The organism is Rhodococcus sp. SORGH_AS_0301 (assembly GCF_030818285.1).
Classification (GTDB): domain Bacteria; phylum Actinomycetota; class Actinomycetes; order Mycobacteriales; family Mycobacteriaceae; genus Rhodococcoides.
Genome location: NZ_JAUTAC010000002.1, coordinates 1887528 through 1945198, shown reverse-complemented (window position 1 = coordinate 1945198; position 57671 = coordinate 1887528). Strand labels below are relative to the sequence as shown.

The following is a 57671-nucleotide window of genomic DNA, read 5'->3' as shown; positions in this document are numbered from 1 at the left end:
CCCTCCTGACCGATCTCGACCGGCTCGCCGATCTGGCGGACGAGACGCACTCGATGCGGTGGGTGGGGAGCTCCGGCGCCCGTCCCGGTGCATCCTTCGTCGGTCGGAACCGCAACGGTCTGCATCGATGGTCGACCACGTGCACCGTGACCGCCGCCGACCCCGGAGCAACCTTCGCCTTCGACGTGCACTACGGCCCGTTCTCGCTGCCGATCGCGCACTGGCGCTACGACATCGACGGCGCCGGCGGCGAGACCACGGTGACCGAGCGGATGTGGGACCGGCGGCCGCGGTGGTTCGTCGGCGTCGGCGGCCTCGCGACGGGTGTCCGCGACCGCGCCACCGTCAACGGCGATCACATCGCGGCGACACTCGAACGGCTCCGGCAGACCGTCGACGGTCCCCGGGATTCGTAGGGTGCGAGTGCGGGCACACTGGACGCCATGACTGGACACGCGACGATCGGCATCTGGACCGGAACGCTCGACGGGGTCTCCGCCTCCGCGGTTCCCGACGTGGTGGGGGAGGTGGAGTCGCAGGGCTGGCACTCGCTGTGGTTCGGCGAGGCCTACGGCCGCGAGGCGCTCACCGCCGCGCAGATGTACCTCGGCGCCTCGTCGTCGCTGATCGTCGGCACCGGCATCGCGAGTATCTACGCCCGAGACGCGGTGGCCACCGCATCGGCGGCCCGTACCCTGCACGCCGTTTCGGGTGGTCGGTTCGTGCTGGGACTCGGCGTGTCGCACGCTCCGCTGGTCGAACGCATGCGCGGTCACAATTACGGCAAGCCAGTCGCGGCGATGCGGGAGTATCTCGACGCACTCGACAACGCACCCGCGGCAGTGGCAGGGGAGGAGCAGCACCCGCCACGACTGCTGGCGGCGCTGGGTCCGAAGATGCTCGAGCTGTCCCGCGATCGCACCGCGGGGGCGCATCCCTACCTCGTCACACCGGAACACACGGCGATGGCCCGCGAGATCCTCGATGCCGGGGACGGCGAGAAGCGCCCGGAACTGGTCGTCGAGCAGGCGGCGGTGGTGGACCCGGTCGCCGACACCGACGCGGAGGTGTGGGCCGAACGCGCGCACGCGCATCTGAACATCTATACCGGGCTGCCGAACTACCGGAACAATTGGGAGCGTCTGGGTTTCGGGCAGGACGACTTCGTCCGCGGCGGCAGCGCGAAGCTCGCCGAGGCGATGGTGACGCGGGGACTGGACGCGACCGTGGCACGAGTGCGCGAGCACATCGAGGCAGGGGCGACCAGCGTCCTCGTCCAGGTCCTCGGATCCGCGATGAACGTTCCGCCGGTGGACGACTGGCGTCGACTCGGTGAGGCCCTCGAGCTCTCCCGTTGAGCTGAGGGTAGCCTTACCGCAAGCCTGCTCCACCAGTCGTCCCCGAAAGGTTCTTCATGCGCGTCTCCGTCGGTGTGTCCGTCGCGGCCACCGTTCTTCTGCTCGGAACGGCGGCGTGCAGCTCGTCGGACACGGACTCGGCGCCGGCCGCGGACGCGTCGGGAGCCTTCCCGGCCGAGGTCACCGACAAGTTCGGGACCGTGACGGTCGAGGGTGCGCCGGAGCGTCTGGTGACCGCCGGGTACAACGACCAGGACTTCGCGCTCGCTCTCGGTGTCACACCCGTGGCCACCCGCGGATTCACGGGGTACGACTACACCACCCGACCGTGGGCCCAGCAGCAACTGAACGGTGCCACGATTCCCGAGGTGGGAAGCGACACACTCGATCTCGAAGGTGTCGCGGCCGCGGAGCCCGACCTCATCATGGCGACGTACGCCTATCTGGAGGAGCCCGAGTACCAGCAGCTCGGACAGATCGCCACGACGGTCGGCGACATCCCCGGCTCGGACGGGTCGGAGACCCCGTCGTGGCGAGACCAGTTGGCCGCGTACGGAACCGCCCTGGGCAAGACGGCCGAGGCAGAGACCGTGCGTGACGAGGTCGACGCGACGTTCGTAGACGCCACGACCGAGAACCCGTCCTTCGCCGGCCGCACGGCTGCGGTCGCGCTCTATCTCGACGGCACCTTCTACATCCTCGACAGCGGTGACCCGCGGAACAGGTTCTTCACCGACCTCGGCTTCGCGACGCCCGAGACCACCGGGACGGTGAGCCCGGAGCGCTACGACCTGCTCGATCAGCAGACTCTCGTGCTGCTGGGCGTCACTCCCGAGGACGTCGCCGGTGATCCGCTGCTGCAGAGCCTGAACGTGGTGAAGGAGGATCGCACCGTCTACGTCGGCGAATTCGGGACCACCGTGCCGGCCGCTCTCGGTTTCGCCAGCCCCCTCAGCCTTCCGTACGCGGTGGACGCGCTCGTCCCGGTGCTCGCACAGGCCTCGGACGACGATCCGGCCACCCGCGTCGGCACCGTCGAGGGCTGATCGGTCCTGCTCACGGGTCGGAAGGTTAGTGTGACCCGACGACAGGGGTAACCGTGGGCATGAGCATCGAGCAGTACGACAGGGACGGGGGCGGCCCGCCCGAGACCGAGCACTGGTCCGAGGGCCCGGTCACCACCCCGGAGCGAGACCCGTTCTACGCCGCGCCCGACGGTTTCGAGAGTGCCGCGTGCGGCGACGTCCTGCGCACCAGACCCGTGCGCATCGGTGTGTTCGGTAGGGTGCGGCAGCGCGTGCAGGCCTGGCAGCTGCTGTATCGCACCGAGGATCTCGAGCGCGTGCCACGCGTGAGTGTCACCACGGTCTTGCTGCCCGCCGGAGCCGTCCCCGACGCGACGCGACCACTCCTGTCGTATCAGTGCGCCATCGACGCCGTGTCCGGTCGATCGTTCCCGTCGTACGCGCTCCGGCTCGGGTCACGTGCGCGCGGCACGGTGCCGCAGTACGAGTTCCTGCTCGTCCTGCACGCCCTGCGTCTGGGTTGGGCAGTCTCGATCCCGGATCACGAAGGCGCCGAGGGGCATTGGGGTGCGCCGCTCGAGCCCGGGTACTGCACTCTCGACGCCGTCCGGGCCGCGCTCTCGTTCGACGAGCTCGGTCTCGACACGACCACACCGGTCGGACTGTGGGGATACTCGGGTGGCGGGCTCGCGTCGTCCTGGGCGGCGGAGGCCGCGGGGGAGTACGCACCCGAGATCGATGTCGTCGGAGCCGTTCTCGGGTCGCCGGTGGGTGATCCGGCGTCGGCGTTCTTCCGGCTGAACGCCACCCGCTACGCCGCGCTGCCGACTCTCGTCATCGAGGGTCTGCGGCGTACCTACCCGGCCCTGGACGACGTCATGCAGGAGTTCGTCACCGAGGAGGGTCTCGAGCTGCTGGCGTCGACGAACAAGATGACCACGATGCAGGCCATCATCGCGCTCCGCGGGTTCGACCTCGACGCCTACTCGACCATTCCCATCGCCGACGTCATGGCTCGTCCGGAGATGGTGACGATCTTCGAGGAGATCCAGCCGGGCCGGTCGGCGCCCGGATTCCCGCTGCTCGTCCTGCAGGCGACGCACGATCAGATCATCGCCGTGGACGACGTCGACGGGCAGGTGACGCGCTATCGAGACGCGGGTGCCGAGGTCGAGTACGTCCGCGATCGCACGAGCGAGCACATCACGCTGCTGCCGCTGTCGGTCCCGCTGACGCTGCGATGGCTCGACGACCGGTTCGCCGGGCGCCGACCGGGACTCGCGGCCACCAGGACCGTCTTCTCGGTGGCGGCGTCGTGGCGCAGCGCCGCGGGTTATCTGGCCATGGCAGGCTCGGCGGCGAGAGCGCTGACCGGGCTCCCCATCTCCGTCCGCCGCACCCGACGCTGAGACGACACCACCCCCGCACCGAGGACTCGGTGCGGGGGTGGTGTGGTGTTCAGGAGCGAGATCAGGCCAGTTCGAAGCGATCCAGCATCATGACCTTGTCCCACGCGGCGACGAAGTCCTGGACGAACTTGTCCTTCGCGTCGTCGCAGGCGTACACCTCGGCGATGGCACGGAGTTCGGAGTTCGAGCCGAACACCAGGTCGTTACGGGTGCCGGTCCACTTCGTCGCACCGGTGGCAGCATCCTTGGCCTCGTAGATGCCGTCCTCGGACGTGGGAACCCACTCGGTGCCCATGTCGAGGAGGTTCACGAAGAAGTCGTTGGACAGTGTGCCGACCTTGTCGGTCAGAACGCCGTGCGACGAGTTCTGGTAGTTGGCGCCGAGAACACGCAGACCACCGACGAGGACGGTCAGCTCAGGTGCGCTGAGTGACAACAGGTTCGCCCGGTCGACGAGGGAGTACTCCGCCGGCAGCTTCTGGCCCTTGCCGAGGAAGTTACGGAAGCCGTCGGCCTTCAGCTCGAGGTCCGAGAACGAATCGACGTCCGTCTGCTCCTGCGTGGTGTCCATGCGGCCCGGGGTGAACGGAACGCTGACGCCCGATGCCTTCTCGAGTGCCGCGACGCCGCCGAGGACGACGAGGTCGGCGAACGACACCGTTCCGGAGAACGACTCCTGGATGCCCTCGAGCACGCGGATGACCTGTGCCAACTCGTCAGGCTCGTTGACCTCCCAGCCCGCCTGCGGCTGCAGGCGCAGGCGACCGCCGTTGGCGCCGCCGCGCTTGTCGCTGACGCGGAAGGACGACGCTGCGGCCCACGCGGTCGAGATGAGCTGCTCGGTGCTCAGTCCGGAATCGAGGATGGTGGACTTGAGCTCGGCGATCTGTGCATCGTCGATCAGTTCGTGGTCGACGGCCGGGATCGGGTCCTGCCACAGCAGGGTCTCCGACGGCACCTCGGGTCCGAGGTACCGGCTGACCGGTCCCATGTCGCGGTGGGTCAGCTTGAACCACGCCTTCTGGAACTCTTCTGCGAGCTCCTCGGGGTGGTCGAGCCAGCGACGGGTGATCTGCTCGTAGATCGGGTCGACGCGCATCGCGATGTCCGAGGTCAGCATCGACGGGTGGCGACGCTTGGTCGGGTCCGCGGGATCCGGAACCAGGTCCGCGCCCTCACCGTTCTTCGGACGCCACTGATGTGCGCCGCCGGGGCTCTTGTAGAGCTCCCACTCGAAGCCGTAGAGCGTCTCGAGGAAGGTGTTGTCCCACTGCGTCGGGGTCGGGGTCCAGATGACCTCGAGGCCACTCGTGATCGCGTCCGCGCCGACACCACTCTGGAAGCTGTTCTTCCAGCCGAGACCCATCTGCTCGATCGGGGCGCCCTCGGGCTCGGCTCCGATGTGCGCATCGGGGTCGGCCGCACCGTGGGTCTTGCCGAAGGTGTGTCCGCCGACGGCCAGTGCTGCGGTCTCGACGTCGTTCATGGCCATGCGACCGAAGGTCTCGCGGATGTCCAGTGCGGACTGCACGGGATCCGGGTTGCCGTTCGGGCCTTCGGGATTGACGTAGATCAGGCCCATCTGCACGGCGGCCAGCGGGTTCTCGAGGCTCGTGCGATCACCGTCGTAGCGCTCGTCGCCCAGCCAGGTCTGCTCGGGGCCCCAGTAGACGTCCTCGTCCGGCTCCCAGGCGTCGACGCGACCGCCGGCGTAGCCGTAGGTGGGCAGTCCCATGGACTCGATGGCGACGTTGCCGGTCAGGACGATGAGGTCGGCCCAGGAGAGCTTGCGGCCGTACTTCTGCTTCACGGGCCAGATCAGGCGACGGGCCTTGTCCAGGCTCGCGTTGTCCGGCCAGCTGTTCAACGGTGCGAAGCGCTGCATGCCGGCTCCGGCTCCGCCGCGTCCGTCCTGCTTGCGGTACGTGCCGGCTGCGTGCCACGCCATACGGATGAAGAAGGGGCCGTAGTGGCCGAAGTCCGCGGGCCACCACGGCTGCGAGTTCGTCATGACCGCTTCGATGTCGCGCTTGACCTCGGCGAGATCGAGCGAGTTGAACTCGGCCGCGTAGTCGTAGTCGGCGCCCATCGGATCGCCGACGGCGGGGTTCTTCTTCAGGATCTTGAGGTTCAGTGCCTTGGGCCACCACTCGTGGTTGGTGCCACCCTCGACCGGCATCGGCATCTTGTCGTGCATGACAGGGCAGCCGCCGGACGCGTCCTGCGGCTGGTCCTGGTTCATCTCTTTTTCGCGTGTTGTGTGGTCCTCGGACACGAGTTTCCCTCCAAGAGAAGATGAATGAACTGATTTCGCGGCGCCTTCGCGCCTCGAGATCAGGGGCTGACGCTGGTGGAGCAGTTCTCGCACAGGCCCCAGTAGATGACCTCTGCCTCGTCGACGACGAAACCATGGGCCTCCGACGGAGTGAGGCACGGAGCCTCGCCGACGGCGCATTCCACGTCGGCGATGGTGCCGCACGCGCGGCACACGACATGGTGGTGATTGTCGCCGATTCTGCTCTCGTACCGCGAGACCGAGCCGGACGGCTGGATGCGCCGTACCAGTCCCGCGGTGGTGAGAGCGTGGAGCACGTCGTACACGGCCTGGCGGGAGACGTCGGGCAGGGTGGCCCGAACGGCTCCGTAGACGGTGTCGGTGTCGGCGTGCGGATGTTCGTGCACCGCGTCGAGCACCGCCAGACGGGGGCGGGTGACTCGGAGCGCGGCACCACGCAGCATCTCCGGGTAGTTCGACGATGGGCTCACGTCGAACAGTATGCACGACTTTTCTGGAATGAGTCAGGAAACGGGGCGCGAACACGGGTCGAACGGCGTGTCGTCCGGCCCCCGCGGGGGCATGATGCGAGGCGACATCCATCGCTCGCAAGGGGTACGAAGATGACCGCGTTCCAGACCGTCGCCAACGCCGCGAACCAGGTCGTTCGACCGCTGATGCGACTGCCTGTGCTGTCCGCCGTACTCGGGCGTGGCCTGGCCACCATCACCTACACCGGCCGACGGTCCGGCCGGACCATCTCGCTGCCCGTCTCCTACCGGCGATCGGGCGACAGGGTCACCGTGATGGTCGCGGCACCGAGCCAGAAAGCCTGGTGGCGCAACTTCCATCCCGATCCCGCCCCGGTGACCGTCGACATCGCGGGGGACCAGCATCGGGGGAGCGCACAGGCGGTGGTCTCCGACAAGGGGGGCGTGCGTGTCGTGATCACCCTCGACAGCTGATCAACGGAGTACGACGAGCTGCTGGGTCGCGCGGGTCATCGCCACGTAGCGATCGACGGCGCTGTCCGCACTCGACCGGTCGACGAGATCGAACCCGAGGCCCTTCGCCGATCGTGCGCTCGACGATCGGATCCTCGCGGTGTCCGGTAGAGACGGCATCCCGATGACGCAGGCCACACCCTCACTCGTCGCGGCCCGCTCGTCCAGCACCGCCGCCAGGTCGTCGACGTCGGCGTGCCGGACGCCCACGCCGGTGGTGCGCACCGAGCGTGGCACGAGCGCGGCGCGCGCGCATCGCCGTCGCCCGTGGATCGCCGAGGCGGCGACGAGCGACATCGAGGACCGGGAGATCTGCTGTGGTCCAGGGGGACCCGACGTTCCTGCGGACCGCCGCCCTGTCATCGTCGTCGAGCCAGGGTGCGCAGTGGCGTAGGTACGCCGGCACAGTCCAGAGGTCGGCGACGAGATCGGGAGCATCGATCACCGGCCACGACGACTCCACTCGGTCGCAGAGCTCGTCGATTTCACGCAGCGACGACGCCAGCTCTCCGGCCGACACGTTCGCGACGAGGCGGTCGACGAGGATCTCGCCCAGAACCGCCCAGATCTCCTCTCGCGCATCGTTGTGCGGAGTCTCCGCCTGCGGTGCCGCAGTGCCGCGTCGATTCTGGCGAGGTTCCCCTCATCGCCGATCGTCGCGTGCCTCGGCCAACCGCCTGATCGCGGACGGCCCCACTCCGTGTAGCGCGGACAAAGTCGCGAGGTTCGCCGGGAGGTCGTGCACCGTGCGATACCCCGCGTCGATCAACGCACCGGTCGCCGGGCGGCCGATGCGGACACCGTCGAACAGCGGTCCGCGGTCGACCGGCACGTCCCTCGTCATGCTGCTCAGCTGACGCCGAGAACCTTGATCGCGAAGATCAGAGAATCGCCCTGCTGGATGCCCGCGCGCGGCTGACCGTTGGGGTAACCGTCCGCGGAGGTCACCGCGACGCCGATCGTCGATCCCACGGTCTGGCCGGCGATGGCCTTCTGGAAACCGGCCACGACACCGTCGAGGGGGAATTCGACCGGGGCGCCGCGCTCGTAGCTGCTGTCGAAGGTGGATCCGTCGCGTCCGTTGACGCCCATGTAGCAGACGGAGACGGTGGCGTCCGCCGCGACGACGGGGCCGTCGCCGGCCTGCAATGTCTGCACCTGCGTCTCCGCGACGCTGAAGGGTGCCTCGACGGTGACCAGGGGAGCGGCATCGTCGGTGGACCCGGTCACCGCGATGCTGCCCGTGTCACCGTCGAGGTCCCACTCGGCCGCGGCACCGGACTCGGGCGCCGCGGTGGGGCACGACTCGGCAGCTGCGGTCGACGACGACCCCGCGGACGAGGATGCGGCGCTGGAGGAGGTGGCGGCAGACGGCGTGTCGTTGTCGGAGCTGCATCCGGACAGCACCAGGACGAGCGACGCGGACGAGGCCAGCAGGACACCGAGGGTACGAGAGGAGTTCACGCCCGACACGCTACAGCCGCCCGACTACTCGACCAGCCGGGCGAGTGCTGCGGTGACCGAGCCCCACCCTTCCGCGAACCCGAGGCTCGCGTGACGATCGCGTGTCGTCGGATCTCCGTGACGGACGACGGCCCGGTAAGCAGTGCCGCGCGGGTGGTCGGTCAGCGTGATCTCCGCTGACATCGCGACCGGCTGCGGCGACGCGGGGCGCCACCCGCTGTCGAGAGTGTTGGTGAACACCAGCCGGGTGTCGGGCTCGACTACGAGGAACACGGCGTCGGTGTGGGGCACGAATGTCGTTCCGTCGTCGCTCATTTCGGTGACGAACGCCCCGCCCGGTCGCACCTCCAGGTGGTCCACCCGAGTGACGGTGGGTGCCGGTGTCCACCACTGTGACAGCAACGACGAGTTCGTCCATGCCTCCCAGATGCGGTGACGAGGAGCCGCGATGACGCGATCGAGTACGAGGTCGAGGGCAGGATCGATCGGGAGCGCGGTCATGAGTCTTCTTCCGTCGGAGTCGGGGAGGTGACGAGTTGTTCGAGCCGATTCGTGCGGCTCTCCCAGAGGTGTCGTTGATCGTCGAGCCAGTCCTGGACGAGGTCGAGTCGTTCCCTGTGCAGAGTGCACGTCCGGACGCGTCCTACTTTGGCCGTGCGAATGAGCCCGCTCGACTCGAGACTGCGGACGTGTTTGAGGAAGGTGGGAAGCGCGATCGGGAACGGCGCCGCCAGTTCACCGACGCTTGCCGGACCGGCACCGAGACGCCGGACGACTGCTCGCCGCGTCGGATCTCCGAGGGCGGCGAGCACGGCGTCGAGTTCTGCCATATGGTTAGCCATAAGGGAAAGTATTACAGGCGATCCAGGGTGTGGCGCAACCGATGACTTTCGGGGTGCGCGTCGGTCGGAGTGTTCGTGGGCCGACCAGCGCCCACCGGGAACGAAGGAGTGCACATGCGCACGTTGATCGTCACCGCGTTCGTCTCGCTCGACGGCGTGATGGAGGCGCCTGGTGGAGAGGCCGGATACCGCAACGCGGGCTGGACCTTCACGGACGTCGAGTTCGACGAGGCCGCGTACGAGATCAAGGGGCGGGAGCAGGGGGAGGCCGCCGCACTGCTGCTCGGTCGCCGATCCTACGAGGCGTTCGCGCCCGTGTGGCCGACGATGGAGGACTTCGCCGGATACAACGCCATGCCGCGGTACGTGGTCTCGACGACGCTCGACGATGATGATTCGCGTTGGCCTGCAACGGTTCTTCGATCACTCGACGACGTCGCCGCGCTGAAGGAGACCGAGGGCGGACCGATCCTCGTGCACGGGAGCGCGACGCTGGGACGTGCGTTGGCCGACGCCGGGCTGGTCGACAGATACCACCTGCTGGTGTTCCCGTTGCTGCTCGGCGCCGGACTGCGCCTGTTCAGCGACACGGACAAGGACACCACGGTGCTGACGCTCGTCGAGCACGAGGTCTACGGCAACGGTGTCCAGAAGCAGGTGTTCGATGTGCGCCGTTGACGGGGAAACGTCATGCGCACACTGAGATTCGCGATGAACACGAGTGTGGACGGTTACGTCGCGGCGCCCGATGGCGACCTCGGCTGGAGCGTGCCGAGCGACGAGGCGTTCCAGTGGTGGTCCGACCGCGTCGACTCGACGGGCCTCACGCTCTACGGGCGGAGGCTGTGGGAGGCGATGAACGCGCACTGGCCGACGGCCGATCGGCAGCCAGGGGTGACGCCCGCACACGTCGCGTACGCCCGTCGGTGGCGCGACATGCCCAAGGTGGTGTTCTCGTCCACCCTGGACGCGGTGGAGGGCAACGCGCGGCTCGTCACAGGTGACGCCGTGGCGGAGATCGTCCGGCTGAAGGCCGGCGACGGTGGGCCGATGGACATCGGCGGCGCCACACTGGCCGCGGCTGCGATGCGGGCCGGGCTGATCGACGAGTACGTGATCATGACGCACCCCGTTCTGGTGGGCGCCGGTACGCCGTTCTTCACGGCGCTCGACGAGTGGGCGGGTCTGGAGTTGGTGGAGACGCGGACGTTCTCGGGTGGACTGCACCTGGCGAGGTACCTGGCGCGGTAGGGGGCGGGAGATTCACGATAGTTGACATAATGTAGATTATCGGCACAATTCGGTTTCACCTGGAACCCTGCCTGAGCGTCGCACGTCCACCGACGTACCGTCGGTCGACGAAGTCCTTCAGGTACCGCACAGGTCGTGAGCACGGAAGGCGAAGATCGTGACTGTGGAACGACGCGTACTGATCACCGGGGCCAGCATCGCCGGCCCGACCCTCGCGTACTGGCTCGCGAGGTCGGGTCGTGCCGTGACGGTCGTCGAGCGCGCTCCGTCGCCTCGGCTCGGCGGGCAGAACATCGACATTCGTGGTCCCGGCCGCGAGGTCGTACGCCGCATGGGTCTGGAGGACGCTCTCTTCGCCGCGACAACGACGGAACAGGGCACCCGGTTCGTCGATCGACGGGGCGCGACGATCGCGGCGTTCCCGGCCGGTACGGCGGACAGCGGAGGCACGACGGCCGAGCTGGAGATCCTCCGCGGCGAACTCGCGCGCATCCTCGTCGACGCGTCGGGACCGGACGTCGAGTACCGCTACGGCGACCGGGTCGTGGGCTGCGATCAGGACGCCCACGGTGTCGACGTGACGTTCGAGCACGGCGCTCCCGAGCGCTACGACCTCGTGGTGTTCGCCGACGGAGTGCGGTCCGGGAGCCGGGAGATCGTCTTTCCCGGCGAGGCCGTCACGCGAGATCTCGGGCTGTTCACCGCCTACGGGGTGCTCCCCCGCACCTCGGACGACGATGCATGGTGGCGCTGGTACAACGCGACCGGCGGACGTGTGGCCGGCTTGCGCCCGGACAACCAGGGCACCACGCGCTTCAGCCTGTCCTGGTTGTCGGGGCCGACCGGCCTCGAGCGGGCAGGGCAGTCGGAGGTCGTCGCCGCCCTTCGGACGACGTTCGCCGGCGCCGGCTGGGAGACTCCCCGCATCCTGGAGTCGCTCGATTCCGCCTCGGAGCTGTACGTCGACCGTCTCGCTCAGGTGCGCGCCCCACGGTGGTCGTCGGGCCGGGTCGCGATGGTGGGCGACGCGGCCTGGTGCGCGACTCCCGTGAGCGGGATGGGCACGACACTGGCCATCACCGGTGCCTACGTACTGGCCGCCGAACTCGCCCGCACCGATGATCACCGGGCCGCGTTCACGGCGTGGGACGCGCGGATGCGGCCCTTCGTCGACACGGTGCAGTCGCTGCCGCCGGGAACGCCGAGGCTGGCGCACCCGAAGACGGCAGTGGGGCTCGCGGTCTTCAACTCTGCTGTGCGACTGGCCGGTTCGGCGCCGGTGCGAGCGCTGGCCGGCAGGTTCGGCGGCTCGGACGACGCGAACCTCGATCTGAGCGACTACCGCTGACGCTGCTGGATGCGGATCAGGTTGCCCGCGGGATCACGCACCGCGCAGTCCCGGATCCCGTAGGGCTGGTCGGTCGGTTCCTGCACGATGTCGGCATCCGCGGCCTGGAGTGCATCGAAGGTCGCCTCGAGGTCGTCGCTCGCGAGCAGGATGCCGCCGTACGTGCCCTTGGCCATCATCTCGGTGATGGTGCGGCGCTCGTCCTCGGTGATGGCGGGGTCGACCGCGGGCGGTGTCAGAACGATGGCGGTGTCCGGCTGCCCGGGCGGGCCGACGGTGAGCCACCGCAGGTTCTCGTACCCGACGTCGAGGCGGACCTCGAAGCCGAGAAGGTCGCGGTAGAAGGCCAGTGCGGCCTCCGGATCGTCCTGCGGGAGGAAGCTGGAGGCGATGGTGAGTGTCATGGCGACGACACTAGGTTCGCCTTACGCGGTCCGCTTCTCGATTCCTGATCGGTCGGGTGACCACCTTCTCGACACACGACGGCGCGCCGACCTCCGTGGACTGGTTCTGCTGCCGATACGCGGACGGGGACAGTCCGGTCAGTTCGGAGAAACGGGTACTGAAGGTGCCCAGTGAGGAGCACCCCACCGTGAAGCAGATCTCCGTCACCGACCTCTCCGACCCCCGGAGCAGCGCCATGGCTCGTTCGATGCGCCGCGTCATCAGGTACGCGTAGGGCGACTCTCCGTACGCGGCGCGGAACTGCCGGCTCAGGTGCCCCGCGGACACGTGCGCGTCGCGCGCCAGGGTCTCGAGGTTCAGTGGCGTGGCGTACTCGCGGTCCATTCGATCCCGTACTCGACGGAGACGACGCAGATCGTCGAGGTGTCGCGAGTCCGCACCGGTGTCGGTCACGCGTCCTCCTCTCAGGAACGGCGCAGCAGTCCGTGCAGTGCGCGCATGCAGAGATCATGCACCTCGTCGGCCGAGATCGACTGCCGATCCACCCAGTCCACGCACACGGCGCGAACGAACGACACCCACCCGGCCACGGCCACCCGCGTCACCTCGTCCGCGCCGTCGTCGGGTCCCAGAGCCGCCAGGATCCGTTGCTGCTGCGTCTCGAACTCGGCCGTGAGGATCGCCTGGATACCGACGTCGCCCGACATCGTTCCTCGATTGATGGCCCGTAGTCCGTGAGCGTGATCGGTGGAGTATCGGATGTAGGCGCGCAGTCCGGCAGACACCTGGTGCTCGACGGGCAGCGTGGTGTCGGGAGCCGTGATCTCGACCATCCGAGCGGATTCGAGCCGGATGATGTCGGCGAAGAAATCCCTCTTGGACGAGAAGTAGTGATACATCAGCCCACGCGAGACGCCGGCCAGGTCGGCGACCTCCTCGATCCACACCTCGTCGTAGGGCCGTTCCGCGAACAGTCGTGACCCGATCTCGAGCAACTGGTGCCGACGCTGATCGGGTGACAGGCGTTTGCGGGGAGAGGTCATGACCTGCGCCATGTTACGGGACTGCTCGTGATACTTGACACGCGTTCAGTAGGGGGTACCGTCCGCTGTTGTATCCCGGTTCAGTACGCCGGCCACCCACGCGAAAGGGTCCGACCGTGGTCACCACGATCTCGTCCACTTCTCCGCTTCCCCATCCCCCTCGACGACTCCCGGTGCTGGGCGACGTGCTGGGCGTACACGCGAGCACCCCGGTGCAGGACTCGGTGGCGCTGGCCGCGCAGCTGGGCCCCATCTTCGAGCGGGTGGTCCTGGGGCGCCGGTTCGTGATCGTGTCGGGCGCCGATCTCGTGGAGGAACTCAGCGACGAGTCGCGGTTCGTCAAGCACGTGGCACCCGCGGTCGCCGGACTTCGCTCGATCGGCGGGGACGGACTGTTCACGGCGTACTCGCACGAACCGAACTGGCGCAAGGCCCACGATCTCCTCCGGCCGGCGTTCACGCAGTCGGCCATGCGGAGCTACCACGACATCATGGTGGACGTCGCCGGACAGCTGGTGTCGCACTGGTCGTCCCGTGATCGGGTCGACGTCTCCTCGGACATGACCAAGTTGACGCTCGAGACCATCGGCCGCACCGGGTTCAGCTACAGCTTCGACTCGTTCACCCGCGCCGAGACGCACCCGTTCGTCCGGGCCATGGTGCGGACCCTGCAGCACAACCAGCGCCGCGCACTGCTGCCGCTCCCCGTCGTCGGCGACCTGGTGTTCCGGCGTCGCGAACGGCGGAACGATGCCGACAAGGCCTTCATGGCCGAGCTGCTCGACGACATCGTGCGGGCCCGCCGGGACGGTGAGACGAGCGGCGACGGCGATCTGCTGGACATCATGCTCCAGGCGGCACGCGACGGTGATCCCAACGCGCTGGACGAGGTGAACATCCGGCATCAGATCGTCACCTTCCTCATCGCCGGACACGAGACGACCTCCGGCTCACTGTCGTTCGCCCTGTACTACCTGTCGAGGCATCCCGAGATGTGGGCTCGGGCGCGTGCGGAGGTGGACGAGGTGTGGGGTGCGGACACGCCGTCCTTCGAGCAGGTGGCGAAGTTGCGCTTCGTCCGACGGGTTCTCGACGAGGGACTGCGCCTGTGGCCGACGGCCCCCGGTTACGCGCGGGAGGCACGCCACGACACGACGGTCGGCGGGCGTCCCATGGCAGCGGGCGACTGGGCCCTGGTGCTCATCCCCGGTCTGCATCGCGATCCCGTCTGGGGGCCGGATCCCGAGGTGTTCGACCCGGACCGCTTCCTGTCGGCGAACGTGCGGGCCAGGCCGCCGCACGCCTACAAGCCGTTCGGCACGGGCGAGCGTGCCTGCATCGGGCGCCAGTTCGCTCTCCACGAGTCGCTGCTGGTGCTGGGCACGATCCTCCAGACCTTCGACGTCGCTCCCGATCCGGGCTACGAGCTCGCCATCGAGGAACGCCTCACCCTCATGCCGGCCGGGTTCGAGCTCGAGGTGGCTCGGCGCGACCGCAGCTGACGTGAGGATCCCGCACACTGGTCCCATGCGATCGCGCGGCAAGATCATGGAGGCCACCCTCGCGGTGATCGCGGAGCACGGTTTCGACGGCGTCACCATCGCGGGTGTGTCCGCCGCTGCCGGGGTCTCCCGACAGACCGTGTACTCCATCTTCGGCACGCGCGAGGTGTTGGTGACCCGCACGATGGAGCATTTGGCGGTCGAGGTCATGACCGAGATCCGGTCGCGCCTCGACGGCCCGGAGACCGTGCGCGACTACGTCGTGGAGATGGTGATCGGTGGTCGGCGGGCGGTGCGCGACATTCCCGCGATGGGAGCGCTGCTGCGGTTGGACGGCATCAACCCGGTGCTGCATCCCGATGTCGTCCAGCACGCCATTCCCGTCGTGCGAGATCTACTGTCCCCGCTGACCGCACTCGACCCCCGGGTCGCGGAGGTGTTGGACGACATCGTCCTCATCACCACTCGTCTCGGACTGTCCGTCGTGCTCTTCGACGATCCGTCCATCGCGGACGACGACGACCTCCGCGCCTTCCTCCTGCGGTGGCTCCCGGCGTCGATGACCGTGCCGCCGGAGTGACGGGCTTCACCTCGTGACCTTGACACCTGGTGCCGGAACTGTCTAACTTCAGGGCGCCTGCCGGGGGGTCCGCGCAGCGGGAAGGAAGTCGATGACACTGTCACGCAGTCTGATCGTGGGAGCGGTGCTCGTGGCGTTGATCGGTGTCGCACCCGCACTCGCCGACGCAGCCCCCGGTGACGACTTCTACTCCCCACCGACGGACGTCGCGGGTGCGCCGGGCACGGTGCTCCGCACCGAGCCGATGTCGCTCTTTCTCGCTGCGCCGGGAGTGGACGGTCGCTATCCCGCCACCGCGCAGCGCGTCATGTACACCTCGCGGACCGAGAACGACGAGCCCGTCGCGGTGACCGGAACGTTCATCGACTCGGCCGTTCCCTGGCGCGGCGCCGGCCCCAGACCCACCGTCGTGGTCGCTCCGGGGACGGTGGGGCAGGGCGACCAGTGCGCGCCGTCGCGGGCGTTCCCGCTCGGGCTGAACCTCACGACGGACCCGCTGTCCCTCTCGGCGAACCAGGAACTCGTGTCGTCGACGCTCTGGGGGTCGATGGGCGCGCGCGTCTTCGTGACCGACTACATCGGTCTCGGCACGCCGGGGTTGCACACCTACGTCAACCGGCCGGAGGAGGCGCACGCGGTGCTCGACGGCGCGCGAGCGGCGAACGCGCTGGCAGGCGACCCCGACTCCCCCATCGGTCTCTGGGGCTATTCGCAGGGCGGCGGCGCCACCGCCGCCGCGGCCGAGTCGGCGGCGAGTTACGCACCGGAACTGAACATCAAGGGCACCTGGGCGGGCGCACCGACGGCCGACCTGCTCGACGTGCTGAACACGGTGGACGGCACTCTCATAGGCGGCGTCATCGGGTACGCACTGAACGGAGTCCTCGAGCGGAACCCGTCGTTGCGGGCCCGCGTCGAGGAGCGCGTCTCCGATCACGGCAAGACGGTGCTGAACGACCTGTCGACCCAGTGCATCGCCGACACGATCCTGACGTATCCGTTCCTGCGCACCGAGACGCTGACGAAGGACGGGCGCTCGATGTCGGAGAATCTGAGATCCGTGCCCGAGGCCGGTCCCATCTTCGAGAAGCTGCGTACCGGCACCCTGCGGCCGTCGGCCCCGGTGTTGATCACCAGCGGCATCAACGACGACACGGTGCCGTACGGGCAGGCGCGGGAGTTGGCGGAGGAGTGGTGCGGCCAGGGTGCGTCGGTGACGTTCCGGTCGAACCCGCTGCCGCCGATCCTGCCGGGTGCGGTGCTGCCCAACCACTTCGGTCCGCAGATCATCGACGGCTACGGCGGTGCGGCCGCGGCGTACCTGATGGACAGGTTCGCCGACGTACCCACCGAAGGGTGCGACATCGCCTGACGGTCGGTTCGGGTCACCGACCGCGGTCGGCTCGGTCATTGTCGCGGACGGCGATCAGCCATAGTGTCACCGATCACAGTGGATCATTCGGCTGACTGAGGGGTACACACATGACGGTCCAGCACTCTCCGGAACGCACCGCGGCACCGACGCCGTCCGACGGAGAGGTGCACGCGGCCGTCGCCCGCGCGCGTGACGCGGCACTGTGGTGGGGCGCTCTCGATTTCACGGATCGCAAGGGGTGGCTGCTCGAGTTCCGATCCAGGATCGCCCGGACGTCGGGGTCGCTCGTCGACACCGTGCGCGAGGAGACGGGCAAGCCGAAGGACGACGCTCTGCTCGAGGTCATGCTGGCGGTGGAGCATCTCACGTGGGCCGCGAAGAACGCGCGACGTGTCCTGCGGGAGCGGTCCGTCTTCCCGGGTCTGGTGAGCATCAATCACGCTGCCTCCGTGCGGTATCAACCGATGGGCGTCGTCGGCGTGATCGGCCCGTGGAACTATCCGGTCTACACACCGATGGGGTCGCTCGCGTACTCGATGGCCGCCGGCAACGCCGTCGTCTTCAAGCCCAGCGAGCTCACTCCCCGCACCGGCACCTGGCTGGCCGACGCCTGGGCGTCGCTGGCGGCGCCGCACCAGGTGCTCCAGACCGTCACCGGCGACGGTCGGGTCGGTGAGGCGCTGTGCCGCTCGGGAGTGGACAAGCTCGCCTTCACCGGGTCCACCGCGACGGCGAAGAAGGTCATGGCGGTGTGCGCGGAGACGCTCACGCCGATCGTGGTCGAGGGCGGCGGCAAGGACGCGCTCATCGTCGACGCCACCGCCGACCTCGAGGCCGCGGCGACCTTCGCCGCGTTCGGCGCCATGGGCAACGCGGGCCAGACCTGCGCGGGTGTGGAGCGCATCTACGTGGTCGAGGAGGTCGCCGATCGTTTCGTGGACATCCTGACCTCCCGTGTACGCGACCTCCGGGTCGGCGACGCGGACGATGCGCAGTACGGACGCATGACGTTGCCGAAGCAGGTCGACATCGTGCGGGACCAGGTCGAGGACGCCCTGGCGCGCGGTGGTCGCGCCGTCGTCGGCGGACTCGAATCCGTCCGGGCGCCGTACGTCGATCCCATCGTGCTGCTCGACGTGCCGGAGGACAGCTCGGCCGTCGCCGAGGAGACGTTCGGTCCGACCGTGGTGGTCAACCGCGTCCGTGATCTCGACGAGGGCATCGAGCGGGCCAACGCCTCGAAGTACGGGCTGGGCGCGTCGGTCTTCACCGCGTCGAAGGCCGCGGCCGAGCGGGCGGCGGACCGGCTCCGCGTCGGAGTGGTGACGGTCAACTCCGTGCTGGGCTTCGCAGCGGTGGGCGCGCTGCCGTTCGGCGGAGTCGGCGACTCGGGCTTCGGACGGATCCACGGCGCCGACGGGTTGCGGGAGTTCTCCCGGGTGAAGTCGGTGACGAAGCAACGCTTCGCCGCCCCGCTGGGCCTGGTGACGATGACGCGCAAGCGGCGCGACGTCGCGGTCGCGCGCCTGTTGCTGACCAAGGTCTACGGGCGATGACCACCCTCCCCCGGCCGCGCTTCGGGCGGTTCGGGTGGGTGCGGGTGATCGACGAGCTGGATCCGGTGGCGGACGCGGCCACCGTCCTCAAGATCACGGCGGGCTGCGAGTTTCCCTGGGACTATCAGCGCGCGTTGGAGTTCGCGCTGTTCCGCACGTACTGCGTGCCCACCATCTCGGCGTTGCTCCGCAGGACGGGAGAGTTCGAGCACCGCCCCCAGAAGCGGTACGACGACACCGCGCTGCTCATGTCGGAACTCGTGGAACACGGGTACGACTCCGAGCGCGGGCGCGCATCGCTCCGCGCGGTCAACCGCATGCACGCGCGCTACGACATCTCGAACGACGACATGCTGTACGTGCTCTCCACCTTCGCCTTCGATCCGCTGAACTGGATCGACCGCTACGGGTGGCGGCGCCTGCATCCGCACGAACGGATCGCGAGCGTCGCGTTCTACCGCGAGGTCGGGATCCGGATGGGCATCCGGGACATTCCCGCGTCGACAGCCGACTTCCACGCGTTCAAGGTGCGGTACGAGCGCGAGCGGTTCGTCTACTCCGACGACAACAAGGCCATCGGCGAGTACACCCGCGACCTGCTGGCGTCGTGGTACCCGCGCCCGGTCCGCTCCGCGGTGCGCGGCGCCGTGCTGTCGATGATCGATCAGGACATGACCCGCGCCTTCGGGTTCGGCGACCCGGTCCCCGCCGTGCGCCCGGCGCTCGAGTCGGCGCTGCAGGCCCGAGGCCGCGTGGAGCGTCTGCTGCCCAAGCGGACGGCATCGCGGTCGGCGCAGGATCCGCGCAACCGGACGTACCCCGGGTACCCGCAGGGCTACCACCCGAGCGACCTGGGTGTCTGATCAGGATCAGCGCAGTCGTTCCGCGTCCTTGGCCAGGGTGACCAACCGGTCGCAGAGCTCGGCGAGTTCGGCCGCGTCGGCGCCCTCCGCGACGGCCGTGGCCACGTCCTCGGCGGCGCACCGGACTCCGAACGCGCGATCGGCGGCGGCACCGGCCTCGGCCTCCGTGAGCACCACGGCGTCGTCCGCGACGACCGTGTCCTTCAGCGACGTCCGCTGTTCGTAGGCACGCTGACGGCAGGACTGACGGCAGTACCGTCGGCGCCGGCCCGCAGCGCCCTCGACCACCGGCCGACCGCACCACAGACACGTGCTCGGGCGCCGTGCGCGGGAGCGACCGATCCCACCGCCCACCGTCCCGGATTCACCCCGCATCGACCCGACGATACCGACGTGCGCGGACCCTGCCGCATCACCGGTTAGAATGGGGTGTTCGCGTGCGGGAACGTTCCGCGCACCACGCGCGTTGAATTCGACGGACGCGACATGCGTACCACGATCGAGAGAGGACTCCACCATGGCAGATCGCGTTCTACGAGGTAGTCGACTCGGAGCGGTGAGCTACGAGACCGATCGCGACCACGACCTCGCGCCCCGGCGCATGGCTCGATACCGGACGGACAACGGCGAGGAGTTCGACGTTCCCTTCGCCGACGACGCCGAGCTGCCCGGCACCTGGCTCTGCCGCAACGGTCTCGAGGGCAGTCTGATCGAGGGCACCGCGCCCGAGGCCAAGAAGGTCAAGCCCCCGCGCACCCACTGGGACATGCTGCTCGAGCGGCGTTCGGTGGAGGAGCTCGAGGAACTGCTCAAGGAGCGGATGGATCTGCTCAAGGCGAAGCGTCGCGGCGCCGGAGTCTGACCGCCTCTCCCCTGTCGTCACCGAGGGCCCCGGAGCATCTGCTCCGGGGCCCTCGGTGTGTCTCGGGTCCGTCCGAGATCAGCGCAGGTGCTGCGCGACGATCGGTCCGATGATCGCGAGTGCCTGCGGATCGGTCATCGCGGAGTGTGCGACCGGCACCGCGTGATCGTGGATGGCACCGCGGACGTGTCGACGCCAGGCCGAGGCGGTCCGCCGTACGTCGTTCCGATTCACCTCGTCCTCGGTCGCGGTGAAGAACAGCACGTCGCAGTCCACGACGCCCGGTGAGTACCCGTGCGCCAGCGAGGTCCCGTTCACGTAGCCCGCGTACAGCCGCTCGAGGGTGTCGACGGTCATCGCCGCCATCGGACCACCCTCGGACCGCAGCGCGGCCGCAGCCTCCGCGACCGTCGGTTCCACGCCTGCCGGCAACTCGTGGCCGGTGAACTCCTCGATGAGATCCCGCACCGACGGTGTCGACTCGAGGTACTCGTCGGCGAGCACGTAGCTGTCGAGCATGGTCAGCGTCGCGACGCTCTCCCCCACCCGCTGCAGCTCGACGGTCATCGCGTGGGCGATGAGGCCGCCGAGCGACCAGCCCAGCAGGTGGTACGGACCGTGCGGCTGGATCGACCGGATCTCGCGAACGTAGTACCGGGCCAGCTCCTCGACCGTGTCGAACTCCTCGGTGCGTCCCGAGACGACGGGTGACTGCAGGCCGTACACCGGCTGATTCGAGTCGAGGTGGGCGAGCAGACCGCTGTAACTCCAGGACAGTCCGAACGCCGGATGGATGCAGAACACCGGTGACGCGGAACCCTGCGGGCGCAGCGGCAGCAGCATGTCCAGTGACGCCGTGGCCGTCGCCGCGACCTCGTCCGCCGACAGATGCGCGGTGTCGTCGATGCGCGTGGCGAGAGCTGCCGGCGTGGAGTCGGTGAACAACCATTGCATCGGAACCGTCGTGCCGAGGGTCTCTTCGAGTCGAGCGACCACGCGCGTCCCCACCAGCGACGTGCCGCCGAGTTCGAAGAAGCTGTCGTCGAGTCCGACTCCGGCCACCCCCAGGATCTCCTCGTAGACAGCGCAGACGGCGCGCTCGGTCGCGGTGCCCGGATCGCGATGCTCCCCGGTGACGGCGAACTCCGGAGCGGGCAGCGCCCGCCGATCGAGTTTGCCGACGGCGGTCAGCGGCAGCTCGTCCAGCAGCATGATCGACTGGGGCACCATGTAACCGGGCAGTCGCTCCTGCAGATGGCGACGCAGCGACGCCGTGTCGACCGACGACTCCCGGTGCGGCAGGACGTAGGACACCAGCACGGTGTCCCCCGAGGGCAGGACGTGGCCCATCGTGGTCGCGAAGTCCACGCCGTCGTGCACGTCGAACGCGGCGTCGATCTCACCCAGCTCGATGCGGAACCCGCGGATCTTGACCTGATGATCGGTCCGGCCCACGTAGGACAGGGTCGGGTCGCCGTCGGCGGACTCGCGCCAGCGCACCAGGTCACCGGTGCGGTAGAGGCGCTCACCCGGCTTGCCGTGCGGATCGGCGACGAACCGCGACGACGTCAACGCCGTGCGCCCGAGATAGCCGCGAGCGAGTTCCGGTCCGGCAAGGTACAGCTCGCCGACGACGCCGAACGGCACCGGTTGCAGCTGGCGGTCGAGCACCTGCGCCGCGACACCGCGGATCGGTCCACCGATCGTGACCGGACCCTTGGGCACCATCGGCGCACTCATCGTCGTGACGATGGTCGTCTCCGTCGGCCCGTACACGTTGTACAGCGAGCGTCCCGGAGCCCAGCGCTCCACCAGTTCCGGTGGGCACGCCTCGCCGCCGACGAGAATGTGTCGCAACGACGTCGCGCTCGCCGGGTCCGCGGTCGACAACGCCGCGGTCGTGATGAAGGCGTGCGTGATGCGTTCCGATCCCAACAGGTCGCCCAGTTCGCGGCCGCCGTAGACCCCGGGCGGTGACACGACGAGTGTCGCGCCGGATCCGTACGCGAACAGCTGGTCCATGACGGCGGCGTCGAAACTCGGTGTCGCGAAGTGCAGTACGCGCGCCGTCTCGTCGACCTCGAATCGATCGCGCAGCTCGCCGGCGAAGTTCGACAGGCCGGCGTGGGTGACGACGACGCCCTTCGGCGTCCCGGTCGACCCCGAGGTGTAGATGACGTACGCGGGGTGCACGAGAGCGATGGGTACGAGAAGCTCTGCGGGTGTGAGGGGTTCGTCGGACGTACGAGCCAGCTCGGCCAGGGTGTCCGCGTCGTCGAGCACGAGCCACCGTGTCGACGAGACTCCGTCCACGGCCGCCAGGTGCTCCGCGGTCGTCAGTCCCCACGTGGTCGCCGAGTCCGTCAGCATGTGACGGACGCGGTCGGCCGGGTAGTGCGGGTCGACCGGGACGAAGGCGCCGCCGGCCTTCGCGACGGCCAGGACCGCGACGAGGGAGTCGAAGGATCGCGTGAAGCCCAGGGCCACCAGTGATTCCGGTCCGACACCGCGCCGGACGAGAGCTCGGGCCAGCGTGGTCGAACGTCGGTCGAGCTCGCCGTAGGTGATGTGGGCGCCGAGGTACTCCGCCGCGATGCGGTCGGGAACCCGGCGTGCGGTCTGCTCGAACACCTCGGACAGGGTCAGCGACGGATCGGGATCGGTCTCGCCGCCGTGCACGGGCACCAGATGGGCTCGCTCCTGCGAGGTCAACATCTCGACGCTGCCGACGCTGCGGTCGGGTTCGGTGGCCAGGACGCCCAACACGCCCACCAGACGATCGAGCATGGTGCTCACGGTGGCGGCGTCGAACAGATCGGTCGCGTAGTCGGCGGTGACGGTCAGCCCCGCCGGCTCCCGGTCGTCGGTGCGCCGGTCGGTGACCGTGAACTGGATGTCGAACTTGGCGACGGCGACGTCCACCTCGGCCGCGTCGACGGTCACCTCGCCCATGCGGGCAGTCGTCGGAACGTCGTCCTGCAACGACAACATGATCTGGAACAACGGGTGATGGCTCGTGCTGCGCTGCGGGTGCAGCACGTCCACCAGACGTTCGAACGGAACGTCGGGGTGCGCGAACGCGTCCAGATCGACCGCGCGCACGTGCTGCAACGCCTCGGTCAGCGACGCGGTCGGCGAGACCCGCGTGCGCAGGACCAGCGTGTTGACGAACATTCCGACCAGCGCGTCCAGTGCCTGGTCGCCGCGGCCGGCGACCGCGGTACCGACGGACGTGTCGAAGCGGCCGGCGAGACGGCCGAGCACGACGGCAAGGGCGGTGTGGACGGCCATGAACAGCGTCGCGTTCTCCCGCCGCGCAAGGTCGACGAGCCGCCGGTGCGTGTCGACACCCACCGTGGTGGTGACCACCCCGCCCCGGTGAGACGGCACGCTCGGCCGCGGACGGTCGGTGGGGATGTCGATACGGTCGGGCGCTCCGGTCAACGCCGCCGTCCAGTACGCCAGTTGCGTCGAGACGAGGCTCGACGGGTCGTCCTCGGAGCCGAGCCGGTCACGCTGCCACAGCGTGTAGTCCGCGTACTGCACCGTCAGTGGCTCCGTCGCGGGTGCCGTGCCGGTGGACCGCGCGGTGTAGGCGGTGAGCAGGTCGGCGGCGAGCGGCGCCAGCGACCAGCCGTCCGCGGCGATGTGGTGCAGCGTGACGACGAGGACGTGCTCGTCCCCGGCCGCCACCTCGAGCAGGTCCACCCGCAGGGGCGCCTGCGTGGTCACGTCGAACCCGCGGGCCGCGCTCGTGACGATCGCGGCCGTCACCGCGGAGGGCTCGGTCACGACGGGCTCCAGCGCCACCGGCACCTCGTGCGCAGGCAGGATCACCTGGTGCGGGCCCTCGGGCGAGTCCGGGTACACGGTCCGGAGCACCTCGTGGCGGTCGACGAGGTCGCGCAGCGCGGCCTCCAGCGCGGCGATGTCGAGCGGTCCCGTCAGGCGCACCGCGAAGGGCACGTTGTACGCCCCCGACGCCCGGTCGAACCTGTTGAGGAACCACAGGCGTTGCTGCGCCGAGGACAGCGGGATCCGGTCGGGTCGAGGCCGTGCCTCGAGAGCGGGGCCGGCGGACTCGGCGAGCCCGTCGATGTGCGCGGCGAGGGCTGCGACCGTCGGGTGCTCGAAGAGTGCCCGGACCGGAACCCGAACGCCGCGAGTGGAACCCAGGCGGGACGCGACCTGTGTGGCCAACAGGGAGTTGCCACCGAGTGCGAAGAAGCTGTCGTCGCGTCCGACCTCGACGTCGAGGTCCAGCACTGCCGCCACGGTCTCGGCGACGGTCCGCTCGGTCTCGGAGGCCGGCGCGTCGTGAGTGCGGTCGACGGCCACGACGACCGGGGCGGGAAGCGCCCGCACGTCCAGCTTGCCGACGGGAGTGAGAGGGATGCGCTCGAGAACCGTCATCGATGCCGGCACCATGTGGCCGGGCAGGACGGAGCGGACGCCGCCCGTGACCGCGTCGACATCGATGTCGTGTCCGGTGGCGGCGACGACGTAGGACGCCAGCGAGGCGCGACCGAAGGCATCGGTGTGCACCAGAGTGTGCGCGAAGCCGACGGACGGGTCCCTCGTCAGTGCGGCGTCGATCTCACCGAGCTCGATGCGGAATCCGCGGATCTTGACCTGGGTGTCCGAGCGTCCGACGTAGTCGAGCTGGCCGTCCGCAGTCCACCGCACGACATCGCCGGTGCGGTACATCCGCTCCCCCGCGGTGCCGTACGGATCGGCCACGAACCGGCCCGCCGTCAGTCCCGCGCGGTCGAGGTAGCCGCGAGCGACGCCGACACCCGACAGGTACAGCTCACCCGTGACGCCGACCGGCACCGGATGCAGACGCGCGTCGAGCACCACGGCGCGGACTCCGGCGATGGGCGTACCGATGGTGACCGGTTCGTCGGCACGCAGTTCCGCGATGGCGGCGACGATGGTCGCCTCCGTCGGGCCGTACCCGTTGTACAGCGAACGTCCGACCGACCAGCGCCGCACCAGGTCCGCGGAGCACGTGTCGCCGCCCACCACCACGGTGGTGAGACTCGGCAGTGATCCGGCGGCGACGTCGACGGTCGCGAGCGCGGCCGGGGTGACGAAGGCGTGCGAGACCGACTCGCGGTCGATCAGTTCGGCCAGTTCCGCGCCGCCGTAGACGTCGCTCGGGGCGACGACGACGGTGGAGCCGGCGCCCATCGCCATCAGGATCTCGAGCACCGACGCGTCGAAGCTCGGCGAGGCGAAGTGCAGGGTCCGCGATGTTCCGGTGATGCCGAACGTCGTGCGCTGCACCTCTGCGAACGAGGAGAGTCCCGAGTGCGTCACGGCGACGCCCTTGGGCAGTCCCGTCGATCCGGAGGTGTAGATGACGTAGGCCGGATGGTCGACCCGCAGCGTGGACGTCCGGTCACGGTCGGTGACGGGTTCCGTCGACCGGGTCGCGATGTCGGCGACGGTGGCCGGGTCGTCGAGCACGATCCAGTCGACGTCCCGTCCTGCCGCCGGGCGGTCGGCCGCGGTGCAGACACCGAGGTCGGCCCCGCTGTCGGTGAGCATGTGGTCGATGCGGTCCGCCGGGTAGCGCGGATCGACGGGGACCCAGGCCGCGCCCGTCATCGCCACGGCGAGCATCGCCGCGACGGACTCCGCCGACCGGGTGAGCGCCAGGGCGACGACACGCTCGGGTCCGGCCCCGCGTTCGAGGAGGACCCGGGCGAGACGGGTGGCGTCGGCATCGAGCTCGGCGTACGTGCGCGACCGCCGAGCCGTGACGTCGACGCCGTGGGACGGATCATGCACCAGCGCAGTGGTGTTCGCGTTCTCCCGCGCGATGGCGGCCCACAGGTCGGGCAGCAGTACCGGTGCGTCGGGACGCTCGCCGGCCCGTGTCGTCAGCTCGCGGGACTCCTGATGGGACAGGAGATCGATGTCGCCCACGGTCACCGACGGGTCTCGGGCCACCGTGGTGAGCACGGCGCTGACACGGTCCGCAAAGGCGGCGATGGTGCTCTCGTCGTAGAGATCGCGCGTGTAGGTGACGCGGAACCGCCACGACCTCTCGCCGTCGGCGTCGGTGCTCTCCGTGACGGCGAGCTCGACGTCGAACTTGCTGCGCTGCAGGTCGATCTCCGACGCGGTGACGGTGAGACCGTCGAGTTCGCCGCTGGTGACACCGTCGGACTGGAAGGCCAGCACGACCTGCACGAGCGGGTGCCGACCGGCCGTCCGCGACGGCGACAGAGCGTCGACCAGACGCTCGAACGGCAGGTCCGCGTGGGCGAACGCGTCGAGATCGGTGCTGCGGACCCGGCCGAGAAGGTCGGCGAAGGTGTCGGACGGCGCCACGTCGGAGCGCAGGACAAGAGTGCCGACGAACATGCCGACCAGCTCGTCCAGTGCGCGATCGCGTCGGCCGGCGATCGGGGTGCCGATCACCACGTCCCGGGTGTCGGCGAGCCGAGCGAGCGTGACCGCGAGTGCGGCGTGCATCGCCATGAACGTGGTGCTGCCCCGGCGCTCGGCGACGGCCGACAGTGCGGTCATCACGGCCGGATCGACGGCGAACTCGTGGACGCCGGCCCGGTGGGACGGCGCCGCCGGGCGGACGCGATCGCCGGGCAGGGTGCACTCGTCCGGAAGGTCGGCGAGAGTGTCGGTCCAGAAGGAGAGTTCGCGGTGTGCCCGGCTCTCCGGGTCGGCCTCGTCTCCGAGCACGGCCCGCTGCCACAGAGTGAAGTCGCTGTACTGCACCGGAAGTGGGGTCCACTGCGGGGCAGCTCCCCGGATGCGGGCGGCGTAGGCGACCATGACGTCGCGGGTCAGCGGTCCGAGGGACCACCCGTCCGCGGCGATGTGGTGCACGACGAGACCGAGCACATGCTCCGTCTCGGAGATCGACAGAAGAGTGGTGCGCAGCGGGGTCTCGACCGTGAGATCGAACCCGCGACGGGCGAACCGTGTCAGCGCGTCCGCGACGTCGTCGCGGTCCACGACGGTCGTTGTGAGCGGTACGGGTGCTGCCGGTGCGACGACCTGGTGCGGTCCGTGATCGCTCTCGGGGAACACGGTCCGCAGGCTCTCGTGCCGTTCCACCACGTCGGCCAACGCCAGTGCCATCGCGGGGGCGTCGAGGACGCCGTCCAGGTGCACCGAGAACGAGATGTTGTAGGCGTCGGAGGTGGGGTCGAAGCGATTGAGGAACCAGAGCCGTTGCTGCGGCGACGACAGCGGAATCCGGTCCGGACGGCTCGCCGCCGGGATCGCGACGAGCGGGATCCGCGACGCCGCACCGCTGTCGGCGTCGAGGTGAGCCGCGAGCGCCTCGACGGTCGGGGCCTCGAAGAGAGTGCGCACCTCCACCTCACGGCTCAGCGCGGCGCCGATCGCACTGGTGACACGGGTCGCCATCAACGAGTTGCCACCGGCGTCGAAGAAGCTGTCGTCCAGACCGACCCGGGGCACCGTGAGGACGTCCGCGAACACGCGGGCGACGGTCCACTCGGTCTCGGTGCGGGGCTCGCGGTACGCCGCCTCCGTCGTCTCCGGTGTGGGCATGGGCAGCGCGCGGCGATCGAGCTTGCCCGACGGGGTGAGGGGCACCTCGTCGAGCACGACCACCGCGGACGGCACCATGTACCCGGGCAGGGTGCGGCGGGCGTGCTCGAGCACCGGTTCGGTTCCGGCGGCGCCCGGCGCGAGCGTGAGGTGCGAGACCAGGCGGGCGTCGGCCCGGCCCGCGTTCTGCACGCTCGTGACGGAGAACGTGACCGACGGATGACGCTGGAGCACCGCGTCGATCTCGGCGAGTTCGACGCGGTGACCCCGCACCTTGACCTGGTCGTCGGCTCGGCCGCGGAACACCAGTTCGGTTCCCGCGGTGGTGGTCACGGCGGCGACGACGTCGCCGGTGCGGTACATACGGTCACCCGGGGTGCCGAACGGATCGGCGACGAAGCGGGTGGAGGTCAGCGGCAGGCGCCCGAGGTACCCGCGGGCCAGCGCCGGCCCGGACAGGTAGAGCTCGCCGGGAACTCCGGGGACCACCGGGCGCAGACGACGATCGAGCACCCGCACGTCGACACCGCGGCGCGGGGCGCCGATGGTGACGGGCGAGCCGGGTGCCATCGGCGGTGTCAGGGTCGCGACGACGGTGGCCTCGGACGGCCCGTACAGGTTGAGCATGCGGCGGCCGGGCGCCCACCGTTCGACGAGGGCGGGACTGCAGACGTCGCCGCCGACCCCGACGAAGGTCAGAGCGTCGAGGTCCGCAGGGTCCACCGTCTCGAGAGCAGCAGGGGTGACGAAGGCGTGGGTCACCCGCTGATCACGCAGCAGTGCGGTGAGGCGGTCGCCGCCGTAGACGTCGGTACCGGCGACCACGACGGTCGCGCCCGCGGCGAATCCCATGAGCAGTTCCAGGATCGAGGCGTCGAAACTCGGCGAGGCGAAATGCAGTGTGCGCGAACGCGGTCCGACTCGGTAGGTCGCCACCTGCTCGCGGGCGAAGTCGGCGAGGCCGCGGTGCGGCACCACGACCGCCTTGGGGGTGCCCGTGGATCCGGACGTGAAGATGAGGTATGCCGGGTTCTCCGGGCGCACCCGTACGGGCAGTGCCGCCGAGGACTCGTCGGATCGGTGATCGACGGTGACCCACCGGACCGCGACGGGCAGTGCGGCTCCCGCGGCAGCGATGCCGAGGGACGCGGCGACGTCGGTGACCATGCGCTCGATGCGGTTCGCCGGGTAGCGCGGATCCACCGGGAGGAAGGCGGCGCCGGTCTTCGTCACGGCCCAGGTCGCGACGATCGAGTCGATCGAGCGCTCGAGGCACACGGGCACGATCGATTCCGGGCCGACTCCCTCGGCGATCAACGCGTGCGCCAGCAGGTCCGACGCGTCGTCGAGTTCGCCGTACGTGACGGAGCCGTCCGCCGTGACGACGGCGGTGGCGGACGGATCGCGTCGCGCGGCCGAGACGAGGATGTCGGCGAGCGACGAGGTGGGCCCGGCTGCCGCGCCCACGAGGACGGCAGGAGCGTCGGTGGACGTGGACAGGTCGATGTCGCCGATCGCTCGGGTGGGATCCACCGCGACCGATCGCATGACGGACACCAGTCGCTGCGCCATCGTCGCGGCTGTCGCGTCGTCGAACAGATCGCGGGCGTAGCCCAGGCGCGCATCGACCCCGTCGGGCCGACCGTCGACCGTGGTGCGCTCCGAGAGCTGCAGTGTGAGGTCGAACTTGGCGGTGCCGGAGTCGATCTCGGCGACCTCGACATCCAGTCCGGCCATCTCGACGCGGACCGGCGCGAGGTTCTCGAAGGAGAGAACGACCTGGAACAGCGGGTGGCGCGACGTCGAGCGTTCCGGTGCCACCGCGTCGACGACACGCTCGAACGGGACGTCCGCGCGGGCGAACGCCTCGAGGTCGTGATCGCGTACCTCGCGGAGGAGGTCGGTGAACGGGACGTGCGGCGCGGGCGTCGACCGCAGCACCAGTGTGTTGACGAACATGCCGACGAGTCCGTCGAGCGCGCGGTGGCCGCGACCCGCGATGGGCGACCCGATCGCGACGTCGTCCGAGTCCGCGAGCCGTCCCAGCAGCGCGGACAGTGCCGCGTGCAACACCATGAACAGGCTGGCCGAGGTGTCCGATGCGAGCACGAGGAGCTGCTGGTGCAGATCGGCGTCGATGTGGAAGTCGTGGGCGCCGCCGCGGTGCGACGGTGCAGCGGGACGGGGGCGATCCGTCGGCAGCTCGAGCGTGTCGGGCAGGCCGTCCAACCGCGCGGTCCAGTAGTCGATCTGACTGCGCAGGATCGAGGTCGGATCGTTCTCGTCTCCGAGTGCGGCGTGCTGCCAGAGCGTGAAGTCCGCGTACTGCACGTCGAGCGGTGCCCACAGCGGCGCACTCCCCTGCGTCCGCGCAGCGTAGGCGGTCATGACATCGGTCGCGAGGGGGCCGAAGGAGAACCCGTCCGACGCGATGTGGTGTAGCACCACGGCCAGCGTGTGCGACGTCGGCGAGGTGCGGAACAGGCGGACACGGACCGGGTGCTCCCGCGTGACGTCGAATCCGTGAGACGCGAACTCCCGCACGGTGTCGGCCAGCGCCGAGTCGTCGGTGTCGATCGGCGCGAGGTCGTGGTGCGCGGGGTCCTGCACCACCTGGTGCGGACCGTCGGCGGAGTCGGGATACACGGTGCGCAGCGTCTCGTGGCGCTCCAGAACGTCGGCGAGCGCGACAGTCAGAGCGTCCGCGTCGAGGTCGCCGTGCAGCGTGATGGCGAACGGCATGTTGTACGCCGGGGACGCCGAGTCGAACCGGTTCAGGAACCACAGTCGCTGTTGGGCGAGCGAGAGGGGAATGCGATCCGGGCGAGGTCCTGCGACCAGCGGCGGCCCGGTGGTGACCACGGGCGCATGGGCGACGCGATCCGCCAGACGTGCCACGGTCGGCGCCTCGAAGAGGTCCTTGATGCCCACGTCGGCACCGAGCTCGGCGCTGATGCGGGAGACCACGCGCGTGGCCAGCAGCGAGTTGCCGCCGATCTCGAAGAAGCTGTCGTGGACACCGGGAACGGGGACGTCCAGCACGTCGGCGATGGTCTCGGCGATGCGTCGCTCGACCTCTGTGCGCGGCGGGACCGAGGGCACGTCGGCCCGGCGGCGCACCGGTTCCGGCAGTGCCTTGCGGTCGACCTTGCCGTTGGCGCTCAACGGAAGTGCGTCGAGAACGATCACCAGCGACGGCACCATGTAGGACGGGAGGCGGTCGGCGACGGTCGCGGCGACAGCGCGGACCTCGACGCTCGCCGCGTCGGTGCCGGGCTCGGGTGCGACGTACGCGACGAGCGTGGTCTCGCCGCGCTCGTCGACGTGGGCCACGGCCACCGCGTGGTGCACGGCGGTATGCGCGACCAGAGCCGCCTCGACGTCGCCGAGCTCGATCCGCAGTCCGCGGATCTTGACCTGGAAGTCGGTGCGGCCCAGGTACTCGACGGCGCCGTCGGCCCGCCAACGCGCCAGGTCGCCGGTGCGGTACATGCGGGTGCCGTGCGCCGACAGCGGGTCGGCGACGAACCGGTCGGCGCTCAGATCGGGCCGACCGACGTAGCCACGGGCGAGCTGGTCGCCCGCGAGGTAGAGCTCGCCCGCCGTTCCCACCGGAACCGGCTCGAGCCGGGCGTCGAGGATCTGCAACGCGGTGTTCCACACCGGCCGTCCGATCGGCACCGTGACGGCGTCGGCGTCGGTCACCTCCCAGTAGGTGACGTCGACGGCGGCCTCGGTCGGCCCGTAGAGGTTGTGCAGCGCGGACCCGGTGAGCGAGCGGAATGCCGATGCCGTCTCCGCGGGCAGTGCCTCACCGCTGCAGAACACCTGACGCAGGTCACCGAGCCGGGCGTCGGACGCGCGCAGTTCAGCGACGAAGGCGCCGAGCATCGAGGGCACGAAATGTGCCGTGGTGACGCCTGATCCGGCGATGATCGAGGCGAGGTAGCGCGGATCGCGATGCCCGTCGGGCTCCGCGATCACCAGGCGGGCGCCGACCTGGAGCGGCCAGAAGAACTCCCACACCGAGACGTCGAACGTCGCCGGAGTCTTCTGCAACACGGCGTCGTCGGCGCCGAGGTAGTACTCGTTCTGCATCCACAGCAGTCGGTTGACAATCGCCTGGTGCGACACCCCGACACCCTTGGGGCGGCCCGTGGAACCCGACGTGAAGATCACGTACGCCAGCGAATCGGGTCGCAGAGTCGCCGTGCGCTCACTGTCGCCGACCGGCGTGTCGGCGAGGCCGGCGAGATCGAGCATGTCGACGTCGACGCGTGCAGCGGTGTCGGGCAGGACGACACCCTGCGTGGACACCGTCAGCACGCACGCGGGCCGGGCGGTGTCGAGGACGTGGCCGAGACGCTCGGCGGGATGATCGGGGTCGAGCGGTACGTAGGCGCCGCCGGCCTTCTCGATCGCGTACATCGCGACGACGAGGTCGAGCGAGCGCTGCATGGCCAGGCCCACGAGCACGTCGGGTCCGACGCCGCGGGCGATCAACGCCCGCGCCAGGCGGGACGAGCGACGATCGAGTTCCGCGTACGTCAGTGCGGTGCCGGCGAACTCCAGGGCCGTCGCGTCCGGGGTGCGCCGCACCTGTGCGTCGAACAGCGCGGGCAGCGTGGTCCGCGGAACGCTCACGGCTGTGTCGTTGAACTCGGTGACCACACGGTCGTACTCGTCGGGCAGCACGACGTCGAGACCGGAGACGCGAGTTCGTGCCCCGCGTCCCAGGAAGTTCTCGAAGAAGGCGAGGAACCGCCGATGATGGGCGGCGAGGGTGTCCTCGTCGTACAGCGACGGGTTGCCCTCGAAGTCGATGTTCAGCGAGTTGCCGCCGCTGTTGTAGACGTTGAAGGTGAAGTCCTCGATGGGACCGCTGGAGAGCAGGTGCAGCCGGCCCACCAGATCGCCCAGACCGACGGTCCAGTCGAACAGCATGATGTTCACCATGGGTCCGAAGAACCCGCGGTGCATGGTCGAGCTGCCGTGGTCGCGGCGGATGTCCTCGTGGCGGTATTTCTGGTGGCGCAGCGCACCGGTGATCTCGAGGGTCACCGACGACACCAGGTCGCCGATGTTCATGTCGGGCGAGATGTGCACGCGGATCGGTACGACGTTGGACACCATGCCGCCCGAGCGGCGCAGCGCCGCGGTGGTGCGGACGGACACCGGCAGACTCATGACGACGTCGGCGCGCCCGGTGACCCGGTGCAGGTAGGCGGCGAAGGACGCGGCCACGACGGCAGCGGCACTGGCGTCGAATCGCTCCTCCGCGGAGGTGAGCATGTCGCCGACGGTCTCGTCGGTGACACCGTTGAGTCGCAGGCGACTCGGCGCGGCCGGGGCGGTGCGGTCGGCGAGGGAGAAGGTGTCCGGCAGACCCTCGAGCGTGTCCTGCCAGAAGGCGCGGTCGGTCTCGAACCTGGTGGAGGTGCGGTACGCGCGTTCTGCCGCGTAGAGCGTGGCCAGGTCGCCGGCCTTGCTGTCCGGGGTGGGAACGCCGGCCTGCTCGTTGGTGTACAGCTCGGCGACGCGCTTCATGGCGGTGACGGCGCCGTATCCGTCACCGGCGATGTGGTGCATGCGGGTGTACCAGAAGTAGCGGTGGTCCTCGACGCGGAAGACGACGTTGACGGTCAGCGGATCGCGGTCCAGATCGACCGGGGAGCGCATCTCCTTCTGCATCCAGGCCAGGGCCGCGGCGATCGGGTCCGCCTCGGACCGGACGTCGAGCCGAGTGGTGCGCACGGTGGCTGCCGGGTCGACGACCTGATACGGCTGACCGTCGATCTCGACGAGCCTGATCTCGCCGGACTGGAGTTCCGCGGCCGCGCGGGCACCCACGCGCTCGAGCAGGTCGATGTCGAGGTCGCCCTGCACGTCGACGTACTGCGCGACGGTGAGGGGAACCTCGGGGGCGAGCTTCTGGGCGAACCACAGGCTGGCCTGCGCCGGGGAGAGCGGGAAGGGATCGGACGCTGTCCGGTTCACGATAGGTGTCGTGTCGGCCGGTTCGGTGGTTCTCGGTGCGCTGTCCGACGTCGTCATCGTTCGCTCCTCCTCGTCGGTCCCGTGGCCGAGGAGCGGTCCTGCTCCCCGGGCTGTGCGAGACGACGCACACTTCCACCGAACGGACGCAGAGAGCATCGACGCCGCGGCCGATCAGGCCGCACGTCTATGTGCTGTGTGTGACTTCCGGTGTCCCCGACCGTGGTCGCACTCTGTACTGAGCTGTATGTGGCATTCGCTCAACCACCCGCCGTGGATGGGTGAGACTTACCAACTTCTCGGTTTGCGGACCCGAAACGTTACGTCCATCGCGGTGACAGATCACGAAAAGTGCGGAAAGACCGCCCCGACCAGCGGACGCGGAGCCGTGTGCCCGGTCAGTGGGCCCGGCGCCGTCGAACGTTCGGTATCGTGGCGCCGATCACACTCAGGACGCCGAGGGCCACGAACACGTACACGACGGTGGATCCCAGCCGTGTCGCGAGTGTGGTGTCGGTGCGCAGACCCACCGTGGCGACCAGATGGTCGGCGTCGAAGAGAGCGGTTCGCGAGGTCACGGAACCGTCGGGCGCGATGACGGCGCTGACCCCGCTGGTGGCGGCGACCACGACGGTCCTCGAGTGCTCCACCGCCCGGACTCGCGACATGGCCAGCTGCTGGTAAGTCATCTCCGTGTCGCCGAAGGTCGCGTTGTTGGTGGGCACCGCGAGAATCTGGGCGCCGGCGCGCACCGCCTCGGTGGGTGCGCGGTCGAAGGCCACCTCGTAGCAGGTCGCGACTCCCACGGCGAGAGCCCGCTGCTCGCGATCCGTGCCGGCGGGCACGTGCACGACGCCGTCGCCGTCGCCGGGCACGAAGTTGCCCGCCGAGTCGGCGTACGAGGAGAACAGCCGGAAGAAGCTGCGGTACGGCAGATACTCCCCGAACGGTTGGACGATCTTCTTGTCGTGGCGCTCCCCCGGTCCGGCGGCTCCGTCCCAGGCGATGACCGAGTTGGTGGAGGTGCCGTCGGCATTCGACAGCACCGCGCCCACGAGAATCGGTGCGTCGATCCGGACGGAGGCGGCCGTGATCTCGGCCGCTGCGGTCGCGTCGCGGGTGGGATCGACGTCCGACGCGTTCTCCGGCCAGATGACGACGTCGGGCTTCGGGGTCCGCCCCGCCTCGACCTCCTCCGCCAGCCGGAGAGTCTCGTTCACGTGGTTGTCGAGCACCTGGCGGCGTTGCGCGTTGAAGTCGAGGCCGAGCCGGGGAACGCTGCCCTGGATGGCCGCGATGGTGATCGTGTCGTCGCCGTCCTGCGGACCCGCGAGCGTGGGGCGTACGGAGAGGGCGACGACCGGCGCCACGGCGGCGAGCGCGACCAGCCCGGCGACCGAAGTGACGGCGAAGCCGGTTCGCACCGTCCTGCACAGCAGCGTCAGGCACACACCGATCAGTGCCACCGCGGCGCTGAGCAGCGGGGCGCCGCCGAGTGCGGCCAGCGGAAGCAGGGGTGACTCGGACTGACCGAAGGCCAGACGGCCCCAGGGGAATCCGCCGAACGGGACCGTGCTGCGCAACCACTCCGTCAGTGACCACACCATGGTGATCCACACCGCGGCGAGCGGCAGGCGGGACACCACCACGGCGAGCAGTCCGAACAGACCGAGGAACAGTGACTCCGCGACGGCAAGCGCGATCCACGGCAGCGGTCCGACGTACACGCCGATCCACGGGAGCAGCGGCAGGAAGAAGCCGAGGCCGAAGGCGAACCCGTACAGGAAGCCGCCCTTCAGCGACAGGGCGCGCGCCGGATCGTCGACCCGCCGCTCGGTCAGGACGAACGTGACGAGCGCCAGGGCGACGGGCGCGAGAAACCACAGTGATCGCGGTGGGAACGACGCGAACAGGAGCGCGCCGGCGCCGGCCGAGAGAGCGAGCCGCGCGGGTGGGATCAGTCGAGCGGGAACGCTCACGCGCGGTACACCGTGGCGCCGCGGTGCACGGTCTCCAGGCACACCGGGTCCGGCGCCTCGGGATCGAGGCGAGGCAGGGCCGGAACTCGTGACCGCGGGTCGGTGGACCAGCGCTGCACCGAATCCCGTGGTGCGCTCACGACCAGTTCCGCGGCATCCCACACCGCATAGCTGGCCGGCGCGCCCGGCACCAGCGTGCCGGCCAGGCCGTCGCGCACTCCCCCGGCGCGCCAGGCGCCGCGCGTGGCCGCGGAGAACGCGGCGCGGGGCGAGACGGCACTGCCCGGTGTGCGGTGGTTGACCGCTCCGCGGACACCGCGCCACGGCTCGAGCGGCGTGACGGGTGCGTCCGACCCGATGGCCAGCGACACCCCGGCGGACGCCATCATCGCCAGCGGGTTGAGTGCGCGAGCGCGCTCCGCGCCGAGTCGAGTGGCGTACAGGCCCTCCTCACCGCCCCAGTAGGTGTCGAACACCGGTTGCACGCTCGCGATGACACCCCACGCCGCGAGGGCGTCGGCCTGCTCGGACGACACCATCTCGATGTGTTCGAGGCGATGGCCGCGAGACGCCACGGCGGGGCCGCCGAGCTCGGCCACGACCCGTCCGAACGCCTCGACCACGGCAGTGGTGGCGGCGTCGCCGATGACGTGGAAGCCGGCCTGGATACCGGCGCGGGTGCAGGCGGAGACGTGCGCCGCGATCGCGTCGACGTCGAGATACGAACGGCCGCAACCGGAGTGGTCGGCGTAGTGGTCGTGCAGCCAGGCGGTGTGCGAGCCGATCGAACCGTCGACGAAGAGGTCGCCGCCCAGGGCGTGCGCGCCGGTCGCGGCCAGGAGTGCCGTCGCCTCGTCCGGGGTCGAGACGGCCTCGCCCCAGTAGGCGCGCACCTCGACGCCGTGCTCGAGGGCGAGGAGTTCGGCCAGGTCGACGCGGCCGGAGATGTCGGGGCCGGCGCACTCGTGCACGGCGGCGACCCCGTGCGCGGCAGCATGATCGAGCGCGGCGACGCGGGCGCGGTGCCGGCCCGCGGGGCTCAGCAGGTCCAGCGCCCGGGTGCGCACGGCATGGTGCGCCTCCGCGATGAGCGGCCGTTGCGGATCTGCGGTGGCGACCACGTCTCCGGCGGCGCGACGCAGCACCGTCGAGCACGCCGCGGAGTGCGCGTCGATGCGCGAGAGGTACACGGCCCGTCCGGGTGCTGCGGCGTCGAGCTCCGCGGTGGTGGGGCCGCGCCCCTCCGGCCACGTCGACTCGTCCCAGTTCTGCCCCCAGATCAGGGTGCCCCCGTCCTCGGCCGCGTACGCGGCGAGAGCGCGCAGGCACTCGTCGAGAGACCGAGCGCCGCTCAGATCGAGTCCGATGAGCGCCAGACCGGTGGCGGTGGTGTGGACGTGGGTGTCCACGAACGCGGGAGTCACGAACTCCCCGTTCAGTTCCACCACCTCGGCGTCGGGATGCAGCGCCCGCGCGGGGCGATCCTCACCGATCCAGACGACGGTGCCGTCGGTGACGGCCATGGCTGTCGCGTCGGGCGCGGACGGGCTGTAGATCCGTCCGCCGACCAGCAGTTGCGTACTCACGCTCGCCAGTGTGCCCGGTGTCGGGCGGCCGGGGTGTCGGGGGTCAGCGCTCGTCGCGGCCGGTGGTGCCGTCGATCACACCGCGGGTGTCGCGAGGGACCGAATTCCCGCGGTCCGGCATCACGTCGCCGTCGATGACCACGTGACCGGCCCCGAATCCCTGCGGCCCGAATCCCTGCGGCCCGAATCCGCCGGGCGGGAACGTACGGCCCGAGGCCACGGCCGTCTCGACGCGCCGGGCGGCGGACCGCGCGATGACCGGACGTAGCAGCGCGCGGGTCAGCGGGATCATCAGCAGCAGGCCGAGGACGCTCGAGACGAGACCGGGGATCGTCAGCAGGACCGAGCCGAGGGCCACGAGCGCACCGTCCGCGACCGCGCCGCCGGGTGAGCGGCGTCCGGCGTTGGCCGAGCGCAGTTCCGAGAGCACGCGCCGACCCTGGGAGCGGATCGCGACCATGCCCAGAGCGGACAGTGCGATCACCACGAACACCGTCCACAGGATGCCGATCGCCGAGCCGAGCCACACGAGGGCGCTGATCTCGACGACGAGGTAGAGGAAGAAGTAGAGCAGTGGCATCGCGGGAGTCCTTTCGGCGACTGGTCGAACCCGTCTGCCGTGTCAACGCGCGACCGCCTCGTTTTTCTCCCGGCCGGTCAGGCGCCCGGAGTGACCAGTCCGAGCTCGTAGGCGAGCACGACGGCCTGGACGCGATCGCGCAGCCCGAGCTTGGTGAGCATGCGGCCGACGTGGGTCTTGACGGTCGCCTCGGACAGGAACAGCTCACCCGCGATCTCGGCGTTCGACTTGCCGGCGGCGATGAGCAGCAGCACCTCGCGCTCACGGTCGGTGAGCGACTCGACGGCTGCCGATCGTCCGGGAACATCGCGCGGGTTGCCCGGCGACGATGCGGGAGAGCAGACGTCGGGTCACCCGCGGCGAGACGACGGCGTCCCCTGCCGCCACGCTGCGGATCGCGGACACGAGGTCCTCCGGAGGCGTGTCCTTGAGGAGGAATCCGCTGGCACCGGCACGCAGTGCGCCCAGGGCGTGTTCGTCCAGGTCGAAGGTCGTCATGACGATGACCCGCACCTCGGGTTGCGCCGCGATGATGCGTTCGGTGGCCGAGACACCGTCGATACCGGGCATGCGGACGTCCATCAGCACGACGTCCGGTTCGAGGCGCGCGGCCGCGGCGATCGCGGTGGCACCGTCGGGCACGTCGCCCACCACGTCGATGTCGGGCTGCGCGCCGAGAACCATCGACAGACCCATGCGCATCAGTTCCTGATCGTCGACCAGGAGCACCGAGATGGACACGGGAGACAACCTAGCGGTCCGGGTGGTCCTGGTCGACGCCCAGCGCGGCCTTCAGTTCGAGGGGCAGCGTCGCGGCCACGCGCCACCGGCCGTCCGGCAGCGGACCGGCGCGGAGCTCTCCGCCCAGCACGGCGACGCGTTCGCGCATGCCGATGACGCCGAAGCCGCTGGTGGTGGGTGCGGCGTGGATGTCGACGGCCGGGCCGGTGTCGTCCGAGGAATTGATCACCGACACCGTCACCGCGGACGGTTCGCGGCGCACGGCCACCACGGCTCGGGGCCGCTCACCGCCGTGGCGCAGCACGTTGGTGAGCGATTCCTGCACCAGCCGGTGCACCCCGAGCGACACCGCCGGCGGCAGGTCGTCGAGTTCGCCCGTCTGCTCGATGGACACCCGCAGTCCGGCGGCGCGCATCAACTCCACGATCTTGGCGAGGGCCGCGGTGCCGTACTCGGGGTGGGACTCGGACGACTCGTCGGTCCGCAACAGCGACACCGTGCGTCGGAGTTCGGTGAGTGCGGTGCGGCCGGTCGCGGAGATGTTCGCGAGTGCCGCCGCGGCCCGCACCGGGTCCGACCGCAGCGCGTAGGACGCCCCGTCCGCCTGCACGATCATGACGCTCACCGCGTGGGCCACCACGTCGTGCAGTTCGCGGGCGATGCGGGTGCGCTCGGCGGACACCGCCTCGACGGCGCGTCGGTCACGATCGGATTCGGCGACGGCGAGCCGTGCGCTGACCTCGGCGACGTAGGCCCGGCGAGTCCCGAGGAACTCCGCCGTGATGTAGGCCAGGGCGTAGAGGAGGACGAAGAAGATGGTGGAGGTCCAGTCGGACCCGAGCACGAGTCGCACGACGACGATGTCGGCCGCGAGGCCCAGCGCGAAGAGGAGGGTCGTGCGCCGGTCGGTGTACACGGCCAGCGTGTAGAGCATCACCACGAAGCCGAGCTGCCCGGGCGGCAGCGTGCGCGGTTCCTCCGATGCCCACACCATCAGAGTCGCGACCTGGCCGAGTGCGAGCGCCGTCCAGGCGGCGGCCACCGGGTAGCGGCGGCGCCAGGCGATCGGCGTGGACACGGCGACCGCCATCGCCACGTAGACGAGTGGCTGCTCCACGGCAGCGACGGCCGTGAGCTCGATGAGGAAGAGTGACACCGCCAGCGCACAGTCGACCGCGAACGGACGGTGGCGGAGCCATTCGCTGAATCGGCGCATCGTGGTCGAAGCGTAGCGCGGGAGCTGTGATCGAATGTCCGCCATGGGTGCTGGTGACTGGTCGGTGTTGCTGGCTGCCGCGCTGGCGGCGGGTTGGGTGGACGCCGTGGTCGGTGGCGGCGGGCTCATCCTGCTGCCCGCACTCCTGTTGGTCACGCCGGCGGCCACGACCCAGCAGACCGTGCTGGCCACCAACAAGCTGGCCTCCGTCGCCGGCACCACCGCCGCGGTGCTGACCTTCTCCCGCAAGGTCCCGATGAACTGGCGGCTCCTCGCACCCGCCGGAGTGGTGGCCGCGGTCGGCGCGGCGTTCGGCGCCGCCACCGTCAGCCTCATCGACAAGGACCTCTTCATCCCCATCGTGCTGGTGGTGCTGGTCGGCGTCGCGGTGCTGGTGACGCTGCGCCCCACCGTCGGCGTCGTGGTGGGTGATCCGCCGACGCGCCGCCGCATCACCATCGTGGTGGTGGTGGCCGCCGTCGCCATCGGGTTCTACGACGGCATCCTCGGTCCGGGCACCGGCACCTTCCTCATCATCACGTTCGCCACCCTGCTCGGCACCGAGTTCGTGCGCAGCGCGGCGATGGCGAAGGTGCTGAATCTGGGATCCAACATCGGCGCCCTCCTGTACTTCTCGGCGACCGACGACGTCCTGTGGTTGCTCGGCCTCGCCATGGCCGTCGCGAACGTCGCGGGCTCGCTGGTCGGCTCACGCATGGCGATCTCGCGGGGCGCCGGGTTCGTGCGCATCGTGTTGCTGGTGGTGGTGTTCGCGCTCGTCATCCGACTCGGGTGGCAACAGTTCGGCTAGCGTCACCGATGTGAGAGACGTCGACAGCGATTTCGTCGCCCTGCCACTGCACGCGCTCGCGGACGCGGCGCTGACAGCGGCACGTGCGTCCGGTGCCACGCATGCGGATCTGCGGGTGCATCGCTTGCGGACGCAGTCGCTCGCTCTCCGCGACGGCGAGGTGCAGTCGAGTGTCGAGGCGACGACGCTCGGCCTCGCGGTCCGGGTGATCGTCGACGGCACCTGGGGCTTCGCGTCCGGCGCGGTGCTGTCGGTGGACGAGGCCGTCTCCGTCACCTCGCGCGCCGTGCTCGTCGCGCAGGCGTTGCGCGACCTGAACCGGGATCCCGTCGTGCTCGCCTCCGAGCCGGTGTACGAGAACGTGTCGTGGGTGTCGGACTACGAGATCGATCCCTTCGACGTCCCCACCACCGACAAGGTCGATCTGCTGGGCGAGTACTCCGGCCGTCTGCTGGCCTCGGACGGCGTCGACCACGTGAGTGCCTCCGTGCTGCAGGTCAAGGAGCAGTCGTTCTACGCCGACCTCGCCGGGTCGCGCATCACGCAGCAACGGGTGCGACTCCACCCGCAGATCGACGCCGTGTCCGTCGATTCCGCGTCGGGTGGCTTCGATTCGATGCGCACCCTCGCTCCCCCGACGGGACGCGGCTGGGAGTACCTGACCTCCGACGGGACCGGCGCCGACGGACTGTGGGACTGGGACGACGAACTCTCGCGCATCCCCGACTGGCTCGCCGAGAAGACGAAGGCCCCCGGCGTGGAGCCGGGTCTCACCGATCTGGTGATCGACCCGACCAACCTGTGGCTCACCATCCACGAGTCCATCGGCCACGCCACGGAATACGACCGAGCCATCGGCTACGAGGCCGCCTACGCCGGAACGTCCTTCGCGAAGCCCGACCAGCTCGGCACGCTGCGCTACGGCAGTGAGTCGATGCACGTGACCGCCGACCGCACCGAACGCCACGGGTTGTCCAGCATCGGGTGGGACGACGACGGCGTGGCCTCGCAGTCGTGGGATCTGGTGCGCGACGGGGTTCTCGTCGGCTACCAGCTCGACAGGGTGTTCGCCCCCCGCCTCGGGCTCGAGCGGTCGAACGGGTGCTCGTACGCGGACTCGCCCCACCACGTCCCGATCCAGCGGATGGCCAACGTCTCGCTGCAACCGGACCCGCACGTCGATCGCAGCGTGGACGATCTCATCGCCGACGTCGAGCACGGCGTCTATGTGGTGGGCGACAAGTCGTGGTCGATCGACATGCAGCGCTACAACTTCCAGTTCACCGGCCAGCGCTTCTTCCGCATCGAGAACGGGGCTCTCGCGGGCCAGGTCCGGGACCTGGCGTACCAGGCGACGACCACCGATTTCTGGGGCTCGATGGAGGCGGTGGGCGGACCGTCCACGTGGCGTCTGGGCGGCGCGTTCAACTGCGGCAAGGCGCAGCCCGGTCAGGTGGCGGCGGTGTCGCACGGCTGCCCCGCTGCTCTCTTCCGTTCGGTCAACGTCCTCAACACACGAACGGAGGCGGGTCAGTGAGCGTCAGCACTCCCCTCGGCGGCCACGATCTGGTGGAGCGTGCGCTGTCGTACGCCACCGTCTCGGACACCGTCGTGATCGTCGCCGACATCTCGGAGGCATCCCTGCGGTGGGCCGGGAACTCGATGACCACCAACGGCGTGGGTGACTCGAGGTCCTGGACCGTCGTCTCGATCGTGCGGGACGGCACGGCGGCGCGGGTGGGAACGGTCTCGTCCACGAGCATGGATCCGGATGATGTCGCCGGCGTCGTGGCAGCCGCCGAGGACGCCGCTCGTGTGGCTCAGCCCGCCACCGATGCGATGCCCCTCGTCGAGGGCGCCCCGACGCCGGACTCCGGCTGGGGCGACGTCCCGCTCCGCACGGGGATCGACGTGTTCGACTCCGTGGTACCCGGCCTGGCGCGGGGATTCGACGGAGCCGATGCGTTGTACGGCTTCGCGCATCACACGGTCCGTACCGTGTGGCTGGGCACGTCCACCGGGGTGCGGCGGCGCGTCGTCGAACCTGTCGGGTCGCTCGAGATCAACGGTAAGAGGGGTGGTCTCTCGGGCGGTGCCAGTGCCTGGGTGGGCACCGGTACCCGAGACTTCCGCGACATCGATCTGGATGCGTCCCTGGCCGAACTGACGCGCCGGCTCGACTGGTCCGCCCGGACCGTCGACCTTCCCGCGGGACGCTACGAGACGATCCTCCCACCGTCCGCGGTCGCCGATCTGATGATCGATCTGCTGTGGTCGATGGACGGCCGGGGCGCGCAGGAGGGCCGCACCGCCCTGTCCGCTCCCGGCGGCGGCACCCGCGTCGGTGAGGTGCTCGGACACCTCGGTCTCACGCTGTACTCCGACCCGTCCGAGAACGGCCTCGAGTACGCCCCGTTCGTGGTCACCGGATCCTCGAGCGACGCGGTGTCGGTGTTCGACAACGGAATGGACGCCGGCCGCACCGACTGGATCCGCGACGGTGCAATCACCTCCCTTGCCTACCCGCGTTCCGCCGCAGCAGAATTCGGGACCACACCCACTGTGCCCGGCGACAACCTCGTCATGGTGGGCGGCGCCGGCGGTTCCGTCGACGACCTCGTCGCGCGCACCGAACGAGGACTCTTGTTGACGACACTTTGGTACATCCGCGAGGTGGACCCGACGACCATGCTCCTCACCGGGTTGACGCGGGACGGCGTCTACCTGGTGGAGGACGGCCGAGTGACTGCTGCCGTGAACAACTTCCGGTTCAACGAGAGCCCGCTCGACATCCTGCGCCGCGCGACAGAGGCGGGTACGACCGTTCCCACCCTGCCGCGTGAGTGGTCGGACTGGTTCACCCGCGCAGCGATGCCCCCGCTGCGGATCCCCGACTTCCACATGTCGTCCGTGAGCGCGGCCCAGTAGGAGGGGCCTCATTCGCCGGGTGCGGTGAAGTAGTCGGTGCCGTGCGAGTCGCGGACATGGACGATCCCGTCCCGGAGCATGCGGTGGTGCCACTGCCGCCGGGTCTTCAGGCCGTGGTGCCGACGGCACAGCGGCGCGAGGTTGCCGGTGACGGTCCATCCGCCTCTCTCCGGGTCGGTGTGGTCGAACGGGACGACATGGTCGAGATCGCAGCCCTCGCTGGGCACAGCACATCCCGGGTGAACGCACGTCGAATACAGCGCTGTCACCAGCGACGTGATCGCCTCGGACGGCCGGTAGGTCAACGCCCCGGCCGGGGGTACGGCGAATCCCCCATGTCCGTCGGGGTCGGCGACGGCACGGTCCACCGCCGATGGTGGGAGCGTGCGGAGATAGTCGACCTGCTCCCTGGCTTTGCGGGCTGTCGTGCTGCCCAGTTTCCCCGTGGTCGGTGTCCAGCCTGCGGGCATGCGGCGGGTGCGGCGGACTTCCCGACCGTCGATCGGCACGGGCGGGGCCGGTGGTTCGGAGTCGGTCGGTGGGTCGTGTTGTGGGCATAGGCAGCTGCATCCCGCCCGCGGTTCAGTTCCGCCGGCTGCGGTGATGAGTGCCTGCCACGTCGCATCCCCGGCGATTCTCCGCGCCACATCGGCCGGGACGGGACCCCAACCCACGAGATGCCCCGGATTCCCCGCCAACCCCGCCGCCGTGGCCGCATCGAGCACGATCACGGCACGGTTGGCCGGCGTACCCGACACGGCCCCCGTCAGGAGCGAATGCGCCGCGTCGAACAACCGAGACGGCAACGAACTCGGGTCCGTCACCCCGCGTGCGGCGGTAGCGGCGATGTTCCGCCACAGTGCGGCGACTTTGTCGGCCGGACCACGGATCTTCAGCTCGGCCTGATCGCGCGGGAGCTTGCGGACCGTCGCCGACCGCTCCAATGCTGCCCGTTCACGGACGATGCGGTGCCAGTCGGCGTCGAAGTCGGCGAGGATTCGGTCGATCGCCGACGCGACCGCACCCGGCGTGCACCGGGCTGCGACAGCAATGACCCGCTGCAGTAATGCTTCGGTCACATGATGGAACCCGGCCAGGGATCGGCAGACCGTGCGGAACGCCGCGTACGCCAACCGGCCCGCATCGAACGCTTCCTGCACCGCAGGACGGGCGGTGCGAATCAGAAACAGCCACTCCGTGACAGTGCTGTTGGACACCGACAGCGCCGACGCGACCTCCGCGACTGCGCATGCTTCGGCGGCGTCGGCGTCGAATACCCCACCAGTGGCGAGCACGGCGGGGCGTCGGGACTCGGAGTGGATGTAGGAGCACGACGCGGCGACGGTGCGGGCGAACGAGGCCTGGGCGTCGACCTTCGCCGACACCAACACATCGATGGAAACTGTTGCGTCGTACACGAATTCACCCCCCGGTGATGCCCCGATCAGGCCGCCCCCCGACGACCTGACCAAACATTAACTCACTCCACCGACAGAAACTAGAACGTATGTTCGAACCTGGCCGCGCGGCGCCTCGCAACTCCTCCGGGAACATGGAGTGTCAGCGGGAGCGCCTGATCCGGCAGGCGTTCAGTGAGGTCTACTAGAACAGCCATCAAGCGACGCGGAGCGCCAGACCGACGGTGCTGCTCTTGCCCTTGAAGAGCGAGCTCATCGTCACCACGATGCGGCCGGTGATGCCGTACTTCTCGATCACCACGTCGCGGGTACGCGCGGTGCCTGCGTCGTCCAGCACCTCGGCGACAGCGTCCATGGCCGGGCCCACGTTCTTTCCACTGCGATCGCAGGTCGCGACCGTGACGCGCGGCGTGTTGCGGATCCGCTTCACCTTCCACGACTCTCGCTGCGTCCACATGAGGAGCCGATCCCCGTCGAGGGCCGCCCAGATGGGTGTCGGCTTGGGGGTGCCGTCCTTGGTGAACGTGGTCAGGAGGACGTACTTCGCGGTGCCGACGTCACCGAACGGGTTGCTCATACGAGACAGGATAGGCCGGTCAGTCGCCCTCGAGCTCGCCTTCGCTCTCGAGGTAGGCCGCACGGAGGTCCGCGAGCACTGCCGGGTCCGGTTCCACCCACATGCCGCGTTCCACGGCCTCGAGCAGTCGCTCGGAGATGCCGTGCAGCGCCCAGGGATTGGACGTCGACATGAACTTCCGATTGGTCTCGTCGAGGACGTACTCCTGCGTGAGCTTCTCGTACATCCAGTCCTGCACGACTCCCGTGGTGGCGTCGTACCCGAACAAGTAGTCGACCGTCGCGGCCATCTCGAATGCGCCCTTGTACCCGTGCCGCCGCATCGCGTCCATCCAGCGCGGGTTGACGACGCGCGCACGGAACACGCGGGACGTCTCCTCGTGCAGCGTGCGGGTGCGCACCGATTCCGGGCGGGTGCTGTCGCCGATGTACGCCTCGGGAGACGTTCCGGTGAGCGCACGCACGGTCGCCACCATGCCGCCGTGGTACTGGAAGTAGTCGTCGGAGTCGGCGATGTCGTGCTCGCGGGTGTCGGTGTTCTTCGCCGCCACCGCGATGCGCCGGTAGGACGAACGCATGTCGTCCGCTGCCGGGACGCCGTTCAGTCCGCGGCCGTACGCGAAGCCGCCCCACGTCGTGTAGACCTGCGCCAGATCCTCGTCACTGCGCCAGCTCTTGCTGTCGATCAACTGCAGCAGTCCGGCGCCGTACGTGCCGGGCTTGGATCCGAAGATGCGGGTGGTGGCTCGGCGGTCGTCGCCGTGCTCCGCGAGATCGGCCTGTGCGTGCGCACGCACATAGTTCTGCTCGTCGGTCTCGTCCAGGCCCGCGACCATGCGGACGGCGTCGTCCATCATCGCGAGCACGTGCGGGAATGCGTCGCGGAAGAAGCCGGAGATGCGGACCGTCACGTCGATACGCGGCCGTTTCAGCTCGTCCAGAGCGATCGGTTCGAGGTGCGTGACGCGGCGCGACGCCTCGTCCCACACGGGCAGCACGCCGAGCAGTGCGAACACCTCGGCCACGTCGTCACCCGAGGTACGCATGGCGCTGGTCCCCCACACCGACAACCCGACAGAGCGCGGGTACTCGCCGTGATCCTGCAGGTAGCGGGCCACGAGCGACTCGGCCATCGCCTGGCCGGTCTCCCACGCGAGCCGCGACGGCACCGCCTTGGGGTCGACCGAGTAGAAGTTGCGGCCGGTCGGCAGCACATTGATGAGTCCACGCAGCGGCGACCCGCTGGGGCCGGCCGGGATGAATCCGCCGTTCAGCGCATGCAGCACACGGTCGATCTCCTGGTCGGTCCCGCGCAAACGGGGAACCACCTCGGTGGCCGCGAAGCGGAGGATCTCGGCGACCGTGTCGGGCAGTCCCGCGGCGATGCCGTCGACGGCGTCCACCGACCAGTCGGCGCGGTGCAGTGCCGCAACGAGACCACGTGCCTGCTCCTCGACGGCATCGACCGACGTACGGGCCTCGTCGCCGTCCTCGCTGAGACCCAATGCTTCCCGCAGACCCGGAACGGTGCGCTCCCCACCCCACATCTGACGGGCCCGCAGCATGGCAAGCACGAGGTCGACCTCCGCCTCACCGCGCGGAGCCTGCCCGAGGACGTGGAGCCCGTCGCGGATCTGCACGTCCTTGATCTCGCACAGCCAGCCGTCGACGTGCAGCAGCATGTCGTCGAACACCTCTTCGTCGGGGCGTTCCTCCAGGCCGAGGTCCTTGTGCATCTGGGCCGCGGTCATGAGCGTCCAGATCTGCTGACGAATCGCCGGCAGTTTGGCCGGGTCCAGCGTCGAGATGTTCGAGTGCTCGTCGAGCAACTGCTCGAGGCGGGTGATGTCGCCGTAGCTCTCGGCGCGGGCCATCGGCGGGATGAGGTGGTCGACGAGAGTCGCGTGCGCGCGGCGCTTGGCCTGTGTCCCCTCACCCGGGTCGTTGACCAGGAATGGGTAGATCAGTGGCAGATCGCCCAACGCGGCGTCGGTGCCGCACGAAGCGGACATGCCGAGAGTCTTGCCGGGCAACCACTCGAGGTTGCCGTGCTTGCCGAGGTGCACGACGGCGTCCGCGGCGAAACCGCCGTCCTCCTCCGGGGCCGCGAGCCAGCGGTAAGCGGCGAGGTAGTGGTGGCTGGGGGGAAGATCCGGATCGTGGTAGATCGCCACGGGGTTCTCGCCGAACCCGCGAGGCGGCTGCACCATGAGGACGACGTTGGAGAACCGCAGTGCGGCGATGACGATCTCGCCCTCCGGATCCGCCGAACGGTCGACGTACAGCTCGCCCGGTGCCTCGCCCCAGTGTTCGACCACGCCGGATCGCAGGTCCTCCGGCAGCGTGTCGAACCAGCGTCGGTAGCGCGCGGCCGAGATACGGATGGGGTTGCCCTCGAGCTGCTCGGCGGTGAGCCAGTCGGCGTCCTGCCCACCGGCGGCGATGAGCGCGTGGATGAGGGCGTCGCCGTCCTGCGCGGCGAGGCCGGGCACCGCGTCGTCACCGTCGACGGGTCCGATGTCGTAGCCCAACTCGCGCATCCGCGTCAGCAGACCGATCGCCGACGCCGGGGTGTCGAGTCCGACGGCGTTGCCGATGCGGGCGTGCTTGGTCGGGTACGCGGACAGCATCAGCGCAATGCGCTTGTCGGCTGCGGGAATTCGGCGCAGTCGAGCATGCCGGACCGCGATGCCGGCGACACGCGCACAGCGCTCGTGGTCGGGTACGTACGTGCTGAGGCCGTCGGCGTCGATCTCCTTGAACGAGAACGGCACCGTGATGATGCGACCGTCGAACTCGGGCACCGCGACCTGGGTCGCGACGTCCAGCGGGGACATGCCGTCGTCGTTCGCGTCCCACATCGCGCGGGAGCTGGTGAGGCACAGGCCCTGCAGGATCGGCACGTCGAGCGCGGCGAGCTCGGCGACGTCCCAGGCCTCGTCGTCGCCACCGGCGCCCACGTTGGCGGGACGGGTTCCGCCGGCCGCGAGCACGGTGACCACCATGGAGTCGGCTTCGCGCAACGCCTCGAGCAGTTCGGGTTCCGCGCTGCGCAGCGACGCACAGTAGATCGGGAGCGCGCGGGCGCCCTTCGCCTCGATGGCGTCGCACAGGGCATGGATGTAGTCGACGTTGCCCGCGAGGTGCTGGGCTCGGTAGTACAGGACGGCGATCGTGGGCTCTGCCCCCGTGCGCCTTTCGCGTACCTCTGGATGCGCAAAAGGCGCACGGGTGCGCAGCACACCCCAGGTGGGGAGATGGGCGGGCGGCTCGAATCCGTGACCGGTGAGCAGAACGGTGTCCGACAGGAACCACGACAGCTCGCGGAGGTTGTCCGCGCCGCCCTCGGCCAGGTACTGGTGCGCCTGCGCTGCCACATTCGCCGGAACCGTCGACAGTTCCGTCAGCTCGGCATCAGGAGCCTGCTCGCCGCCCAGCATGACCACCGGAACGGGGCCGCGGAGCACCGCGTCGATACCGCTCTCCCACATCCGGCGCCCGCCGAGAATGCGCACGACCACCAGGTCGACACCGTCCATGAGCGTTGGCAGATCGGCGTCGACGAGGATGCGGGACGGGTTGGCCCAGCGGTACTCGGCGCCGGAGGCACGTGCGCTCAGCAGGTCGGTGTCGGATGTCGAGAGCAGCAAGATCACGGTGGTGGAGCCTTCCCTGGGGTTTTCGCGCCCCGTCGGCGTCGGTGTGCACCCCAGGTCTGACTTCTCCGGAGACGCTGGAGTCACAGTGGCGCGACCGCGCCGGAGTCTCACCGGCTTCCGGGGTGCTTCGCGATGATCGTACGTCGTAGCCTGGACTGCATGAGTGATGCCGGGGACAGGACCAGACGGGACGCCTGCCCCGGGGCGCTCCAACTGCACGAGGCGAAGGACGGCTTGCTGGCTCGGGTGCGTCTGCCCGGCGGCGCGCTCAGCGCCGAGCAGATGGGTGTGCTCGCGGCGGCGTCGACAGATTTGTCCGACGGTGAGTTGGTGCTCACCTCCCGGGGGAACGTCCAGCTCCGCGCGGTACGCGATCCCGACGACCTGGCCGACCGACTCGCGGCCGCGGGACTTCTGCCGTCGGAGACCCACGAGCGGGTCCGCAACATCCTGGCGTCGCCACTCTCGGGTCGTCTCGGCGGAACGGCCGACGTCCGCGACCTGGTGTCCTCGCTGGACACCTCGCTCACGGGTGATCCTGAGCTGGCCGACCTGCCGGGTCGGGTGCTCTTCTCGGTCGACGACGGCCGCGGCGATGTGACGGGTTTCGGCGCCGACATCGGCGTCCACGCCGTCGACGAGGACTCCTTCGCCCTCATCCTCGCGGGCGCCGACAGCGGCGTCCGGGTCCCGCGGGCCGACGCGGTCGCGGTGATGCTCGACGCGGCGCGCGGGTTCCGCCGCGAGCGGCAGGGGCACTGGCGCATCGCGGAGATGCCGCACGGCGTGGAGGCTGTGCTCGGTCACGTCGATCACGCTGTCGGCGACCACCCTCGGGTCGCCGTCGAGACGTCGGTGGAGCCGCCGATCGGATGGTTCGTGCAGGACGACGCCACCGTCGCGCTCGGTGCCGCACTCGCTCACGGCGTGCTGCCGGCCCGCACCGCCCTCTTCCTCGCGGCGGTCGAGAAGCCGATCCACGTCACGCCGTGGCGCGGCATCGTGCTCCTCGATCTCGGCGAGGGCGTCGCCGAGCAGGTCGTGCGTGTGTTGGCCCCGATGGGCCTGATCTTCGACGCGGAGTCACCGTGGGTGCGGGCCAGCTCGTGCGTCGGCTCTCCCGGCTGCGCGAAGTCGCACTCCGACGTGCGCGCCGATCTCGACGTCGCCGTGGAGAACGGCGAGGTGGGCGACGGCCGGGAGCACTGGGTCGGGTGTGAGCGCCGATGTGGCCGACCCCGCGGTGAGGTCACCGACGTGGTCGCGACCGAGAGCGGTTACCAGCGCTCCTGAGCCGCCTGCATCCGATCAGGAGCCCGGTGAGGTCACGATCAGGTAGTACAGCGTGGCACCGATAGCCAGTATCTGTTGGCCAGGGAAGGCGTAGTTGTCGACCAGCCAGTGGCCGGCGAGGTCGAACAGAGTGCTCGGAAACATGGTTCGGCTCCGTTCTCGTCGACGACCCCGCGGTCGTTCGTCTCGGCAACGTTACGGGCGTTGCAGCACGACCGGAACAGACCCATCGTTACGATTCGGTATCGATCCGTGGTGCCTCTCCCCCGTGCCGCGGCGCCGGACCCTGGCCGACCACGGCGCGTCATCGCTCCCTATCGTGGAGCCATGCACGACTACATTCGCGACGGCGACGAGATCTACCGGCGCTCCTTCGCGACCATCCGAGCGGAAGCCGATCTGTCGGCGTTCTCCGACGATGTGGCCCAGGTCGTCGTGCGCATGATCCACGCGTGCGGAGAAGTGAATCTGGCGCAGTCCATCGCGTCGACGGCCGACGTCGTGGCGAAGGGCCGTGCTGCGCTGCGCGCGGGGGCTCCCATCCTCTGCGACGCCACCATGGTCGCGTCCGGCATCACCCGTCGACGGCTCCCGGCCGACAACGAGGTGATCTGCACCCTCAACGCACCGGACGTCCCGGAGATGGCGCGCGAGCGCGGCACCACCAGAACGGCCGCAGCGGTAGATCTGTGGGTCGACCACCTCGACGGCGCCGTCGTCGCGATCGGCAACGCACCCACCGCACTGTTCCGGCTCATGGAGTTGATCCAGCAGGGCGCTCCGCGCCCGTCCGCGATCCTGGGTGGGCCCGTGGGCTTCATCGGCGCCGCGGAGTCGAAGGACGATCTCGTCGCCTCCGGTCTCGGCCTCGACCACCTGCTCGTCCTCGGCCGCCGCGGTGGCAGCGCCATTGCCGCAGCCGCCGTCAATGCCATTGCGACGGAACGCGAATGAGCGGCAAGCTCTGGGGTGTCGGTATCGGCCCGGGTGATCCGGAGCTGGTGACGGTCAAAGCCGCGCGGGTCATCACCGCCGCCGACGTCGTCGCCTTCCACAGCGCCCGGCACGGCAAGAGCATCTCTCGCCGCACCGCGGAGCCGTACCTGCGCGAGGGTCAGATCGAGGAGCACCTGGTCTACCCGGTGACCACGGAAGGCACCGACCACCCCGGCGGGTACGACGGCGCTCTCGCGGACTTCTACGTCGAAGCGTCCGAACGTCTGGCGGCGCACCTCGAGGCCGGTCGCTCGGTCGCGCTGCTCGCCGCCGGCGACCCGATGTTCTACAGCTCGTATCAGCACATGCACGTTCGTCTCGCGCACCGCTTCGACACCGAGGTGATCCCCGGCGTCACGTCGGTCAGTGCGGCGTCCGCGGCGGTCGGGGAACCGCTCGTCGAGGGTGACGAGGTCCTGACCATCCTGCCGGGGACCCTGCCCCGCGCCGAGCTCACGCGGCGACTCGAGGACACCGACTCCGCCGCGATCCTCAAGCTGGGCCGTACGTATCCCGCTGTGCGCGAAGCCTTGCGCGACAGCGGCATGATCGACCGCGCCCGCTACGTCGAGCGCGCGAGCACCACCGGCGAACGCGTTCTCGCTGCCGACGACGCGACGGACGTTCCGTACTTCTCCATCGCCGTGGTCTCGAGCCCGTCCTACGTGGTCAGCGAACCCGTTGCGTCGGGCGAGGTGGTGGTCGTCGGACTGGGGCCGGGCTCGGCCGAGTGGACCACGCCGGAGGTGCGCGGCGAGCTGCTCCGCGCCACCGATCTCGTGGGCTACACCACCTACATCGACCGGGTGCCCGTTCGAGCCGGCCAGCGTCGACACGCGAGTGACAACCGAGTCGAATCGGAACGGGCCGAGATGGCACTCGATCTCGCGTCTCGCGGCGGTCGGGTCGTCGTCGTGTCCTCCGGCGATCCCGGCGTGTTCGCCATGGCCGCAGCGGTTCTCGAGGTGGCGGCGCAGGACCGATGGCGCCACGTTCCCGTGCGCGTCTGCCCCGGGGTCACGGCCGCCAACGCGGTCGCGAGCCGCGTCGGCGCTCCCCTGGGCCACGACTATGCCGTTCTGTCCCTGTCCGATCGCCTCAAGCCGTGGGACGTGGTCGAGCGCCGCATCCGCGCGATCGCGGCGGCCGACATGGCGTTCGCCGTCTACAACCCGGCCTCGCGCTCGCGGACCTGGCAGGTGGAGGCGCTGAAGACGCTCGTGCTCGAGCACCGTGGCCCGGACACTCCCGTCGTCGTGGGCCGCGACGTCTCGGGACCCGAGGAATCGGTGACCGTCGTCCGGCTCGGGGATCTCGACCCGGCCACGATCGACATGCGCTGTCTGCTCATCGTCGGAGCGTCCACCACGACGGTCGATCACACCGCGGACGGCCCGCGGGTATTCACGTCACGGCGTTACGACACCGTCGATCCCATCGGCCGCGTCGGGAGCGGCGCGGGGAGTGCGTCGCTTCAGTAACCAGGTCACGCACTTGTCGGCTGTCGGCACCACGGGAACGTCGTCCTGAACGGGCGGCCGTTCCACCATGACGACGGGGATGCCGCGCTCGCGGGCGGCCTGAAGCTTGGCCGACGTGAGCTTGCCGCCGCTGTTCTTGCTCACCACCACGTCGATGCGGTGCTCGTCCAACAGCTCGCGCTCGCCCTCGAGGTCGAACGGCCCGCGTGACTCCAGAATGCTCGAGTGCGCGGGGACCTCGCCCTCGGGCGGATCGATGCACCGCACGATGAAGTGCCGGTCGTCCAGGGACGCGAAGTGGTGCACGCCCTGTCGGCCGATGGTGAGCAGGACGCGGGCGAGAGCGGGTCGGTCGGCGAGTGCCTGCGCTGCCGCCGGCATCGACGGCACCGTGATCCAGTCGTCCTCGGCCAGCGGACTCCACGGCGCGCGACGCACCAGCACCAGCGGCACGTCGGCCGCCGTGCAGACCTCGACCGCGTGCGCCGTCATCGTCGCGGCGTAGGGATGCGTGGCGTCGACGACGTGCGTCACCTCGTGCTCCGTGATCCACTCGCGCAGACCGTCCACTCCACCGAAGCCGCCGATCCGCACCTCCCCCACCGGGAGCACGGGATCGGCCACTCGGCCGGCGAGCGAGGAGGTCACGGTGGTGCCGTGCAGTCCGTCCAGCTTGATCGCGAGCTGACGTGCTTCGGACGTGCCACCGAGAACCAGAACATGCATTGGGGCGACCTTACCGGCCCCGGACGGTCAGTGATCGAGCCGTCGCCGGGCCGCCGAGTACAGGAAGCTGTCCGGGAAGCCCTCGGCCGACAAGACGCGGCCCACGACCACGACCGCCGTCTTGACGATGCCCGCCGCCACCGTCGCGTCCGCGAGATCGGCCAGGGTGCCCCGCACAATGACCTCGTCCGCGCGGCTGGCGAAGGCCACCACCGCTGCGGGACAGTCGGATCCGTAGTGCGGCACGAGTTGCTCGGTGATGCTGTGGATCTGGCGCGCACCGAGATGAATGACCAGTGTCGCCCCGCTCCGTGCCAACGTGGGCAGATCCTCGCCGTCGGGCATGGCCGTCGACAACGTCGACACCCGCGTCAGCACCACGCTCTGCGAGATCCCGGGCACGGTGAGTTCGCGACCCAGCGCGGCCGCAGCTGCGGCGAACGCCGGAACGCCCGGCACGATCTCGTAGTCCACACCCGCCGCGTCGAGTCGTCGCGACTGCTCGGCGACGGCGCTGTACAGCGACGGATCGCCGGAGTGCACGCGGGCGACGTCGAGGCCGTCACGCGAGGCGGTGACGAGTTCGTCGACGATCGCATCGAGCGTCATGCGAGCGGTGTTCACGACGCGGGCGTCTGCCGGGCACGTGTCGAGCAGTTCGCGTGGCACCAACGACCCGGCGTACAGGCAGACCGGGCTCGACGCGATGATGCGGGCTGCGCGGACGGTCACGAGATCGGCTGCACCGGGTCCCGCGCCGACGAATCTGACGGTCACGCTGTCTCCTTCTCGTTCTTCACGACGCTCCACTGCGTCACCGGCATCTGCGGACGCCACCCGGTGAATCCGCCGAGCGGTTCGCCGCGGTGCACCTGCAGTCGTCGCAGCAGACCGCCGTGCTGCGAATACCACTGCAGAAGTAGCGATTCCGACTCCGCGGTGACGGCATTGGCCACCAGCCGCCCACCCTCGGGCAGGGCGTCCCAGCAGGCGTCCATCACTCCGGGTTGCGTCGCGCCGCCCCCGACGAACACGGCGTCGGGTTCGGGCGCACCGGACAAGGAATCGGGTGCCGCGCCGCGGACGACGAGCGACGGAACGCCCAGGGCGACAGCATTGGTCCGGATGGTGGCGGATCTGGACTCGACGCGCTCGAACGCGATCGCGGAACATGCCGGATGCGTGCGCATCCATTCGATCGCGATGCTTCCCGACCCGCCGCCGACGTCCCACAGACGTTCACCCGGTGAGGGCGCGAGGGCGCTGAGAGTCAGCGCCCTGACCTCGCGTTTGGTCAGCTGACCGTCGCCCACGTAGAGCGCGTCGTCGAGTCCGGGTGCGCGCGAGACGGTGTGGCCCCGCACCTCGAGCGCGACGACGTTCAGTGAGTCGACGTCGCGCGCGTGTACCCAGTCGGTGACGGGCAGCGCACGCACCCGCTCGCGCGGTCCCCCGAGTTGCTCGAGCACGGACATGGCACTGGAGCCGAGGTCGCGGCTCAGCAGCAGAGTCGCGAGTTCGGCAGCGGTGCTCTCGTTCTCGGCGAGCACGAGGACGCGGCGTCGGTGTGTCAGGGCAGGCAGTACGGTCTCGATCGGCCTGTTCACCAGGGACACCACCTCGACGTCGTGGAGCGCCCAGCCGAGACGGGCGCACGCGAGCGACGCCGACGAGGGGTGCGGAAGGACGCGCACCGCATCGGCGCCGAGGAGCCGCGTCAACGTCACGCCGATCCCGTGGAACATCGGGTCACCGCTCGCGAGCACGCATCGCCGCGTACCGGCATGCTCGTCCAGGAGACCGGTCAGAGCGGGCAGCATCGGGGTGGGCCACGCGATTCGCCGAGCCGCGGTGCCCGGCACCGCGTCGAGTTGACGCTCGGAGCCGAACAGGACGTCCGCGGATTCGACGGCGTCACGGGAGGTCGGCGACAGCCCGGCCCACCCGTCGGCGCCCACGCCCACGACGTCGATCATCGCGGCATCCGGCGCCAGATCGGACGTGGGAGGACGCGCATCAGGGCGACGAGGAGGCGCAGACGGCCGGGCACCCACACGACGTCGGTCCGCGAGCTCAACGCGCGGACCACCGCGTCGGCCACCTGGCCGGGTGTGCTCGACATCGGCGCGGGAGACATCCCCTCGGTCATCCGGCCGATGACGAAACCCGGTCGGATCAGCAGCAACCGCACGCCGGTCCCGTGCAGCGCGTCGGCGAGACCGGACGCGAATCCGTCCAGTCCGGCCTTCGCCGACCCGTAGACGTAGTTCGCCCGGCGGACCCGAGCGCCGGCGACGGAAGAGAAGACGACGAGCCGGCCGGATCCCTGCTCGCGCAGCGCCGTCGAGAGATGTGTCAGCATGCTGACCTGCGCCACGTAGTCCGTGTGGACGACGGCCACCGCGTGCGCCGCATCCGTCTCGGCGCGCGTCTGATCGCCCAGGATGCCGAAGGCCAGGACCGCCGTGTCGATCGGCCCGTGAGCCAGAACCGACGTCACGAGACCGTCGTGCGACGCCAGGTCGTCGGCGTCGAACTCGAGCGTCGTCACCCGACTCGCGCCGGCCGCGCGCACTCGTTCCGACTCGGCGACCAGATCGTCGGACCGCCGGGCGGCGAGGACGACGTGGCGGCCGCGCGCGAGGCGCTCCGCGATCTCGAGACCGATGTCGCTGCGACCACCGAGGAGCAGCAGGATGCCGGTGCTCGACTGGTCGGGTGTGGTCAGGTCACGGCCGGCCGGTGGGTGGGTCACGGCGTCCAGTGTCCTCGATTATCGTGGCGGTCATGCCCGCCACCCCCTCCTCGCTGAACGCCGACGCCGGAACCTTCCTCACCGAGCGTCATCTGGCAACGCTGGCCACGAAGCGTCAGGACGGCACACCGCACGTGGTGGCGGTGGGATTCACCTGGGATCCGGAGGCAGGTCTGGCGCGAGTGATCACGCGGGACGGATCGCAGAAGGTGCGCAACGCCGAGCGCGGCGGCTACGGCGCCGTGACTCAGGTCGACGGGGCGCGATGGCTGACCCTCGAGGGGCCGGCACGCATCCTGCGCGAACCCGACGCCGTGCGTGATGCGGAGAACCGTTACGCCCAGCGCTACCGGACGCCGCGGGAGAACCCGGAGCGCGTGGTCATCGAGATCACCGTCACCCGGGTGATGGGCTCCCAGTCGTTGCGGGACTGAGCAATCGGGCGGCGGCCTCCCTGGCCGCCCGCGCGGTCTCGCTCGACCGCGTGATGGCCGCGGTGGTCTGAGCACCCTCGGCCAACAGCGCGATCTGCAGTCCCACGGTGGGCGACGCCCCGGCCGCGACGGCCAGCGTCGTGACATGGTCGATGAACGTCAGCTTGTGGGCGCGCGCGGCATCGGACACCGCGGGCATCGTGGCGCCGAGTTCCCCGAACGAGTTGATGAACGCGCACCCGCGGAAGTCGTCCTCGCGGAACCAGTCGTGCAGGAAGTCGAATATCGACAACAGCTTGTCCCGCGGTGACTCGTGTGCGCTCTCGGCCTCGTCGATGCGGTTGTTCCACATCGTCGTCCGGCCGTCGAGCACCGCGGTGACGATCGCGGCCTTGGACGGGAACTCCGCGTAGAGCCGTTTGAGCGGAACGCCCGCCTCGGTGCGCAGTTCGTCCATACCGACGGCCTGCACCCCCTTGGCATAGAACAGCGTGTCTGCCGCCGAGAGGATTCTGGCGCGATGATCGGTCTCCACGAACCCTCCTGTCGTCGTGAGCACTTGCGGCGAGAACCAACGTTCTCTACTGTAGCCGACACGAGCGAGAACGCTCGTTCTCCACGAGAGACATTCCCGTCGAAAGGTCGCGCACGCCATGGGACACATCACTGTCGGACACGAGAACAGCACCCCGATCGACGTCTACTACGAGGATCACGGCAGTGGACAGCCCGTCGTCCTCATTCACGGATATCCGCTCGACGGACACTCGTGGGAGCGCCAGACC

47 protein-coding genes, 1 pseudogene and 1 riboswitch (2 of these 49 cut by a window edge) are annotated in these 57671 nt (G+C 69.7%); of the genes and pseudogenes, 22 read left to right on the top strand and 26 right to left on the bottom strand.

What is annotated here, in order from left to right:
• The 4 genes in view from QE397_RS09745 to QE397_RS09730 are tightly spaced (at most 59 nt apart) and all read left to right on the top strand, a layout consistent with a single transcriptional unit that may run on beyond the window.
• Nucleotides 1-416, top strand: partial view of an SRPBCC family protein gene (locus QE397_RS09745; RefSeq protein WP_307093078.1) — the 3' portion only. The gene continues 73 nt to the left of window position 1, outside the view; 416 of the gene's 489 nt are visible here — the last part of the coding sequence; its start codon lies beyond the left edge, outside the window; its stop codon occupies nt 414-416.
• Between the two features lie 27 nt (nt 417-443).
• The gene (locus QE397_RS09740; RefSeq protein WP_307093075.1) at nt 444-1358 is read left to right on the top strand and encodes a TIGR03620 family F420-dependent LLM class oxidoreductase; all 915 of its coding nucleotides are present in this window, start codon (nt 444-446) and stop codon (nt 1356-1358) included.
• Between the two features lie 56 nt (nt 1359-1414).
• Nucleotides 1415-2404: an ABC transporter substrate-binding protein gene (locus tag QE397_RS09735; RefSeq protein WP_307093073.1), complete on the top strand. Its 990-nt coding sequence runs from the start codon at nt 1415-1417 to the stop codon at nt 2402-2404.
• A 59-nt stretch (nt 2405-2463) separates the two neighbouring features.
• On the top strand, nt 2464-3792 hold the full coding sequence (locus tag QE397_RS09730) for a lipase family protein (RefSeq protein ID WP_307093071.1): 1329 nt from the start codon (nt 2464-2466) through the stop codon (nt 3790-3792).
• A gap of 61 nt (nt 3793-3853) precedes the next feature.
• On the opposite strand, the gene katG is transcribed toward QE397_RS09730, so the two are convergent.
• Both katG and QE397_RS09720 read right to left on the bottom strand, forming a co-directional pair.
• Nucleotides 3854-6034: a catalase/peroxidase HPI gene (gene katG / locus QE397_RS09725; RefSeq protein WP_027505407.1), complete on the bottom strand. Its 2181-nt coding sequence runs from the start codon at nt 6032-6034 to the stop codon at nt 3854-3856.
• Nucleotides 6035-6126: 92 nt separating this feature from the next.
• On the bottom strand, nt 6127-6531 hold the full coding sequence (locus QE397_RS09720; RefSeq protein ID WP_037185410.1) for a Fur family transcriptional regulator: 405 nt from the start codon (nt 6529-6531) through the stop codon (nt 6127-6129).
• A 159-nt stretch (nt 6532-6690) separates the two neighbouring features.
• Between QE397_RS09720 and QE397_RS09715 the strand changes: the two genes are divergently transcribed.
• Nucleotides 6691-7032, top strand: coding sequence for a nitroreductase/quinone reductase family protein (locus tag QE397_RS09715; protein ID WP_056444488.1), 342 nt, complete (start codon nt 6691-6693; stop codon nt 7030-7032).
• Here the strand turns inward: QE397_RS09715 and QE397_RS09710 are convergent, their stop codons facing one another.
• The 5 genes from QE397_RS09710 to QE397_RS09690 form a co-directional block, all read right to left on the bottom strand.
• Nucleotides 7033-7368 carry a hypothetical protein gene (locus QE397_RS09710; RefSeq protein ID WP_027505404.1) on the bottom strand — a complete coding sequence of 112 codons (336 nt, stop codon included), beginning with the start codon at nt 7366-7368 and terminating at the stop codon, nt 7033-7035.
• Nucleotides 7369-7714: 346 nt separating this feature from the next.
• Nucleotides 7715-7915 (bottom strand): hypothetical protein, encoded by a 201-nt coding sequence (locus QE397_RS09705; protein WP_027505403.1) that lies wholly within the window; start codon nt 7913-7915, stop codon nt 7715-7717.
• A gap of 5 nt (nt 7916-7920) precedes the next feature.
• Nucleotides 7921-8544 carry an FKBP-type peptidyl-prolyl cis-trans isomerase gene (locus QE397_RS09700; protein ID WP_155956988.1) on the bottom strand — a complete coding sequence of 208 codons (624 nt, stop codon included), beginning with the start codon at nt 8542-8544 and terminating at the stop codon, nt 7921-7923.
• A 15-nt stretch (nt 8545-8559) separates the two neighbouring features.
• Nucleotides 8560-9036 carry an SRPBCC domain-containing protein gene (locus QE397_RS09695; RefSeq protein WP_056444490.1) on the bottom strand — a complete coding sequence of 159 codons (477 nt, stop codon included), beginning with the start codon at nt 9034-9036 and terminating at the stop codon, nt 8560-8562.
• Entirely contained in the window at nt 9033-9377 is a 345-nt protein-coding gene (locus QE397_RS09690; protein WP_307093069.1) for a helix-turn-helix transcriptional regulator, read from the bottom strand. The genes QE397_RS09695 and QE397_RS09690 overlap by 4 nt, the downstream gene beginning before the upstream one ends.
• A 114-nt stretch (nt 9378-9491) precedes the next feature.
• Between QE397_RS09690 and QE397_RS09685 the strand changes: the two genes are divergently transcribed.
• The 3 genes from QE397_RS09685 to QE397_RS09675 all read left to right on the top strand — a co-directional run bounded on the left by QE397_RS09685 (nt 9492) and on the right by QE397_RS09675 (nt 11976).
• The gene (locus QE397_RS09685; protein WP_027505399.1) at nt 9492-10055 is read left to right on the top strand and encodes a dihydrofolate reductase family protein; all 564 of its coding nucleotides are present in this window, start codon (nt 9492-9494) and stop codon (nt 10053-10055) included.
• 12 nt (nt 10056-10067) lie between these two features.
• Complete coding sequence (locus QE397_RS09680) at nt 10068-10628, top strand: dihydrofolate reductase family protein (RefSeq protein ID WP_307093066.1); 561 nt, start codon at nt 10068-10070, stop codon at nt 10626-10628.
• Between the two features lie 157 nt (nt 10629-10785).
• Nucleotides 10786-11976, top strand: a complete 1191-nt coding sequence (locus QE397_RS09675; protein WP_307093064.1) for an FAD-dependent monooxygenase — start codon at nt 10786-10788, stop codon at nt 11974-11976.
• On the opposite strand, the gene QE397_RS09670 is transcribed toward QE397_RS09675, so the two are convergent.
• The 3 genes from QE397_RS09670 to QE397_RS09660 are packed head-to-tail and all read right to left on the bottom strand — an operon-like array spanning nt 11967 to nt 13424.
• Entirely contained in the window at nt 11967-12380 is a 414-nt protein-coding gene (locus QE397_RS09670) for a VOC family protein (protein ID WP_027505395.1), read from the bottom strand. The two genes, QE397_RS09675 and QE397_RS09670, sit on opposite strands and share 10 nt — an antisense overlap.
• Nucleotides 12381-12390: 10 nt before the next feature.
• A complete protein-coding gene (locus QE397_RS09665; RefSeq protein WP_027505394.1) occupies nt 12391-12834 on the bottom strand; it encodes a helix-turn-helix transcriptional regulator in 444 nt (147 codons plus the stop codon).
• Between the two features lie 11 nt (nt 12835-12845).
• Nucleotides 12846-13424, bottom strand: a complete 579-nt coding sequence (locus QE397_RS09660) for a TetR/AcrR family transcriptional regulator (protein WP_056445136.1) — start codon at nt 13422-13424, stop codon at nt 12846-12848.
• Between the two features lie 116 nt (nt 13425-13540).
• Between QE397_RS09660 and QE397_RS09655 the strand changes: the two genes are divergently transcribed.
• From QE397_RS09655 to QE397_RS09635, 5 genes are all read left to right on the top strand, one after another.
• A complete protein-coding gene (locus QE397_RS09655; RefSeq protein ID WP_027505392.1) occupies nt 13541-14926 on the top strand; it encodes a cytochrome P450 in 1386 nt (461 codons plus the stop codon).
• A gap of 25 nt (nt 14927-14951) precedes the next feature.
• Nucleotides 14952-15506 carry a TetR/AcrR family transcriptional regulator gene (locus tag QE397_RS09650; RefSeq protein ID WP_307093060.1) on the top strand — a complete coding sequence of 185 codons (555 nt, stop codon included), beginning with the start codon at nt 14952-14954 and terminating at the stop codon, nt 15504-15506.
• A 91-nt stretch (nt 15507-15597) separates the two neighbouring features.
• On the top strand, nt 15598-16878 hold the full coding sequence (locus QE397_RS09645; RefSeq protein WP_222645199.1) for a lipase family protein: 1281 nt from the start codon (nt 15598-15600) through the stop codon (nt 16876-16878).
• A 110-nt stretch (nt 16879-16988) separates the two neighbouring features.
• Nucleotides 16989-18437 carry an aldehyde dehydrogenase family protein gene (locus QE397_RS09640; RefSeq protein ID WP_056444508.1) on the top strand — a complete coding sequence of 483 codons (1449 nt, stop codon included), beginning with the start codon at nt 16989-16991 and terminating at the stop codon, nt 18435-18437.
• A complete protein-coding gene (locus QE397_RS09635) occupies nt 18434-19300 on the top strand; it encodes an oxygenase MpaB family protein (RefSeq protein WP_307093057.1) in 867 nt (288 codons plus the stop codon). Before QE397_RS09640 ends, QE397_RS09635 begins: the two co-directional genes overlap by 4 nt.
• Before the next feature lie 6 nt (nt 19301-19306).
• On the opposite strand, the gene QE397_RS09630 is transcribed toward QE397_RS09635, so the two are convergent.
• Nucleotides 19307-19675, bottom strand: coding sequence for a hypothetical protein (locus QE397_RS09630; protein ID WP_051613280.1), 369 nt, complete (start codon nt 19673-19675; stop codon nt 19307-19309).
• 142 nt (nt 19676-19817) lie between these two features.
• Here QE397_RS09630 and QE397_RS09625 point away from each other — a divergent pair, with 142 nt between their 5' ends.
• Entirely contained in the window at nt 19818-20162 is a 345-nt protein-coding gene (locus tag QE397_RS09625; protein WP_027505388.1) for an RNA polymerase-binding protein RbpA, read from the top strand.
• A gap of 78 nt (nt 20163-20240) precedes the next feature.
• Here QE397_RS09625 and QE397_RS09620 read toward each other — a convergent pair whose 3' ends face one another.
• From QE397_RS09620 to QE397_RS09595, 6 genes and pseudogenes are all read right to left on the bottom strand, one after another.
• Nucleotides 20241-33767, bottom strand: coding sequence for an amino acid adenylation domain-containing protein (locus QE397_RS09620; RefSeq protein WP_307093055.1), 13527 nt, complete (start codon nt 33765-33767; stop codon nt 20241-20243).
• A 338-nt stretch (nt 33768-34105) separates the two neighbouring features.
• Complete coding sequence (lnt, locus tag QE397_RS09615) at nt 34106-35686, bottom strand: apolipoprotein N-acyltransferase (protein WP_307093053.1); 1581 nt, start codon at nt 35684-35686, stop codon at nt 34106-34108.
• On the bottom strand, nt 35683-37272 hold the full coding sequence (locus tag QE397_RS09610) for an amidohydrolase (protein ID WP_307093051.1): 1590 nt from the start codon (nt 37270-37272) through the stop codon (nt 35683-35685). Before QE397_RS09610 ends, lnt begins: the two co-directional genes overlap by 4 nt.
• Before the next feature lie 43 nt (nt 37273-37315).
• Nucleotides 37316-37852, bottom strand: a complete 537-nt coding sequence (locus QE397_RS09605) for an FxsA family protein (RefSeq protein ID WP_307093050.1) — start codon at nt 37850-37852, stop codon at nt 37316-37318.
• A 77-nt stretch (nt 37853-37929) separates the two neighbouring features.
• Nucleotides 37930-38593 (bottom strand): annotated as a pseudogene (locus tag QE397_RS09600) (response regulator).
• A gap of 10 nt (nt 38594-38603) precedes the next feature.
• A complete protein-coding gene (locus QE397_RS09595) occupies nt 38604-39809 on the bottom strand; it encodes a sensor histidine kinase (protein ID WP_307093048.1) in 1206 nt (401 codons plus the stop codon).
• A 43-nt stretch (nt 39810-39852) separates the two neighbouring features.
• Here QE397_RS09595 and QE397_RS09590 point away from each other — a divergent pair, with 43 nt between their 5' ends.
• From QE397_RS09590 to QE397_RS09580, 3 genes are read left to right on the top strand one after another with little or no spacing between them, the layout of a single operon-like run.
• Entirely contained in the window at nt 39853-40620 is a 768-nt protein-coding gene (locus QE397_RS09590; protein ID WP_056445145.1) for a TSUP family transporter, read from the top strand.
• A gap of 10 nt (nt 40621-40630) precedes the next feature.
• Nucleotides 40631-42157 carry a TldD/PmbA family protein gene (locus QE397_RS09585; protein WP_307093044.1) on the top strand — a complete coding sequence of 509 codons (1527 nt, stop codon included), beginning with the start codon at nt 40631-40633 and terminating at the stop codon, nt 42155-42157.
• Nucleotides 42154-43548 (top strand): metallopeptidase TldD-related protein, encoded by a 1395-nt coding sequence (locus QE397_RS09580; RefSeq protein ID WP_307093042.1) that lies wholly within the window; start codon nt 42154-42156, stop codon nt 43546-43548. Before QE397_RS09585 ends, QE397_RS09580 begins: the two co-directional genes overlap by 4 nt.
• An 8-nt stretch (nt 43549-43556) precedes the next feature.
• On the opposite strand, the gene QE397_RS09575 is transcribed toward QE397_RS09580, so the two are convergent.
• The 3 genes from QE397_RS09575 to cobN form a co-directional block, all read right to left on the bottom strand.
• A complete protein-coding gene (locus QE397_RS09575) occupies nt 43557-44966 on the bottom strand; it encodes an HNH endonuclease signature motif containing protein (RefSeq protein WP_307093041.1) in 1410 nt (469 codons plus the stop codon).
• A gap of 196 nt (nt 44967-45162) precedes the next feature.
• Nucleotides 45163-45543, bottom strand: a complete 381-nt coding sequence (locus QE397_RS09570) for a PPOX class F420-dependent oxidoreductase (protein ID WP_222637530.1) — start codon at nt 45541-45543, stop codon at nt 45163-45165.
• 19 nt (nt 45544-45562) lie between these two features.
• Nucleotides 45563-49198: a cobaltochelatase subunit CobN gene (cobN, locus tag QE397_RS09565; protein WP_307093038.1), complete on the bottom strand. Its 3636-nt coding sequence runs from the start codon at nt 49196-49198 to the stop codon at nt 45563-45565.
• Between the two features lie 57 nt (nt 49199-49255).
• Nucleotides 49256-49320: riboswitch (cobalamin riboswitch) on the bottom strand.
• A gap of 40 nt (nt 49321-49360) precedes the next feature.
• On the opposite strand from cobN, the gene cobG reads away from it, so the two are divergent.
• Nucleotides 49361-50494 carry a precorrin-3B synthase gene (gene cobG, locus QE397_RS09560; protein WP_307093036.1) on the top strand — a complete coding sequence of 378 codons (1134 nt, stop codon included), beginning with the start codon at nt 49361-49363 and terminating at the stop codon, nt 50492-50494.
• A 15-nt stretch (nt 50495-50509) separates the two neighbouring features.
• On the opposite strand, the gene QE397_RS09555 is transcribed toward cobG, so the two are convergent.
• Nucleotides 50510-50638 (bottom strand): hypothetical protein, encoded by a 129-nt coding sequence (locus tag QE397_RS09555; RefSeq protein ID WP_307093034.1) that lies wholly within the window; start codon nt 50636-50638, stop codon nt 50510-50512.
• Between the two features lie 183 nt (nt 50639-50821).
• Here QE397_RS09555 and QE397_RS09550 point away from each other — a divergent pair, with 183 nt between their 5' ends.
• On the top strand, nt 50822-51448 hold the full coding sequence (locus tag QE397_RS09550) for a precorrin-8X methylmutase (RefSeq protein WP_027505377.1): 627 nt from the start codon (nt 50822-50824) through the stop codon (nt 51446-51448).
• Entirely contained in the window at nt 51445-52971 is a 1527-nt protein-coding gene (gene cobJ, locus QE397_RS09545; protein ID WP_307093033.1) for a precorrin-3B C(17)-methyltransferase, read from the top strand. The genes QE397_RS09550 and cobJ overlap by 4 nt, the downstream gene beginning before the upstream one ends.
• Here the strand turns inward: cobJ and QE397_RS09540 are convergent.
• Genes QE397_RS09540 through QE397_RS09525 form a run of 4 tightly spaced genes read right to left on the bottom strand, consistent with a single transcriptional unit; the run spans nt 52900 to nt 56452 of the window.
• Entirely contained in the window at nt 52900-53697 is a 798-nt protein-coding gene (locus QE397_RS09540) for a cobalt-precorrin-6A reductase (protein WP_307093030.1), read from the bottom strand. The genes cobJ and QE397_RS09540 overlap by 72 nt on opposite strands.
• Nucleotides 53698-53724: 27 nt before the next feature.
• A complete protein-coding gene (gene cobM / locus QE397_RS09535; protein WP_027505376.1) occupies nt 53725-54474 on the bottom strand; it encodes a precorrin-4 C(11)-methyltransferase in 750 nt (249 codons plus the stop codon).
• Nucleotides 54471-55673, bottom strand: coding sequence for a precorrin-6y C5,15-methyltransferase (decarboxylating) subunit CbiE (gene cbiE / locus QE397_RS09530; protein ID WP_222645209.1), 1203 nt, complete (start codon nt 55671-55673; stop codon nt 54471-54473). Before cbiE ends, cobM begins: the two co-directional genes overlap by 4 nt.
• A complete protein-coding gene (locus tag QE397_RS09525) occupies nt 55670-56452 on the bottom strand; it encodes an SDR family NAD(P)-dependent oxidoreductase (RefSeq protein ID WP_307093028.1) in 783 nt (260 codons plus the stop codon). Before QE397_RS09525 ends, cbiE begins: the two co-directional genes overlap by 4 nt.
• Before the next feature lie 32 nt (nt 56453-56484).
• On the opposite strand from QE397_RS09525, the gene QE397_RS09520 reads away from it, so the two are divergent.
• Nucleotides 56485-56886: a PPOX class F420-dependent oxidoreductase gene (locus QE397_RS09520; RefSeq protein ID WP_056444561.1), complete on the top strand. Its 402-nt coding sequence runs from the start codon at nt 56485-56487 to the stop codon at nt 56884-56886.
• Here the strand turns inward: QE397_RS09520 and QE397_RS09515 are convergent.
• Entirely contained in the window at nt 56849-57421 is a 573-nt protein-coding gene (locus QE397_RS09515) for a TetR/AcrR family transcriptional regulator (RefSeq protein WP_307093025.1), read from the bottom strand. The genes QE397_RS09520 and QE397_RS09515 overlap by 38 nt on opposite strands.
• A gap of 118 nt (nt 57422-57539) precedes the next feature.
• Between QE397_RS09515 and QE397_RS09510 the strand changes: the two genes are divergently transcribed.
• On the top strand, nt 57540-57671 hold the start of the coding sequence (locus QE397_RS09510; protein ID WP_307093023.1) for an alpha/beta fold hydrolase. It continues 708 nt past the right edge of the window; the window shows 132 of its 840 coding nt (coding positions 1-132); its start codon is at nt 57540-57542; its stop codon lies off the right edge, out of view.

What these genes read in the sequence shown, in the direction of transcription:
- QE397_RS09740 (WP_307093075.1), top strand. Translation starts at nt 444, where the DNA reads ATGACTGGACACGCGACGATCGGCATCTGGACCGGAACGCTCGACGGG.
- QE397_RS09735 (WP_307093073.1), top strand. Translation starts at nt 1,415, where the DNA reads ATGCGCGTCTCCGTCGGTGTGTCCGTCGCGGCCACCGTTCTTCTGCTC.
- QE397_RS09730 (WP_307093071.1), top strand. Translation starts at nt 2,464, where the DNA reads ATGAGCATCGAGCAGTACGACAGGGACGGGGGCGGCCCGCCCGAGACC.
- katG (WP_027505407.1), bottom strand. Translation starts at nt 6,034, where the DNA reads ATGAACCAGGACCAGCCGCAGGACGCGTCCGGCGGCTGCCCTGTCATG.
- QE397_RS09720 (WP_037185410.1), bottom strand. Translation starts at nt 6,531, where the DNA reads ATGCTGCGTGGTGCCGCGCTCCGAGTCACCCGCCCCCGTCTGGCGGTG.
- QE397_RS09715 (WP_056444488.1), top strand. Translation starts at nt 6,691, where the DNA reads ATGACCGCGTTCCAGACCGTCGCCAACGCCGCGAACCAGGTCGTTCGA.
- QE397_RS09710 (WP_027505404.1), bottom strand. Translation starts at nt 7,368, where the DNA reads ATGTCGCTCGTCGCCGCCTCGGCGATCCACGGGCGACGGCGATGCGCG.
- QE397_RS09705 (WP_027505403.1), bottom strand. Translation starts at nt 7,915, where the DNA reads ATGACGAGGGACGTGCCGGTCGACCGCGGACCGCTGTTCGACGGTGTC.
- QE397_RS09695 (WP_056444490.1), bottom strand. Translation starts at nt 9,036, where the DNA reads ATGACCGCGCTCCCGATCGATCCTGCCCTCGACCTCGTACTCGATCGC.
- QE397_RS09690 (WP_307093069.1), bottom strand. Translation starts at nt 9,377, where the DNA reads ATGGCTAACCATATGGCAGAACTCGACGCCGTGCTCGCCGCCCTCGGA.
- QE397_RS09685 (WP_027505399.1), top strand. Translation starts at nt 9,492, where the DNA reads ATGCGCACGTTGATCGTCACCGCGTTCGTCTCGCTCGACGGCGTGATG.
- QE397_RS09680 (WP_307093066.1), top strand. Translation starts at nt 10,068, where the DNA reads ATGCGCACACTGAGATTCGCGATGAACACGAGTGTGGACGGTTACGTC.
- QE397_RS09670 (WP_027505395.1), bottom strand. Translation starts at nt 12,380, where the DNA reads ATGACACTCACCATCGCCTCCAGCTTCCTCCCGCAGGACGATCCGGAG.
- QE397_RS09660 (WP_056445136.1), bottom strand. Translation starts at nt 13,424, where the DNA reads ATGACCTCTCCCCGCAAACGCCTGTCACCCGATCAGCGTCGGCACCAG.
- QE397_RS09650 (WP_307093060.1), top strand. Translation starts at nt 14,952, where the DNA reads ATGCGATCGCGCGGCAAGATCATGGAGGCCACCCTCGCGGTGATCGCG.
- QE397_RS09645 (WP_222645199.1), top strand. Translation starts at nt 15,598, where the DNA reads ATGACACTGTCACGCAGTCTGATCGTGGGAGCGGTGCTCGTGGCGTTG.
- QE397_RS09640 (WP_056444508.1), top strand. Translation starts at nt 16,989, where the DNA reads ATGACGGTCCAGCACTCTCCGGAACGCACCGCGGCACCGACGCCGTCC.
- QE397_RS09635 (WP_307093057.1), top strand. Translation starts at nt 18,434, where the DNA reads ATGACCACCCTCCCCCGGCCGCGCTTCGGGCGGTTCGGGTGGGTGCGG.
- QE397_RS09630 (WP_051613280.1), bottom strand. Translation starts at nt 19,675, where the DNA reads ATGCGGGGTGAATCCGGGACGGTGGGCGGTGGGATCGGTCGCTCCCGC.
- QE397_RS09625 (WP_027505388.1), top strand. Translation starts at nt 19,818, where the DNA reads ATGGCAGATCGCGTTCTACGAGGTAGTCGACTCGGAGCGGTGAGCTAC.
- QE397_RS09620 (WP_307093055.1), bottom strand. Translation starts at nt 33,767, where the DNA reads ATGACGACGTCGGACAGCGCACCGAGAACCACCGAACCGGCCGACACG.
- QE397_RS09605 (WP_307093050.1), bottom strand. Translation starts at nt 37,852, where the DNA reads ATGCCACTGCTCTACTTCTTCCTCTACCTCGTCGTCGAGATCAGCGCC.
- QE397_RS09595 (WP_307093048.1), bottom strand. Translation starts at nt 39,809, where the DNA reads ATGCGCCGATTCAGCGAATGGCTCCGCCACCGTCCGTTCGCGGTCGAC.
- QE397_RS09590 (WP_056445145.1), top strand. Translation starts at nt 39,853, where the DNA reads ATGGGTGCTGGTGACTGGTCGGTGTTGCTGGCTGCCGCGCTGGCGGCG.
- QE397_RS09570 (WP_222637530.1), bottom strand. Translation starts at nt 45,543, where the DNA reads ATGAGCAACCCGTTCGGTGACGTCGGCACCGCGAAGTACGTCCTCCTG.
- cobG (WP_307093036.1), top strand. Translation starts at nt 49,361, where the DNA reads ATGAGTGATGCCGGGGACAGGACCAGACGGGACGCCTGCCCCGGGGCG.
- QE397_RS09555 (WP_307093034.1), bottom strand. Translation starts at nt 50,638, where the DNA reads ATGTTTCCGAGCACTCTGTTCGACCTCGCCGGCCACTGGCTGGTCGAC.
- QE397_RS09550 (WP_027505377.1), top strand. Translation starts at nt 50,822, where the DNA reads ATGCACGACTACATTCGCGACGGCGACGAGATCTACCGGCGCTCCTTC.
- cobJ (WP_307093033.1), top strand. Translation starts at nt 51,445, where the DNA reads ATGAGCGGCAAGCTCTGGGGTGTCGGTATCGGCCCGGGTGATCCGGAG.
- QE397_RS09540 (WP_307093030.1), bottom strand. Translation starts at nt 53,697, where the DNA reads ATGCATGTTCTGGTTCTCGGTGGCACGTCCGAAGCACGTCAGCTCGCG.
- cbiE (WP_222645209.1), bottom strand. Translation starts at nt 55,673, where the DNA reads ATGATCGACGTCGTGGGCGTGGGCGCCGACGGGTGGGCCGGGCTGTCG.
- QE397_RS09520 (WP_056444561.1), top strand. Translation starts at nt 56,485, where the DNA reads ATGCCCGCCACCCCCTCCTCGCTGAACGCCGACGCCGGAACCTTCCTC.